The following is a 56900-nucleotide window of genomic DNA, read 5'->3' as shown; positions in this document are numbered from 1 at the left end:
CTGGGTGTTCTGGGGTAACGGCCATAGTGGACTACTGGCAGGTGCGGCCCTGCGAAGATTTAATTTGATTAAGTTATGACCTTTTTTCCTGTTTTGCTATGCTTTACAGGTATCTGGCCAATTTTCTTAAACCGGTTTCTGTATCTGGGAGTTCCCGGCAAATGCCCTCTGTTTTCGAGCACAGTCTACCAGAAGCGCTCTATTCCGCCGACTCGGTGCGGGCGATGGATCGCTATCTGATTGAGCGGCAGGGGGTGGATGGCTTCGAATTGATGCAAATGGCAGCAAGATCGGCATTTCGTCACCTGGTGGCATTCTGGCCCGGAGCGCAGCCTGTGCTTGTGTTGTGCGGGGCTGGCAATAACGGCGGCGATGGCTACCTGGTGGCCGCCAACGCTAAGCGTCATGGCATTGATGTGGCGTGTGTTGCCGTGGCGCCGACGGAAAAGCTCACGGGCGACGCCCGGTCTGCGTGCCAGAAAGCCCGGGCCGATGGTGTCGAGATTCTTGAAGGCAGTGCCCTGTCCGATGCCGATTTGCAAGCGCGGATGGATAGCGCTGCGGTGGTGGTAGATGCCATGCTCGGTACCGGAGTAACCGGCGCGCCCAGGGAGCCCTTTGCCAATGTTATTGGTCAGTTGAACCAATCCGGAAAGCCTGTATTGGCGGTGGATTTGCCGTCCGGCCTGGATGCCACAACCGGTGCCGCGACAGGGGATGTGGTGCATGCCGATGTGACGGTCACTTTTATCGGCGCCAAGACTGGCCTCTTCACCGGCGCAGGCGCGGGTGTCTGTGGTCAGGTAATGTTTGAAGCGCTGGGGGCGATTAACGCCGGTCAGCAGAGCGGGGAAATGCCCTTGGCCGAGCTTTATCCCTGGGCGCGATGCCAGTCCTGGTTGCCGGAACGCCCCGCTAACGCCCACAAGGGCATGTTCGGTCATGTCCTGGTGGTGGCGGGAGATCACGGTTTCGGCGGGGCGGGTATCATGGCTGCAGAGGCGGCCTCCAGGGCCGGCGCCGGGTTGGTGTCATTGGCCACCCGGCCGGAATACGTTACCGCTGCGCTGGCTCGTTGTCCGTCGTTGATGGTCAGGGGTGTAACCCACGGGTCTGAGTTGCCGGCTTTACTGGAGAAACCCGACGTCGTGGTCTGCGGACCCGGGATCGGCCAGTCCGCCTGGGGACAGCAAATGCTGCAGCAGGTTATTGCCAGTGGCAAGCCCAGAGTGTTGGACGCAGATGCACTCAACATCATGGCCGACCGCGCCCCGGCGCCGGCGGACAACCATGTGCTGACGCCCCACCCGGGAGAAGCGGCCAGGCTGCTGGGCTGCAGTGTTCAGGAAGTCGAGGCGGACAGGATGGGAGCGGCAGCACGCATACAGAAGCTGTGGCATGGCATTGTCCTGCTCAAAGGTGCGGGTACGGTTGTTGCCACCGGCAGCGGAGTGCCCGGCATAATACCGGGCGGTAATCCGGGGATGGCGACAGGGGGCATGGGCGATGTGCTGTCGGGCATCCTGGGGGCATTTCTCGGGCAAATTCCGTCCGCCCGTCAGGCGGTAATGGCTTCAGCGGCTTTACATCTGGCGGCCGCGGATGAGGCGGGGCAGAATAAAGGCTATATGGGGCTGCTCCCGGCTGATGTGATCGAAGCCGTGCCACAGGTGCTGGTAAGGTCGGAGCGGCCTGAATGTTTTAGTGACCGGGGGAATCGATGAGTATTTTTGGTAATGAACGCCGGTTGTTTCTGGAAGATGAGGCCGAGACGGAAAAACTTGGTGGTGAGTTGGCCCGGTTGGCCAGTCATGCCCGGGAAGGCCTCACCGTTTTTCTCGACGGCGAATTGGGGATGGGCAAGACGACCCTGAGCCGAGGTGTTATGAGAGGGCTTGGCCACGAGGGTGCCGTCAAGAGCCCGACCTATACACTGGTTGAACCCTACGAACACCTGGAACCACCGGTGTACCATTTTGATCTGTACCGGCTGGGTGACCCCGAGGAACTGGAATACATGGGAATCCGGGATTATTTTGCCAGCCAGAGCATCCGGATTATTGAGTGGCCGGAGCGTGGTCAGGGAGTCTTGCCTGATCCGGATCTGGAAATCCATCTTGAACGGGAAGGTCAGGGGCGCTCTGTGGTATTGCGCGCCCGTTCGGAGCTTGGGGCTTCCTTGCTTAATGAAATAGAACTGATAGGGCCGGATTCATGAAAATCTTGGTGATTATGGCGCTGTTACTTTCAGCCAGTACAGTTTTGGCCGGTACCCGTGTCGAGGGGGTGCGTTTGTGGCCGGCTCCGGATCATACCCGCCTGGTGCTGGACACTGCCGGTCTGGTTGAGCACAACGTATTCTCTCTGAGTGGACCGTCCCGGCTGGTTATTGATCTGAAGGATGCTGCTCTCGGCACGGATTTCAGCAAGGTCGACCTTTCCGGTAGCCCCATTCAGCGTATTCGCAGCGCGCCAAGGAATGGTAACGATTTGCGGGTGGTGCTGGATCTGAAAAGTGATATCAAGCCTCGCAGCTTTGTGCTGGAGCCGAATCAGCAGTATGGCCATCGTCTGGTGGTCGATTTGATTGACGAACAGGGCAGCCGTCTCGATCGGGCGACGAGCCCGACGGTGACCCAGGATTCTGCCGGTAAGCGTGACATTATCGTGGTTATCGACGCCGGTCATGGCGGCGAAGATCCGGGCGCAATCGGGCCCCGGGGGACCCGGGAAAAGGATGTCGTGCTGAGAATGGCAAAGCGTCTGGCCGATCTGATCAACCAGCAGAAAGGGTTCACGGCCAAGCTTACTCGGACAGGCGATTATTACGTGGGCTTGCGGAACCGCACCTTGCTGGCCCGCAAGTACAACGCGGATCTGTTCGTGTCCGTGCACGCCGATGCCTTCAGAACGCCGCAGCCACGGGGAGCATCCGTCTTCGCGCTGTCTCAGCGCGGTGCCACCAGTGAAACGGCTCGATGGCTCGCCCAGAGCGAGAACCGTTCAGATTTGATCGGTGGTGCCGGCGGTGTCTCTCTGGATGGCCGTGATGACATGCTGGCCGGGGTATTGCTGGATCTCTCCATGACCGCAAGTATCAACGCCAGTCTGGGGGTTGGAGATTCCGTGCTGGGCCGGTTGGGCCGTGTGGCCAAGCTTCACAAACAGGGGGTGGAGCAGGCGGCATTTGTGGTTTTGAAGTCGCCGGACATCCCCTCGATTCTGGTGGAGGCCGGTTTCATCTCGAATCCGACCGAAGAGAAGAATCTTGCGTCCGAGTGGTACCGCAACAAGCTGGCCAACGCCATTTTCGATGGCATCGAGCAGTATTTTCGTCGCACACCACCTCCCGGCACTTTGCTGGCCTGGGAAAAACAGCAAAACCGGGGTGGCACCGACGTCAGCCAGTACCGGATACAGCGAGGCGATACTCTCTCGGGCGTTGCCCGGGAGAATCAGACCACCGTCAGCGAGCTGATGCGCTTTAACGGGATGAACGATGATCGTGTTATGGTAGGGCAAACCATTCGCATCCCCTCATCCTGATCAAGAGGTAGTCCCCGGATATGCCCCACATCCAGTTACTGTCCCCCCGGCTTGCCAACCAGATTGCTGCCGGGGAGGTGGTAGAACGTCCTGCTTCTGTTGTTAAAGAGCTGGTTGAAAATGCCCTGGATGCCGGGGCCTCGCGCGTCGATGTGGAGATCGAGCAGGGTGGGGCAAAACTGATCCGGGTGCGTGACGACGGCTCCGGTATTGAAGAGGTGGACCTGCCTCTGGCCCTGAGCCGGCATGCCACCAGCAAAATCCTGACTCTGGATGATCTTGAGGCCGTGGCCTCTCTGGGATTCCGGGGTGAGGCATTAGCCAGTATCAGCTCCGTGTCACGCCTGACCCTCACCTCCCGTACCGAGTTGCAGGAAGCGGCGGCCCGTGTTGAGGTGGAAGGTCGCGACATGGATGCTCGCATCTCACCGGCGGCCCATCCCGTGGGTACCACCGTTGAAGTGAGGGATCTGTTCTTCAATACTCCTGCCCGGCGCAAATTCCTGCGCACGGAAAAAACCGAATTCAACCACGTTGAAGAGTGTGTTCGCCGTCAGGCTCTGAGTCGATTCGATACCGGTTTTACCCTGCGTCATAACCAGAGAGTGGTGCAAAGCCTGCGCCCTGCTGAGACGGATCTGGACAAGGAGCGTCGGATTGGTTCGCTGTGTGGCCAGCAGTTTATCGACAATGCGGTGGTTATTGATGCCGAGGCCACCGGGTTGCGCCTTTGGGGTTGGGTGGCGCTGCCGACCTTTTCTCGCAGTCAGGCAGATCTGCAGTACTTTTTTGTGAATGGCCGGGTGATCCGGGACAAACTGGTCGCCCATGCAGTTCGCCAGGCCTACCGGGACGTTCTGTACAACAACCGTCACCCTGCATTTGTCCTGTACCTGGAGGTAGATCCGGCTACGGTGGATGTCAACGTTCACCCAACCAAGCATGAGGTTCGGTTCCGCGACGGCCGGCTGGTTCACGATTTTATTTTCCGGACTCTGCATCGAGCCCTGGCGGATGTACGCCCGGACGATCATCTCCGTGGGGCGGCGGCCCAATCCTTTGGTCGTGAGTCTGCGGTTGTGGAACCCGAACGTTCGGCTGGCGGTTTCAGTGCCCCGGGCGCATCGGCACCCTGGCCCACACAGTCGCGCACTGAGGCTTATCCGTCGTCGCCCGGGCAGCCACCCCAGCAGGAGTGGCGGGCCAGTGATCAGATGGCGTTTTACCAGTCGTTGAATGAGGGTGGCGGTGTTTCAACCCCCGTTGCCCGGGCAGAAATGCCAGCGGCGTCAGCTTCGGTTACGCCGCCCAGGGATGATGCGGAAGAGCCGCCACTGGGTTATGCGATTGCCCAGCTTCACGGAATCTACATTCTGGCCCAGAGCCGTGCCGGCCTGATCGTGGTGGATATGCATGCCGCCCATGAGCGTATTACTTATGAGCGCATGAAGCGGGCCCTGGTCGAACAGGATCTGAAGAGCCAGCCTTTGCTGGTGCCCCTGTCACTGGCAGTGAGCCAGAAAGAGGCGGCGCTTGCGGAGAGCCATGGTGAAGAGCTGCAGCACCTTGGTTTGCAGATTGAGCGTATCGGGCCCGAGACGTTGGCAGTGCGGCAGATCCCGGCATTGCTTCGAGGGGCAGACACCGAGCAGCTGGTGCGCGATGTGCTGGCAGATCTGATTGAGCACGGCCAGAGTGATCGTGTTGAAGCGGTCACCCATGAATTGCTCGGCACCATGGCCTGCCATGGGTCGGTGCGGGCAAACCGACAGCTCACGATTCCAGAAATGAATTCGTTGCTTCGCGATATGGAAGCAACGGAACGCAGCGGGCAGTGCAACCATGGCCGGCCCACCTGGACCCTGGTCACCCTGTCTGAACTGGACAAGCTGTTTCTGCGGGGGCGCTAAGCGGTGATTCCCGATAACCGCTCCCAACAGGGTTCATTGCCGCCAACGATCTTTCTGATGGGGCCGACTGCGTCTGGCAAGACCGATCTTGCCATTGAGCTCTGCCGTAAGTTGCCCTGTGAGATCATCAGTGTGGATTCCGCGATGGTTTATCGTGGCATGGACATTGGCACCGCTAAACCTTCGCCTGAAGAGCTCGCCCTGGCACCACATCGATTGATCGATATCTGTGATCCGGCGGAGACCTATTCCGCGGCGGATTTTCGCTGCGATGCGTTGGCGGCCATGAGCGAGATATCTGGCCGTGGCCGGATCCCGTTGCTGGTGGGCGGCACCATGATGTACTTCAAGGCGTTGCTGCATGGCATGTCGAATCTGCCTTCGGCAAATCAGGCGCTTCGGGCAGAGATTGAGCGGGAAGCCGAACGCGATGGTTGGGGCGCCCTTCATGAGGAGTTGGCAGAAAAAGACCCCGAGGCCGCGCGCCTGATTCATCCCAACAATCGCCAGCGACTGATGCGGGCCATTGAGGTGATCCGGCTTACAGATAAGCCGATCTCCTCGTTCTGGCAGTCAGAATCGGGAACTTCCGGGCAACATCCGCAGTCTGGTATTGAGGATTACACGTATTTTACCAGCTGGCAGGCAGACGAAAGCGCTGGCCTGCCGTATACTGTTTTTCAGTTTGCCCTGGCGCCTGCCGAGCGCTCTGTGCTGCATTCGCGGATACAGAAACGGTTTCTGGCAATGCTGGATGCAGGCTTCCTTGATGAAGTCCGTGCCTTGATGGCGCGGGGTGATCTCAGTCCCGATCTTCCCTCGATGCGTTGCGTGGGTTATCGACAGGCCTGGGATTACCTGTCAGGCAACGAGGATTACGACAGCTTTGTTGCCAAAGGCGTTGCCGCCACCCGCCAGTTGGCGAAACGGCAGCTTACCTGGTTGCGAAAATGGCGTGATGTATACTGGTTGGACACCGCCGACCCGCAAGTGGTGCTGGATACCTTGAAAAAATCCGGGCTTCACACCACATTTAACTTTGAATGACGATCTGTATTTACTTATAAACAGGAGAAAACACATGTCAAAAGGGCACTCTTTACAAGACCCTTACCTCAATGCCTTGCGCAAGGAACGCATTCCGGTTTCCATCTTTCTGGTCAATGGTATCAAGCTTCAGGGCCAGATTGAGTCTTTTGACCAGTTCGTGATTCTTCTCAAGAATACTGTGAGCCAGATGGTTTACAAGCATGCTATTTCCACTGTGGTTCCTGCTCGTAACGTTCGGCTACCGCAGCAGAACCCGGCAGGTGAAGGTGAGTCTGAAGACTGATAACACCTGCTTTTCCCGCTTTCACACCCGCGCTCCAGGACAGCCTATGTGCTTGAATGGTCGCGGGTGTTTGTGTTTATGGAGTTGATGAAACTTGTTTGAGCGTCCAGATGTCGGAGAACGGGCGGTGCTCGTTCACATTGATTTTACCGCCCACGACGATACCGAAGATCCGGGAGAGTTCCGGGAACTGGTGACCTCCGCCGGCGTAGAGCCAGTTACTACGGTAACCGGCACCCGGAAGCAGCCCAGCCCTCGTTTTTTTGTGGGAGAAGGCAAGCTTGAGGAAATCCGGGATGCGGTGGCTGCCTCCGAGGCCGATGTGGTGCTGTTCAATCATGCCTTGAGCCCGAGCCAGGAGCGTAACATCGAGCGAGAGCTCAAGTGCCGGGTGCTTGATCGCACGGGCGTGATTCTGGATATCTTTGCGCAGCGGGCTCGTACCCATGAGGGGAAACTGCAGGTAGAGCTTGCGCAGCTGGAGCATATGTCTACCCGGCTGGTACGGGGCTGGACTCACCTTGAGCGCCAGAAGGGTGGTATCGGTTTGCGGGGGCCGGGTGAAACCCAGCTCGAAACCGACCGCCGGCTGTTGCGCGAACGCATCAAATCCATTCACCGGCGTCTGGAAAAGGTTCGCAAGCAACGGGATCAGGGTCGCCGCGCCCGCAAGCGTGCCGACATACCTACGTTGTCTCTGGTGGGTTATACCAACGCCGGCAAGTCCACGCTGTTCAACCGAATTACCACTTCCAGCGTATATGCAGCGGACCAGTTATTCGCGACCCTGGATCCGACTTTGCGCCGGCTGGAACTTCCCGACATCGGGCCGGTCGTAATGGCCGACACAGTGGGCTTCATCCGGCATTTGCCGCACAAGCTGGTGGAGGCCTTCCGGGCGACGCTGGAAGAAACCACACAGGCCACGTTGCTGCTGCATGTGATCGACTGTCACGACAGCCGCCGGGATGAAAACATCGAGCAGGTGGAAAGTGTGCTGGCCGAAATCGGAGCCGATGAGATTCCGATGCTACAGGTGTTCAACAAGATTGATCTGCTTGATGGTTTTGAGCCCCGCATTGATCGCAACGAAGAAGGATTGCCGGTGCGAGCATGGGTGTCGGCCGTAAGCGGTGAAGGCCTGCCGCTGCTGTTTGACGCCATCGTCGAGCGTCTGGCAGAGGATGTGGTGCACCACTTTGTGCGTCTGGGTCCGGCCGATGGCAAGCTCAGAGCGCTGCTGCACGAGGCGGGTTCGGTTCTGAGCGAAGAGCATTGCGATAACGGCGATCAGGTACTGGAAGTCCGGCTGCAGAACCGGGACTGGCTGCAGCTTTTGAGCCGTGCCGGTGTGCGTGAAGACGTGATCCGGTTGGAAAACCGGCCGGTCTGAATGGCCCCTGCTATTGCCGGGGCCTTGATAAATCCCTAGTATTTGCAGCCATTCGATTAAACACGAACGGAGAGAACTATGGCCTGGAATGAACCGGGTGGAAACCGTAACGACAACGATCCCTGGGGAACCGGTGGTGGTCGTCGCGGCAATGATCAGGGGCCACCAGACCTCGATGAAGCGCTGAAGAAAGGGCTCGACAAGCTGAATCGCATGCTTGGCGGCAAAGGCGGCAACTCTGGCGGTGGCAGCAGCTCCGGCGGCAGCGCAGGTGGATTTGGTGCCATTCTGGCCATTGCGGCCATTCTGGTGGTGGGTTATGTCATCTATCAGTCGTTCTATACCGTGGACGAACAGGAGCGGGCGGTGGTGCTGCGCTTCGGTGAGTATAACCGTACCGAAAACCCGGGCCTGCGGTTCAAGGTGCCCTTGATTGATACCGTCAACAAGGTTCGCGTTACCAGCATCCGTACTGCCGAGTCTTCCGGCCAGATGCTGACCCAGGATGAAAACCTGGTGACCGTCGATCTTCAGGTCCAGTATCGCGTGGGTGATGCCCAGGCGTATGTGCTCAATGTCCGTGACTCCAACCAGGCCCTTGCATTTGCCACCGACAGCGCCCTGCGCCATGAAGTCGGTAGCTCGTCCCTGGATGACGTGCTGACCGAAGGTCGTGCGGAACTTGCGGTGCGGGTTGAGCAGCGCCTGCAGAGCTTCCTGAGAGAGTATGGCACCGGCCTTGAAATTGTCCGGGTCAACGTTGAAAGCACTCAGCCGCCGGCTCCGGTGCAGGATGCGTTCCGCGAGGTTCAGCGTGCTCGCGAGGATGAGCAGCGCCTGAAGGAAGAGGCCGAAACCTACCGTAACAAGATTGTTCCCGAGGCCCGAGGTCAGGCACAGCGCATGATCGAGGAAGCCAACGCGTACAAGCAGGAAGTGATCGAGCGGGCGCGCGGTGAAACTGCACGCTTCAATCAGTTGCTGGCCGTGTACGAGCAGGCCCCGGTGGTTACCCGTGAGCGCATGTACATCCAGGCTCTGGAGCAGGTGCTGGGTAACAGCAGCAAAATCTTTGTCGATACCGAGAGCAGCGGCAACATGATGTATCTGCCCCTGGATCGTCTGACACAGGGTTCCCTGTCGTCATCTGGCAGCCGGATGTCCGGTAGCAGTGGCCAGCAGGTGGATATCCAGACCCTGACCGACCAGGTGCTGCAGGAGCTGCGCACCCGCCAGGATACCAATACCCGGAGGAGCAGATAAGTTATGGGACCTAAAGGTGTAGTGGGCCTTGCAGGCGCCCTCATTGTTGTCCTGCTCGTGCTGTCCAGTGTGTACATCATCCCGGAGACCCATCGGGGCGTGAAACTTCGCTTCGGGGAGCTGGTAGAGACCAATATCCAGGCTGGCCTGCATTTCAAGGTGCCGGTCATCGATCAGATCCGGGAATTCGATATCCGGGTGCTGACCATGGATCTGCCATCCCGTCAGTACCTGACGGTTGAGAAGAAGCCGCTGGATGTGGATTCCTATGTGGCCTGGAAAATCCGTGATGTGGACCAGTTCTATCGTTCCACCGGCGGTGACGAATTCCGTGCCCAGACGCTGATCCTGTCCCGCGTGGACAACGGTCTTCGTGATGAGTTCGGTGTACGCACCATGCACGAAGTGGTGTCCGGTCAGCGTGATGAGCTGATGCACACTCTGCGTGATCGTGTGAACGAGACGTCCGTCAAGGAGTTCGGTATCGAGGTGCTTGATATTCGTGTCAAGGCGATCGAGTTGCCGGGTCAGGTGAGCGAGAACGTCTACCGTCGGATGGCGACTGAACGCCAGAAGCTGGCCCAGGAATTCCGTTCCCGCGGTCAGGAGTTGGCCGAGGGTATCCGTGCTGATGCCGATCGTCAGCAAACGGTGATTCTGGCGAACGCCTTTGCCGAAGCCGAGACCACCCGTGGTGAAGGTGATGGTGAAGCCGCCACCATTTACGCCGAGGCTTATGGTGCCAACGAAGAGTTCTACAGCTTCTACCGCAGCCTGCAGGCGTACCAGAACACCTTCTCCAGCAAGGATGACATCATGGTGATTGATTCCGACAGTGACTTCATGAAGTTCCTGAAGAATCCGGCCGGCGCTAACTGAGCCGGCTGACACCAGCTAAACCGGAATCTGCGGGGAAATTTTGCTGAACCCCGGGATTCCGGTTTTTTTGTGTCTGCCAACCGTGTAAAATTCTGGCGGTTTTGTGTCGGGTTTTCCGAGCCCGAGCGCCTAAATCCTGAGTTACCCCCTGGCTCCATGGCCAGCGAGGGAAAAACGGACAACAGAATCTCATGACTGTATCTGATCGCTGGTTACTGCCTGACGGGGTAGAGGACATTCTGCCGCCGCTGGCCGGGCGGATCGAGTCCCTGCGCCGGGATGTTATGGATACCTGCCAGCGCTGGGGCTACCAGCTGGTTATTCCTCCGCTGATTGAATATCTCGAATCCCTCTTTACCGGTACAGGCCACGACCTGGAACTGCAGACGTTCAAACTGACCGATCAGCTGACTGGTCGGATGATGGGCGTTCGCGCCGACATGACGCCCCAGGCTGCCCGCATAGACGCGCATACCCTGGGCCAGGATGGCATTACCCGGTTGTGTTATGCCGGCCATGTGCTGCATACCCGGCCGCGCCATATGCTGACCGGGCGCACACCGATTCAGGCCGGTTGCGAGCTGTTTGGTAGTGGCTCCGAAGCGGCCGATATGGAAGTGATCAGCCTGATGCTGGAAACCTTGCGGGTGGCCGGTTTGCCCAGGCTGCATCTGGACCTGGCTCACGTTTCAATCTATGAAAGCCTGGTCTCCGACGCCGGATTTGATCGTGATACCGAAGCGGCGGTATTTGATGCCATGGCACGCAAGTCCGTACCCGAGCTGGATCGCCTGCTGGGGGATTGTGTGCCGGGCTCTGCTGGTTGCCGGTTGCGCCAGCTGGCCAGGGTCAGCGGTGGGGTGGAATCTCTGGCCGATGCCCGGGAAATCCTCAGTGGCGCTTCTGGCGCCATCGATGCGGCGCTTGATCAGCTTGCCCGCGTCGCGGACATGCTCAACCGGGATTTTCCGGAAGTCAGTCTGGGCTTCGATTTTTGTGAATTGCGCGGATACAACTATCACACCGGTCTGGTGTTTGCGGCCTACGTGCCGGGCCATGGCGATGCCGTGGCGAAAGGTGGCCGATATGATGCTATTGGCAGTGACTTTGGTCGCGCGCGGCCTGCCACCGGGTTCAGCCTGGATATCCGTGCACTGGTGTCGCTGGGCGAACGCCCGTTCCGTAAAGCCGGGGCCATATGGGCGCCAGCGGACAACGACGCCGCGCTGGAAGGCGTGATTTCCGGCCTGAGAATGACTGAAACGGTGATCCGGGCATTGCCGGATGATCGTGAGACGGATCCTTCGGAGCGGGGGTGTGACCGTCAACTGGTGAATCGTGATGGCCAATGGGTGGTAGAAACCATCGCCTGAGCCGTTTTTGTTTAATTTCCGGGGTAAATCTTCAGGGCGTGTGCTTCTGGCCCGTCTGAATTGAGAGAGAATCATGGGTAAAAACGTAGTTGTGCTGGGCACCCAGTGGGGTGATGAAGGCAAGGGCAAGATTGTTGACCTTCTGACAGACAAGGTGGCTGCCGTTGTCCGCTTTCAGGGCGGGCATAATGCCGGTCACACACTGGTGATCGAAGGTAAGAAGACGGCTCTGCACCTGATTCCGTCCGGCATACTGCGGCAGGATGTCCAGTGCCTCATCGGTAACGGTGTGGTGCTGTCGCCGGAAGCCCTGCTGAAAGAAGTGCGGGAGCTGGAGGCTAACGGTGTTGCCGTTCGTGACCGCCTGAAAATCAGCCTGGCTTGCCCGATCATCCTGCGCACCCACGTGCGTATTGATCAGGCCCGCGAACGTGCCCGTGGCAATGACAAGATTGGTACCACCGGCCGGGGAATTGGCCCTGCGTATGAGGATAAGGTTTCCCGCCGGGGTGTTCGGCTGGGTGACCTGTGCAACCCCGCCGATTTCGAGATCAAGCTGCGGGAAATCATGTCGTACCACAACTTCGTTCTCACCGAGTACTTCAAGGAAGAGGCCGAGGATATCGATGCGGCCCTGGAAGAACTCAGACAGATGGGCGAGGAAATCCTGCCCATGGCCGCAGACGTAACCGATATTTTGCACGACTACCGCAAGCGCGGAGAGCACATCCTGTTCGAAGGCGCTCAGGGCTCGTTGCTGGATATCGACCTGGGTACCTATCCGTACGTGACGTCCTCCAATACCACCGCTGGCGGCACCGCTACAGGCTCCGGTTTTGGTCCGCTGTATCTGGACTATGTGCTGGGTATCACCAAGGCCTACACGACCCGGGTAGGTTCCGGCCCGTTCCCGACCGAACTGTTTGACGACATGGGCAAGCACCTCGCCGTCAAGGGCAACGAAGTGGGCACCACCACAGGTCGTTCCCGCCGTTGTGGCTGGTTTGATGCGGTCGCTCTGCGCCATGCTATCCAGATCAACAGTGTGTCCGGTATCTGCCTGACTAAGCTGGACGTTCTGGACGGTCTGGAAACGGTGAAGGTGTGTATTGGCTACAAGACTCCGAACGGCGAAATCACCCGTCCCCCCATCGGCTGCGACAGCTACAGTGATATCGAGCCGGTGTATGAGGAGCTGCCGGGCTGGAGCGAGAGCACGGTTGGCCTGACCAGCGTGGATCAGCTGCCGGAGAATGCCAAGGCCTATATCCGCTTCCTGGAAGAGCAGATCGAGGCGCCGATTGATATTATTTCCACCGGTCCGGATCGTGTGGAAACCATTACTCTGCGGCATCCGTTCGGAGAGTAAGTTCAGAAGCTAATAAAAACCGCCTGTGGTGGATGCCCCAGGCGGTTTTTTTGTGCCGGTTTTCCGGTGCAGGGTGTCAGGGCTTTTCCGCGATCAGTGTCGCCCGCTTGGGGCCCGGGTAGCCCTCAATGGTTTTCGAGGGATTGTCTGGGTCCAGAAAGTCCGCCAGTGAATTGAAACGCATCCAGTCGGTCTGGCGCTGCTCATCGGTGGTGGTCTCACTGACGTCTACCACCCGGGCGTTGCGGAACCCGGTTCTGTCCAGCCACCGGAGCAGGGTCGGGCAGCTCGGCAAGAACCAGACGTTGCGCATCTGGCCGTAACGGTCTTCGGGCATCAGGCTGTAGCCCTCCGGGCCGTCTACAACCAGGGTTTCCAGCACCAGTTCGCCGCCGCGACGCAGCGTGCCCTTGAGTTCCAGCAGGTGATCCAGTGGTGAACGACGGTGATACAGCACGCCCATGGAGAAGGTGGTGTCAAAGCATTCCATGTCGGCCGGGAGGTCTTCCATGCGCACCGGGAGCAGATCGACCGGAGCCTGGCCCAGATACCCTTTGACCGCCAGGAACTGGAACATGAACAACAGCCCCGGGTCGATGCCGATCACCTGCCTGGCCCCCGCTCCAGCCATGCGCCAGCAATGGTAGCCGGAGCCGCAGCCCACATCCAGAATGGTACGCCCGGCCAGATCCGCCAGATGCGGTGCTACCCGGTCCCATTTCCAGTCTGAGCGCCATTCGGTGTCAATGTAGGTGCCGAAGAAATCGAACGGGCCCTTACGCCAGGGCATCAGTCCCCGTAATCCGTTCTCAAGGCGGTTCATGGCGTCTGGATCCAGGCCGCTGGGGCTGGTCAACGTGATTGCAGACTGATTCAGGTCGACCCTGGCATCGGCAACGTCTGGCAAGGACTGCAGTGCGTTGTGCCAGCGTTCCATATCGCCGTGGGGGTTGTCCTCAAACCGTCGAGTGAGTTGTTCTTTCAGGGCTGTGGTCCACCGGGTGTTACCGGTTTCGTTCAGGTAGGAAAGAACGGGATCAAAGTGCTTGTGCCAGTCAAACAGTGCCATGGAGTGTCTTTCGGTGGATAAGTCAGGAATTCTTGATGGCCAGCATCGAGACAAAATTGAAGCACTGGTACCACACCAGTACCTGGTCAAAGCCGGCGCGCTGCAATCGGTCCCGGTGGTTTGCCAGGGTTTCCGGGATCAGCACTTTCTCGATGGCGGCACGCTTCTGGCTGATTTCCAGATCCGAATAGCCGTTGGCCCGCTTGAACTCGTGGTGAAGGCGGGTCTGGATGGCCTGTTCCGCGTCGGATTCAAATCGGATCTTCTCGGACAAAACCAGCACGCCGCCGGGCAGGGTGGCGTCGCCGATACGGGTCAGCAGGGCCAACCGCTGCTCGGGCGGCACGAACTGCAGCGTGAAGTTCAGGGTGGTGACTGAGGCATTGCTCAGTTCGGTGCCCAGGATGTCCTCGCAGCGCAGTGTAACCGGCAGGTCGTGATCATCCAGAGCGACATAATGCTCACATCGCTCAATCATGGCCTCGGAATTGTCCACGCCCACCAGGGTGCAGTCCGGGTAGGGTATGCCGTGGCGCATGGCCAGGGTGGACGCACCGAGCGAGCAGCCAAGGTCGTAACAATGTGAGCCCGGCTGAACGTACTGTTCCGTGATCACCTCAATCATCGGGATGATGGTGGTGTAGCCGGGTACAGAGCGACGAATCATGTCCGGAAACACCCGGGCTACGGACGCGTCAAAGCGGAAATCGTCCGGATTGCGCTCGGTGGCAAATAACCGGTCGGTCAGTTGCTCCGGGGGCGTGCGATTACTCATCGCCCGCTCCGGCCTCGCGCTCATCGGGGCGAGGGGTAGCCAGATCCTTGTCGGTAGGGGACGGCCGTGCGCAGCGAACCCCACGGTTTTTGTAGTCGACCAGAATGCCCCGGAAAGATGGATCGACATCGGCGGCAATGGCCAGGTAGCCATTCTCACAAACGGCGTGCAGCTCCGAGGATTTTCGGGACATACGGAAGGTTTCGCCGGGTTTGACGTGAATGGCGGTAAATTCACCCACCGGAGCGTGGTCCTTGTTGTCGGAGTGATCAATCCGGCCAGACGCTTCCAGCACCAGTACCGTGCCGACGATGGCGGCAACTCCGGTAACAATCAGGCTTTTGGCTGTGAAACGCCGTTCGTTATCGCTCATGGGTACCTCGTGTCAGAAAATCAGAATTGGCCCGGCAGGCTGATAGCCGGTTCCTGTAGTGCGGCCAGCTGTTCCCGTAAGGACAGGATCTGGTCTGACCAGAACCGCGGCTGTGAAAACCAGGGGAAGAATCTCGGGAAGGCCGGATCTTCCCAGCGCCTTGCCAGCCACGCACAGTGGGCGATTTGCCGGTAGCATCGCAGGGGTTCAATCAGGTGGCGTTCGCGACGATTGAAATCCCGGAACATTTCATAGCCTTCCAGCAATTCGCCAAGCTGGGCGCCCCGCTCGCTGGCGTCTCCGTTCAGTAGCAGCCACATGTCCTGTACCGCCGGGCCTGTGCGACAGTCGTCCAGATCTACAAACAGCATGGTTTCGTCCCGGCACAGAATGTTGCCGGCGTGACAATCACCGTGAATGCGCAAGGTGTCTACCGGGCCGGCTTCGGCTATCCGTTCACGGCAGTTGGCGATCAGGTCCGGAATCAGGGAATTCCAGGCCGGTTTGAGATCATCGGGAATCCAGTTACCGTCCACCAGCACCTGGTTGTTCTGTTCCAGCCCCGCCAACAGATCGAACCCAGGTCTGTGCTCAAACGGTTTCAGCGCACCAATGTTGTGAATCTGCCCCAGCCACTGGCCCAGTCTATACAGGGTGTCGGTAACACTGGTATCCGGGGCCTGGCCGCCGCGCTGCGGGAACACCGCGAATCTGAAATCCCCGTACTGGCCGAGGGAATGCCCGCCCGGCAGCACCAAAGGGGCAACCACGGGCACCCCGGCCTCCTGCAGTGACAGGGTAAATTCGTGTTCTTCCAGAATCGCCGCATCCGGCCAGCGGCCTGGACGGTAGAATTTGGCAATTACCGGTGGCTGGTCTTCAATGCCGACCTGATAGACGCGGTTCTCATAGCTGTTCAGGGCAAACAGCCGGCCGTTGACCTCGAATCCCTCCGCCTCAATGGCATCCAGAATGACTTCCGGGGTGAGGGCATCGTAGGGATGCGAGGACGGGGTGATCGCCGGAGGTTCAGTCTGCATAGGGCTCAGAATGTGGTGTCGTATCGGGTTTTCATGGATTGCAAATGGTACCAGTTTTCGTCCAGCTCCCAGCGAATGCGGTTGACCCGCCCCGTGGCCAGGACGAGATCCCCGGCTCTGGCCTGAACCTGGGCAAGCTCCCGTTCTGCTTTCTGCCAGTCGCGATGGGTGTCTGCCAGATGGCGCATGCCGGGGAATACGGCGGTCAGGGCCTTCTGGGTTGATACCGAGTGGGACCGAAGAGAACTGATGACGGCAGTATCTCCCTCAACCCTCAATACGCGGTGCTGGTACGGGTAACCGGCGACGACTCTGTCTTCCTTCAGTTGCGCGTTCAGGTGGGTCACTTCAAAGCCACGCCAGCCAATCCAGCCAACAAAAAGCGCGGCAACCACCATAACGGTAATAAACTGTTTTCTATCAGACATCGCCAGGCTCCATGCGTTCGTTCTGTCTTGGGGCAAGTATAACGGTTCTTGGCGGGCAGGTAATGCAACCAGCGTTGATCTGCGGTAATTTCCCTGCCAGAGAGCAGGGTAGAGGAATGCGTAGTGGCTCAGGAGCAGTTCAGTACACAGACCGTAGTAATCGGCGCCGGCGTAGTAGGACTTGCCATTGCGCGTGCGCTGGCCCGTTCGGGGAGAGAGGTGCTGGTGCTGGAAGCCGGTGCCGCCATTGGTGAAGGCATATCCTCCCGCAACAGCGAAGTCATTCATGCCGGTATCTACTACCCGGAGTATTCCCTCAAGGCTCGATTGTGCGTGGAAGGCCGGCAACAGCTTTATGAATACTGTGTCAGCCATAAGGTTGTGCATCGAAAATGCGGGAAGTGGATCATCGCCAGTGACGCCGCGCAGGCCGAACGTCTTGTTGGCATTCAGGCGCAGGCGGGCCGAAATGGTGTACCGCTGGTGTTATATGAAGGTGCCGCGATGGCGTGCCAAGTGCCCTCGATCCGGGCGACTGCCGGGCTCTGGTCTTCGCAAACCGGGATCGTAGACAGTCATGGCCTGATGCTGGCGCTGCAGGGTGATCTGGAAGACGCCGGTGGCCAGATTGCGTTGAACAGTCCGGTGGTGTTTGCCGAATCCGGTCCTGAGGGGCATGTTCTGAAGGTGGGTGAGGCCGGAGATCTGACCCTGAAGGCTCGGGAAGTGATTAACGCCGCTGGACTTGGTGCCCCGGCACTTGCGGGGCTGTGGTCGGGGTTGCCAGAGCGTGCGCGGCCGGAACAATGGTTGGCCCGTGGTGTGTATTTCAGCTTCAGTGGCCGCCATCCATTCAATACTCTGATCTATCCCATACCCGAACCCGGTGGGCTCGGCATTCATCTGACTCTCGATCTGGCTGGCCAGGCCAGGTTTGGGCCGGATGTGGAATGGATTGACGAAGAAAGCTATCGGGTCGATCCGCAGCGTGTTCGTGGATTTGCCGACAGTATCCGGCGCTGGTGGCCGTCCCTGGACGAGGCCCGTCTGCAGCCGGCTTATGCGGGCATTCGCCCTAAACTGGCGGGCCCGGATGGCGGCTTTGCCGATTTCCGCATCGATGGCCCTGAGAAACATGGTATTGACGGCCTGGTCAATCTGTTCGGGATTGAGTCGCCGGGACTCACCTCGTGTCTGGCCATCGCCGGACACGTACTGACAGAACTCGCCAATTGATCAGCCGGGTGTACGCGCCAGTGCCCAGACCTGGATTTCCTTCGCTCCCGCTCTGGTGAGCACCGAGGCCAGCTCGCGAACGGTGGCTCCGGTAGTGACCACGTCATCAACAATGGCGACGTTTGCCGGCACCGGTCCGGTAACCTCAAACAGCCCCTGAAGATTGGCCAGTCGGCTTGTCCGGTCCAGTTTCCGTTGTGCGTGAACCCGTCGCGTTCGTCGCACCAGACGGGCGTTGACAGGCAGGTCCAGTCGCCTTCCCACCGCCTCGGCAATATCCTGGGCCTGATTGAAGCCCCGTTGCCAGCGCCGGGTCCAGTGCATGGGGGCGGGGATCAGAACCTGCGGCCGGCCCTCGGCTGCCAGATGATGCTCAATGTAGTCGGTAAAACCCGCCAGTAATGGTCGCGCGAATTTGTGCTGGCCGTGGTATTTGTAGCGACCGATCATGCCATCAACCGGAAACTGGTAACGCCAGGGGATCAGCGAGCGGCTATAACGCGGTGGTGAAGCCAGGCATTCGCCGCAATGTCCATCCGGGGTTGGAAAGGGCAAGGGCAGCGCGCAGGTCAGACAGCACCAGCGGTTGGCGGGCAGGTCGTTCCGGCAGTCCTGGCAAAGGCCATCCTGGGCAGCGCCTGCGAGGCAGATGACGCAGCGTCCGGCGCGTCTTGAGCTGTTAACCTTAACCTTTGTCGAGGTTGACAGCGAGATCAGTCCGTTTATCATCGCGGTTTATCCGTAAACCAAAAATCCCGGAAAGGTTAACAGGACTCTCACATGACTGCCACCGCTACCCGTCACGACTGGACGCTTCAGGAAGCTCGCGAGCTTTTCAATCTTCCGTTCAATGATCTTCTGTTTCGCGCCCAGAGCATCCACCGGGAGCACTTTGACCCGAATGAGGTTCAGGTGAGCACGCTGCTCTCGATCAAGACCGGTGCCTGCCCTGAAGACTGCAAGTATTGCCCGCAGAGTGGTCATTACAACACCGGGCTTGAAAAGGAGAAGCTGCTGGAAATCGAGAAGGTGGTGGCTGAGGCCCGCGTTGCCAGAGAAAAAGGGGCATCCCGGTTCTGCATGGGTGCCGCCTGGCGTAGCCCGTCAAAGAAAGACATGCCCTACGTTCTGGATATGGTCCGCCAGGTGAAATCCCTGGGCCTGGAAACCTGTATGACACTGGGCATGCTCAAAGAAGAGGAAGCCCGGGAGTTGGCAGACGCTGGCCTGGATTACTACAACCACAACCTGGATACCTCCGAGAAATACTATAACCACATCATCACGACCCGTACCTACCAGGACCGCCTGGATACGCTCGACAATGTGCGCAAGGCCGGTATGAAGGTTTGTTGTGGCGGCATCATGGGTATGGGTGAGGATGAGGATGACCGAGTCGGTCTGCTGGTTCAGCTTGCCAATTTACCCCAGCACCCGGAGAGCGTGCCGGTGAACATGCTGGTGAAGGTGAAGGGGACGCCGCTGGAAGATGTGGAAGATCTGGACCCATTTGATTTCATTCGCATTATCGCCGTCGCCCGAATCATGATGCCGGCTTCCCATGTACGCTTGTCCGCGGGCCGTGAGCAGATGAATGAGCAGATGCAGGCACTCTGTTTCATGGCGGGAGCCAACTCCATTTTCTACGGTGAGAAACTGCTGACCACCTCGAACCCGGAGGCGGATGCGGACATGCAGTTGTTCCGCAAGCTGGGCATCCGGCCGGAGCAGCGGGAGCAGTGCGCGACCGAGGAGCAGGAGGAAGAGGCCATTGCCGAGGCGGTGGAATACGAGGCCACGCGGCACATGTTTTACGACGCGACCCGCGAGTCTGCGTGATTCCGCATGCGTGACTTCGCCCAAGAGATAGAGCAACGAAAGCAGGCCGGGTTGTACAGAACCCGCCGCCTGATTGCCGGCCCCCAGCAGCCGACGCTGACGGCGGATGGCCGGTCGTTGTTGTCGTTCTGCAGTAACGACTATCTGGGCCTGGCCAGTCATGGCGAAAACATGCGGGCGCTGGAGCAGGCGCTGCCGGAGGTGGGCCTGGGCGGAGCGGCTTCGCATCTGGTTTGCGGCCACCACGAGGCCCATCATCGCCTTGAGCAGAGGTTGGCAGCGTTCACCCGGAGGAGTTCGGCGCTGTTTTTTTCCACCGGGTACATGGCAAACATGGGTGTTATTGCTGCACTGGCGGGCCGTGGCGATACCATTTTCTCGGATCGACTGAATCACGCTTCGATCATTGACGGCTGCATTCTCAGCCGTGCTCGCGTGCGCCGCTATGCCCACGGTGATGTGGCCGCGTTGGAAGCCATGCTCTCAGCAACCTCCGGCCACAAACTGGTGGTTACCGATGGCGTGTTCAGCATGGATGGAGACATTGCGCCACTCACGGAACTGGCTCGCGTCTGTAAGGCTCACGATGCGCTTCTGGTGGTGGACGATGCCCATGGCATTGGTGTTCTCGGGCCACAGGGCCGGGGGAGCGTGCTGGAAGCCGGGTTGTGCCAGGAGGATGTGCCGGTGTTGATCGGTACTCTGGGCAAGGGCGTGGGAACCTCCGGGGCATTTGTCGCTGGCTCTGACGTGTTGATTGACTACCTCGTACAGAAGGCCCGGACCTATATCTACACCACCGCCATGCCGCCGGCACTGGCCGCGGCAACCTGCGCCAGCCTGGATGCTGTTGAGAGCGGCGATGAGCGACGCGTTCAGCTTGACGCGTTGATTCAGCGATTCAGGGCAGGTGCTCAGGATCTGGGTTATGAGCTGATGTCATCCCGAACGCCCATTCAGCCCATCATGATTGGAGATAACTGGATCGCGTTGGCGCTCAGCCGCGCACTGGAGGATGAGGGGCTGCTGGTAACGGCGATACGGCCGCCCACGGTGCCGGAGGGCGAGGCCCGCTTGCGGGTTACGCTCAGCGCCGCCCACACGGAAGCGGATGTTGACCGGTTGCTGCGGGCCCTGGCGAAGAGCCGTTCCATCCTGTGTGAGGCCGTGGCCCGGGAGCCAGTGCTATGACCATCTATACCCGAATAGAGCCAACGGCTCCTGTTGAGGGCGGAACCGGAACCAAGCAGTCCATTGCTCGCGGCTTCGGTGGCGCCAGTGCCACCTACGACAGTGCCTCCCGCCTACAGAAAATCATGGGCGATGCCATGCTCGCCGAGCTTGCAGACACGCCAGTGCCGGAATCGGTGCTTGATTTGGGCTGCGGAACCGGCTGGTTTAGCCGGAAGTTAGTGGCGCAATACCCCCATTCCGAGGTTACCGGTGCAGACCTTTCAGCGGGCATGCTGGCTGAGGCTGCCAATCAAAGCCCGGGAGCAATCTACTGGCTACACGCTGATGCCGAACAGATTCCGTTGGCGGATAACAGCGTTGACCTGATCTTCAGTAACCTGATGATTCAGTGGAGCGCCCGGCCGGAGCTGATCCTTCGGGAGTGCCGAAGAATTCTCAGGCCTGGCGGACGACTGGCCATATCGACGCTGTTGGACGGCACCTTGTCTGAACTGAAACAGGCCTGGGCCGAGGCCGATCCGGGACAGGCGCACGTAAACCGCTTTGTTCCGGAAACGCAGTGGCAGGCCCTCGTGGAGACGGTTCTGCCAAACGCAAAACAGGTTGCTGAAACCATATCACTGCCGTACCAGTCGCCCATGCACCTCAATCGTGAGTTGAAAGAACTCGGTGCGGTGTTTAGAGGCGAAGAGCGCCGGCGGACGGTGACGGCGCCGGGGCGCTTTCGGGCGATGTGTCGTGCCTATCCAACGCGAGCTGACAACGTCGTTGAGGCTGGGTACTGCGCGGCCTGGATATACTGGGTTAAACGATAGTATTGGATTTAATTGAGTCCGGACTACCCGTGAAAAATATCGGGCGAGGGCAGGGGTACTCTTTCCAGGACTGTTGAGGGCCATGGATGGCCCGAATCAAGCGCACATGGATGTGCTTGTAGCGTGTCCTGGAAAGAGTACCCCTGCCCTCGTCTTACGCTAATCGTAGGAACATTTCAGGCATGGCCAAACACACTTATTTCATTACAGGCACCGACACCGGCGTCGGCAAAACCATCGTCTCCGCAGCCATTCTCGAGGCGGCCAAATCCGCCGGCAAGCGAACCCTGGCCATGAAACCCATCGCTTCCGGCTGCGACCAGACCCCTGAGGGCCTGAGAAACGAAGACGCCCTGATGCTGCAGGCGGCCATCACCGAAAAACTACCCTACGACACCATCAACCCCATCGCCCTCAAGCCCGCCATCGCCCCCCACGTAGCTGCCCAGCAGGCCGGAAAACAGGTCACCGCCCAGCGAATCGTCGGGTTTTGTCGTGGCATGCAGATCCGCCCCGCCGATCTTCTGCTGATCGAAGGCGCCGGTGGCTGGCAAGTACCACTCAATGATCGGGAAACCTACGCAGCGGTGCCGGGAGAGTTGAAACTGCCGGTGATACTGGTTGTGCCGCTGCAACTGGGGTGTATCAATCATGCCATGCTCAGCGCCGAAGCGATTCGCGCCGACGGACTGGTTGTTGCAGGCTGGGTAGGTAACCATCCCGAAGAACAGGTGATGAGTTGCGAACAGGATACCCTGAACTACCTGTCCACCCACCTCGGCGCGCCTTGCCTCGGTGTGCTTCCCTGGTTGGAAAATACCGATACCGCCGAGATGCCGGCGATCCTGTCTCGGTATCTGAACATCACACCGCTGATTGAAAATTGACCAGAAATGTGAGTTAATCAGGTCAAAGGTTCGTCACAGGAATGGCTGCTCATGATTAACAACACACTTGCTATCGGGATTCAGGGTATCCAGGACGGCATGGTGGGCATGGAGAACGCGGCCCGGAAAATTGCCCGAGGTGGCGTTGACGGTCCTCAGGGCTCAGCGGAGGGCGCTGGAAATCTGGTGGAACCCATGATCGACCTGAAACTATACGAGCGCAGCGTCGAGGCCTCTGCTCAGGTCGTTAAAACCGCCGATGAAACGCTGGGTACCCTGCTGGATATTCGCGCCTGAGCCAGGTTTCTGTGAACGTATTCTCCTCAATCGCTCCCATCTTCTTCGGCTCTCCCACCGGTGCGTCCACGCCGGTCGCAGGCAGTGGCCGAACACCGGAGGCTTCCGGTGAAAAGCCTGCCACTGGCGATACTTCATCAACCTCAAAACCGGTTGAGCAGTCTTCCGAAGGACGAAAATCCGACCAGTCTTCCGAATCACGCTCCGACGCGCGCGAGAATCCGCAAGGCCTGACAGATGAAGAGCTGAAGCAGCTGACTGACCTCAAAGCCCGGGACAGGGAAGTGCGTGCTCACGAGGCGGCGCATCAGGCTGCTGGTGGGCAGTACGCGGGTGCTATGTCGTTTACCTACCAGCGAGGGCCGGATGGCGCCCAGTATGCGGTAGGCGGTGAAGTTCCCATTGATGTTTCGCCGGTGGCGGGGGATCCTCAGGCCACCATTGAAAAAATGCGTGTGGTGCGGGCTGCTGCCATGGCGCCTGCCCAGCCCTCCGGTCAGGATCGCGCTGTTGCCGCCCAAGCCATGCAGACCATGTTGCAGGCACAGTCGGAGCTGGCGGCAGGTGAGGGCGAATCCCGGACGGCCGAAGCCTCTGCCCGTGTTGAGGGAAGCCAGGGTGATGCTCGCAGTGCCCGTTCCCGCGAGGCGGAAGAGAGCTACCGCAATGTCTCTGCCATGGCTGGCGACTCCCGCTATTCCGAGTCTGTGACTTCCCTGTTCGCCTGATCGCTTCGTCTGGCCTTTCTCCTTGTCTTCCCGTTTTCTCCGGGCATTTCTGCCCTGAAAATTTACTGATCGAGCACAAAACCAACACAAATTTCAGTCAAGGCTATTGACAATTCTGTGCCCCAAAACGTATGTTTCAAACAAGTGTTTAATTAAGGCCGTGATGCGGTGCATCATGGTGTCTGAGCAAACCCGAGGCCAGAAGCTGTAAACCCGTTTCAGCTGAGACCCAGAACCGAGGTGGATTCCATGCCTGAATACAAAGCGCCCCTGCGTGACATTAAATTCGTAATGAACGAGCTGCTGAACAGCGAGCAGCACTACGCCAATCTGGAAGGTGCCGAAGATGCAACTCCGGATATGGTTGATGCCATTATCCAGGAAGGTGCGAAATTCTGTGAGCAGGTACTGTCTCCGCTGAACCAGGTGGGTGACCAGGAGGGCTGTACCTGGAGCGAAGACGGCGTGAAAACCCCGACCGGCTTCAAAGAAGCGTACCAGCAGTACGTTGAAGGTGGCTGGCCGTCCATGACTGCCGATCCCAACTACGGTGGCCAGGGCCTGCCGCATTCCATCGGCCTGGTTATCAGCGAAATGGTTGGCACCTCCAACTGGTCCTGGGGTATGTACCCGGGCCTGAGCCACGGTGCCACCAACACGATCGAAGCCCACGGCACGGAAGAGCAGAAGCAGACCTACCTGACCAAACTCATCAGCGGTGAGTGGACCGGTACCATGTGTCTGACCGAGCCGCATTGTGGTTCTGACCTGGGCACCCTGCGCACCAAGGCCGAGCCGAACGCTGACGGCAGCTACAGCATCACCGGTACCAAGATCTTCATCTCTGCCGGCGAGCACGACATGGCTGAGAACATCGTTCACATCGTACTGGCTCGTCTGCCGGGCGCTCCGGAAGGCACCAAGGGTATCTCCCTTTTTATCGTGCCCAAGCAGCTGCCGAACGAAGACGGTTCCGCCGGTGAGCGCAACGCGGTTTCCTGTGGCTCCCTGGAGCACAAGATGGGTATCCACGGTAACGCGACCTGTGTGATGAACTTCGACGGTGCCAAGGGCTGGCTGATCGGGCCGGAGAACAAAGGCCTGAACTGCATGTTCACCTTCATGAACACCGCTCGTATCGGTACCGCCATCCAGGGCCTGGGTTCTGCCGAGCTGGGCTTCCAGGGTTCCCTGGCCTATGCCAAAGAGCGTCTGGCTATGCGTTCCCTGAGCGGTCCGAAGAATCCGGACGGCATCGCTGACCCGATCATCGTGCACCCGGACGTACGCCGCATGCTGCTGACCCAGAAAGTTGTGGCTGAAGGCGCCCGCGCCCTGATCTACCTGGCTGGCCAGCAAGTGGACGTGGTTCACTCCGGCAAGACCGAGGAAGAGCGCAAGCACGCAGACGCGCTGCTGGGCTTCCTGACCCCGATCGCCAAGGCATTCCTGACCGAGATCGGTTACGAGTCTGCCAACCTGGGTATGCAGGTCTTCGGTGGCCACGGTTTCATCACCGAGTGGGGCATGGAACAGAACGTTCGTGATTCCCGCATCGGCATGATCTACGAGGGTACCACCGGTATCCAGGCACTAGATCTGCTGGGCCGTAAGGTTCTGATGACCCAGGGCGAAGCTCTGAAAGTGTTCACCAAGCAGGTTCACGTCTTCTGCAAAGAGAACGCCGACAACGAGCAGCTGAAAGAATTTATCGAGCCGCTGGCTGCGATCAACAAGGAGTGGGGCGATCTGACCATGAAGGTTGGTATGACCGCCATGAAGAACCGCGAGGAAGTCGGTGCCGCTGCTGTGGATTACCTGATGTACTCCGGTTACGCGGTATTCGCTTACCTGTGGGCCCGCATGGCCAAGGTAGCACTGGACAAGATGGCCGAAGGCACCTCTGAGGAGATGTTCTACAACGCCAAGGTTCAGTCTGCACGCTTCTACTTCAAGCGTCTGCTGCCGCGCACCCGGACCCACGCAGAAACCATGCTGGCCGGTGCAGACAGCCTGCTGGACATGCCGGAAGAAGCCTTCGCTATCTAAGGCGGGGTTGCTATCTGGTTGATGGCACAGAGAAAGCCCGTTCTCCCGCAGGAGGCGGGCTTTTTTCATGAGTTGCCGGCGTGTTTTGAGGTAGAATAGCGCGCCATAGAACAACAACCTTGTTTCGGACACATAGCCGAGCGGGTGGGCTCCGACCTCCAACAGAAGAGGCATCAACACCGCCCCCCAAGTGACTGACTGAATTTCTGGAGAGTTTTACATGGCTGATTATCAGGCACCCCTTCGTGACATGCGTTTCGTTCTGAACGAAGTGTTTGACGCACCCTCCCTGTGGGCGTCACTGCCAAAGATTGCAGAAAACGTAGATCCCGACACCGCTGACGCCATCCTTGAAGAAGCGGGCAAGATCACCAGCGGCGTACTGGCTCCCCTGAACCGCGAAGCCGACGAACAGGGCTGTAAGTGGGACGAAGGCGAAGTTTCCACGCCGGAAGGGTTCAAAGAAGCCTACCAGACCATCGTGGAAGGTGGATGGAACGGTTTGGGCGGTAACCCGGACTTCGGTGGCATGGGTATGCCGAAGACGCTGGTGGCCCAGTTTGAAGAAATGATGCAGGGCGCCAACATGGCCTTTGGTCTGGCTCCGATGCTGACCGCCGGCGCCTGCCTGGCCCTGGATGCCCACGGCAACCAGGAGCTGAAAGAAAAGTATCTGCCAAACATGTACTCCGGCGTCTGGTCTGGCGCCATGGATCTGACCGAGCCCCACGCCGGAACCGATCTGGGTATTATCCGGACCAAAGCTGAGCCGAACGACGACGGCTCCTTCAACATCACCGGCACCAAGATCTTCATCACTTGGGGCGAGCACGACATGGCGGAGAACATTATCCACCTGGTGCTGGCTAAACTGCCGGACGCGCCGAAGGGCCCGAAGGGTATTTCCCTGTTCCTGGTGCCCAAGTTCATGGTGAACGACGACGGTTCCCTGGGCGAGCGTAACCAGTTCAGCTGTGGTTCCATCGAGAAGAAGATGGGTATCAAAGGCTCCGCCACCTGCGTGATGAACTTTGACGGTGCCAAAGGCTGGCTGGTTGGTGAAGAAAACAAAGGCCTGGCCGCCATGTTCACCATGATGAACTACGAGCGACTGGGTGTGGGCATCCAGGGCATTGGGGCCGCCGAAGCGTCCCTGCAGAGCGCCCGCGAATACGCCAACGAGCGTATCCAGAGCCGCGCGCCGACCGGTGCCCAGCAGCCTGAAAAAGCCGCTGACCCGATTCTGGTACACCCGGACGTGCGCCGCATGCTGATGACCATGAAGAGCTACGTAGAGGGTGGTCGTGCCTTCTCTACCTACGTCGCCCAGTGGCTGGATATCTCCAAGTATTCCGACAACGACGAACAGCGCAAACACGCCGAAGGCATGGTTGCCCTGCTGACCCCCGTCGCCAAAGCCTTCCTGACCGACCGCGGCCTGGAAACCACCATCATCGGCCAGCAGGTCTTCGGTGGCCACGGCTTCATCCGCGAGTGGGGCCAGGAGCAGCTGGTACGCGACTGCCGCATTACCCAGATCTACGAGGGTACCAACGGCATCCAGGCCATGGACCTGATGGGGCGTAAAGTGGTGGGCAGCCAAGGCAAGCTGTACGAACTGTTCGCTCAGGACGTTGCCGCCTTCATCGAAGCCAACAGCAGCGACGAAGCCCTGCGCCCCTACCTTGAGCCGCTGGCGGCCTCCCTGGAGCGCCTGTCAGACGTTACCGAGCACGTGCTGAACCAGGCGGCTAACAACCCGGAAGCCATTGGTGCCGCAGCCGTCGATTACCTCGATATGTTCGGCTACACCGCTCTGGCGTACATGTGGGCCAAAGTGGTCAAAGCTGCCGCTCCGAAAGCTGAGGGCGACACCTCTGGTTTCTATACCGGCAAGGTCAAGACCGCTCGCTTCTACTTCGACCGCCTGTTGCCAAAGACCGTGTCTCTGGCCGAAGGCATTCGCAGTGGCAGCGATGCCATGATGGCGCCGGCTGCTAACGAAATCTGATCAGATTTCTGAAGCAGAAATGAAAAAAGCAGGCCTCGATGGCCTGCTTTTTTATGGATGCTATTAACTCAGGTTTGGGCCAGGAGGCGGGGTAGAGCTTTCCGAAACCTTGTGGAGCCAGGGATGGCGGAACAGAGCGTACATGGAAGTATTTACAGCGTGTTTCGGAAAGCTCTACCCCGCCTCCTGGCTTGCGTCAGTCTATAGACGTTCTATCAGTCCCGGATTCACCACAAACGGATTCTCATTGCCCTGAATTTCGGCAATCCGCTTATGCCGGCTCAGCTCCCGGTCATCCGGGGGATCCAGTTTGCTCCAGCCCTTGAACACCGGTGTGGCCCCCAGCCAGGGCAGGCCATAAGTATCCACCATATAGGCCATGGTGCGGGCAACGTCGCCTTTAACCCGCTCTGGCGGTTCAAAGAACTGGGCGCTTTCACGAATCCCGCAATCATCGGCGCCCGTGGTCTCGCCAAGATTCTCATACCGGGCGTTACGCCGCCGCATTTCAACGCGGGTTCGTACCGGTACCATGTTGTGAAGATCAGACGTAATTTGCCTATAGCGATTGTCCTGGCGGCACTGGGAGGTTGTTCCACAGTCCAGGGCAGTGCGAATGTCGGCAAGTGGATAAACGTAGCCATCGGTCATGACAAAGCCCTTGCCAGTGAAGGGAGTATCACAGAAGAACGACGAGCCGCCGTCGGCATACAGGTTGCTCCAGAATTCATTATCAATGACCGTTTGAGGGTCGCTGAAACGGGTATTCTGGCCCACGACCATGCCGGCGGTAAGTGAGAAAGTCAGGGTGACGGAGAGTGCGATTATTTTTTTCATATGACCGTTATACCTCACAGCACGTGTCATACGCCGTGGCCAGCCAGACGACTGGTTGGTGGCAAAATGAACAGTTCGACGAAATTATGACGAACTGTTCAGTCTTTACTGTGAAGTATGGCACAGAGGCAGTGAGACAAAAGCCCCTGTTTACGGAGAGATGTGTTTATTTGTTAACCAGTTAACGCTTTATTTCAGTTTGTTACGGATGTTCTGGTATCCGGTTTTCAGATCCTCACCCAGCTTGCGAGCAGTTTCCCTCGCCTCATTGCTGGCATTCTCGGCATCATGGAAAATCTGATCCAGCTTTGACCGGAACCGATCCCAGTCCTGCTCCAGATCGTCCCATTCGTCTTTTACATCTTCCCTTGCAAGGTGCAACTGAACGCGCGCCTCGTCACGATATTGCTTGATCTTGTCGGACAGCTTGTTGAAATCGTCTTGCAGACTCATGGTATTTCTCCTTCCCTGATGAGTTGGGAGTTCTACAATGCGCCCGAACGTGAAAAAGTGTCAAGTCCCTGAGCGGGCCGGTGCTATCCCGCTTTGATTCAGATCAGCTGGCCCGCTTGCCGGCCAGAATAAGGGAGAGATCCCGCAGGTGATGCCAGGGGGAAAGATCATCGAAACCCTTGGCGGCCCGATCAATCAGACTACAAAGGTTGATTGCCTGGTGTAACTGGGCCAGTGAAAGTCTTCGAGCCGCTTGCTGGACGGCGGACGAGCGCTTTGGCTGGAAAACGCCGCGCTTTTTCAGAAAGCCCGCGGGGTTTTCTCCACCGGGCAAGGCGGTCTTAAGCTCAACAATCAGATGAAGGTCACGAACGAGCACAGTGAGTAGTCCAAGAGGGTTTTCGCCCTCCTGCTCCAGCACCCCGATCATGCGGCAGGCATGAACAGCCTTGCCGGATAGCAGTTCCGTGACCAGTTCAAAGCCGTTGAACCTGGCACTATCCTGTACGGCCTGCTCCACCGTCTCTTCATCGATGGTTTTGCCGTTGGTGAGCAGCGTCAGACGGTCCAGCTCCTGGCTGGCGGCCAGCAGGTTGCCCTCCAGGCGCTCTGCAAGAATACCGAGTGCTCCACGGGTCAGGCTGAGGCCTTTTGAGGTGGCCCGTTGCTGCAACCATCCGGGAAACTTGTCTCCCTCGACCGGCCAGAGCGGAACGTGCACGCCATGGCCCTGAAGTTCCTTGTACCATTTGCGTTTGGTTTCGGCGGCATCCAGTCTGGCGCTGATCAGCAGGAGAATGACGTCCTCTGGCGGGGATTGCAGTACCTGCTCCAGAACCCGGCGGCCATCCCCGAGTTTGCCGGTGGGCAGATGAATCTCAATGCGACGTTTTTCAGCGAACAGGGACAGGGCGTTGCATTCGTCAGCAACCGTGTTCCAGTCGAACTGATTGTCTGCGTGAAACGTGAGCCGGTCCAGATAGCCAGCTTCACGGGCGGCGGCGCGGATCTGGTCACAGCATTCCTGAACCAGCAGGGGTTCATCGCCGGAGATCAGGTAAACCGAAGCCAGGCCTTTCTTCAGAAGTTGCGGGAGTTGGCCGGGCTGGGTTTTCATGGTGATTCAGGCTCCTCACCATCGGCAGTGTGTTCCTGAACCAGGGCATCAATTCGTTGTCGGGACATAGGCGCCAGCCGGAAGATAACTTGTTGGGCAAGGCGATCGCCCAATTGTTGCCGCAATTCGTCTTCCTCGCGCTGTTTGGCGAGTACATTGGTCTCGTCGTAGCGGTAGGTTTCACTGGCGTTCAGGTCGGTGGTGGCAATCAGCGGGATCTGGTCCTTGGTCACCAGCTCCATGGCGACCGTGTGGCGCAGAATGTACTCAGCCGCCGCTGCCTGTGCGGTAATGGCTGAAGCCCGGCGGTCCTGGCGGTAGTCCGACAGGCGCAGCAGGTAGTCTGCCTGGCCCGGATTCCGTAGCTCGATGCCACCGAGCTCCAGCTGCTCACGCAGAGACTGGCAGAACTGTCCGGGCAGGGAGGACGGGCAGTCAATAGCCAGGGGTTGCAGGGCAGCCGGAACCGGGGAGCTGCCCCGTAACTGAAAGCCACAGCCGGTCAGGGTGAGCAGCGAGGCAAGCAGTGCCAGAAGACCCAGCTTTTTCAGTTCAGGGGCAGGGCAGGGCATCTTAGTTAGCCACCACGTTCACGAGTTTGCCAGGCACAACGATCACTTTGCGTACGGTCTTGCCGTCGGTGAAACGCATGACGTTTTCGTTCTCCAGGGCAAGCTTCTCCAGATCTGTCTTGCCAATATCCGCCGGTACGTTCTCCTTGGCCCGGACCTTGCCGTTCACCTGCAGAACCACCTCAATTTCGCTACGAACCATGGCGCTTTCGTCGGCAACCGGCCAGGAGGCGTCAACCACCGTGTCAGAGTGACCGAGGGCCTGCCACAGGTTGTGACAGATGTGCGGCACAATGGGGGAAAGCACCAGCACGGCGGTATCCAGGGCTTCCTGACGCACCGCGCGGGTTTGCGGCTCGTCATCGCTGAGCCTGCCCACTTCGTTGAGCAGTTCCATGACAGCCGCGATGGCGGTGTTGAAGGTCAGGCGGCGGCTGATGTCATCGCTGACTTTGGCGATGGTTTCGTGGGTCTTGCGGCGCAGGTCTTTCTGAGCACCATTGAGGTTGGCAGGATCAACCGCCGGAGCTTCGCCACTGGCGGTATGCTCATTGACCATCCGCCACAGTCGTTTGAGGAAGCGATGGGCGCCTTCAACGCCGCTGTCGGACCACTCCAGCGACTGCTCAGGTGGTGCCGCAAACATCATGAACAACCGCACAGTGTCGGCACCGTGCTGATCGATGATGGCCTGGGGATCGATGCCGTTGTTCTTGGATTTGGACATTTTGGTAACGCCACCGATTTCCACAGGCTCGCCGTCCGATTTCAGCACCGCTCGCACTACCTGGCCCTTGCCATCGCGCTCAACCGTCACATCGGCCGGGTTGAACCAGGTTTTCCCGCCATTTGCTTCATTGCGGTAGTAGGTCTCGGCCAGAACCATGCCCTGGGTCAGCAGGCGCTTGAATGGCTCGGAACTGTTCACCAGACCAACGTCGCGCAGCAGCTTGTGGAAGAACCGGGCATACAGCAGGTGCAGAATCGCGTGCTCGATGCCGCCGATGTACTGGTCGACTGGCAGCCAGTAATTGGCGGCAGCCGGGTCCAGCATGCCCTTGTCGTAGTTCGGGCTGCAGAAACGGGCGTAATACCAGGAGGACTCCATGAAGGTATCGAAGGTATCGGTTTCCAGGGTGGCTGGCTGGCCGTTGTATTCGGTCTTGCACCACTCCGGGTCGGCCTTGATCGGCGACTGGACGCCGTCCATTTCAACGTCTTCGGGCAGACGAACCGGTAGCTGGTCATCCGGCACCGGCATCTCGGTGCCGTCCTCCAGCGTCATCATCGGGATGGGCGCACCCCAGTAGCGCTGCCGGGACACACCCCAGTCACGCAGACGGTAGTTCACGGTACGTTTGCCAATGCCCTGGGCTTCAAGGTAATCCGCGATTTCCTCAAACGCCTCTTCGCTGGTCAGGCCGCTGTATTTGCCGGAGGACACCAGAACGCCTTTCTCGGTGAAGGCCTGCTCCTGGATATCGATATCGCGGCTGTCGTTCGGTGCAATCACCTGTTTGATGGGCAGCTTGTACTTGACGGCAAACTCGTGATCCCGCTCATCATGGCCAGGAACCGCCATCAGGGCTCCGGTGCCGTAGTCCGTGAGTACAAAGTTGGCGACCCAGACCGGGATTTCTTCCTGGGTCAGCGGGTGAATGGCCTTGAAGCCGGTATCTATACCTTTCTTTTCCATGGTCGCCAGCTCGGCTTCGGCCACCTTGCTGTTACGGCACTGGTCGACAAACTCGGCCACATCGCGGTGGCGCTCGGCCGCCGCCTTGGCCAGAGGGTGCTCAGCGGCGACTGCCATGTAGCTGACGCCCATCAGCGTGTCCGGGCGGGTGGTGTAAACCGTCAGACCACCTTCCTGCTCTTTCAGCGGGAAGGTCAGCTCGGTCCCTACCGATTTGCCGATCCAGTTGCGCTGCATGGTCTTGACCTGCTCGGGCCAGCCCTCCATGTCTTCCAGATCGTTCAGCAGTTCTTCCGCGTAGTCGGTAATGCGGATGAACCACTGCGGAATCTTTTTCTGCTCGACCAGGGCACCGGAGCGCCAGCCCCGACCGTCAACCACCTGCTCGTTGGCCAGTACGGTCTGGTCAACCGGGTCCCAGTTCACGGTGGACATCTTCTTGTACACCAGGCCTTTCTCGTAGAGGCGGGCGAAGAACCACTGTTCCCAGCGGTAGTATTCCGGGTCGCAGGTGGCCAGTTCGCGGCTCCAGTCGTAGCCAAACCCCAGCTGCTTGAGCTGGTTCTTCATGTAATCAATGTTGGAGCGAGTCCACTTGGCCGGTGCAGACTTGTTGGCAATCGCGGCATTTTCGGCAGGCAGGCCGAAAGCGTCCCAGCCCATAGGCTGCATTACATTCTTGCCCTGCATACGCTGGTAGCGGGAAATCACGTCGCCGATGGTGTAGTTGCGGACGTGGCCCATATGCAGCTTGCCGCTGGGGTAGGGGAACATGGACAGGCAGTAGTACTTGGGCTTGCCCGGCTCTTCCTTGACCTTGAAGGTCTCGTTGGTTTCCCAGAAAGTGCGGGCGGTCTGTTCTACTTCACGTGGGTTGTATTGTTCGTCCATTCCTGCCATTGCCAAAAGTACCCTGTGTGAAAAGGATGTTCGAGAAAAGGCCGAACATTCTAACGCACACGCGGCTTAACAGGTAGTCTGCCAATTCTGCGGGTTTGTGCCAGACTGAGAGTATGGTGAAAGGTGCAGATAAGGAGCCCAAATGAGCGAGCCAGAACGCAGTCACCTCTCCGGAAAAGCCCTTGAGGTTTACGACCGAATGCTTGAGCGGGTACAGACACGCCTGCATGAGCTACAGGAAACGTCGTTGCAGACGCTGGAGGAAGAAGTTCAGAAAGCGATAGAAGTGGAATACGAGGTCGAGGAAATGACCCGGGAAGAAGCAGATTTGCTCGGGGCGTATCTTCAGCGGGATCTGGAGCACCTGTTGCATTTTGTGGAGGAGACCGGGGAAGGCCTGGGAGAATGGCTGCAACTGGATATCGCGTTACTGGAACACACCCTGGCAGACCGGCTTCTCTCGGTAGCCGATCAGACCCTGGTTGATACTCTGGAACTGAAGCAGAAGCTGGAGAATCAGGACGTCAGTCACTATATCTCCGGTGAAGTGGCCACGGCGGGTATGTTCCGGTGCATGAACTGCAGCCACATGCTTTGTCTGACCAAGACCAGCCACCTGCATCCCTGCGAGGCCTGCGGCTCCCATTACTTTGAGCGGGTAACCAGCCGCTGGCCACCGAAAGAAAGCTGAAGCCATCGCCTTGAGCCTGCAAGCCATTTGAGCAGCAGGCTCAGGGTGCTCAGTTTTTCGGAATCACCCGTTCTCGGATGAACACAATCAGGATGATCGCCAGCGTCAGCACCGGCCAGGATCCTGTTTGCATGTAGGGTGTGCTCCCGGTTGCCGTAAATACCTCACCGGTCAGTACCGCGCGCTCGAACTGTGGGATGCGCTCGGTAATCTCGCCCTTGTGATTGATGATCGCAGTGACGCCGTTGTTGGTGCCCCGCAGCATGTAGCGGCCGGTCTCCAGGGCTCTCATGCGGGCAAGCTGCAGATGTTGCAGCGGCCCGATGGAATCACCGAACCAGCCGTCGTTACTGATCGTCAGCAGCAGATCGGTGTTGCGGGCATTAAACGCCACGAAATCGGGGTAGGCCACTTCATAGCAGATGTAAGGGGTGATTTTCATGCCATTGGCGACCAGCGGCGCTTGCTGCTCTGGCCCAGGCGTGAAGCTACTCATGGGCAGGTCAAAGAAACCGATCAGCCCCCGCAGCAGACCTTGAAGTGGCACATATTCGCCAAAGGGCACCAGCTTCTGTTTGTGGTACATGCCGTCGCCATTGCCGATGGCCATAATGCTGTTGTGGAAGGTGTAGTCTTCAATCTGGCCGCTGTAGCCATACCAGGGGATGCCGGTGATCAGCGTGCTGTTTTCTCCTAACTGTTCCCGGATATGATCAATGACCTTGCCAGCCTGGTCCTGCGGAATGGGGATGGCTGTTTCTGGCCAGAGGATCAGGTCGGTTTGCCAGTGCGCTTCAGTCATGCCCAAATAAGCCACAATCTGATCGCGCAGGAAATCAGGATCCCACTTGATCTGTTGCGGTATGTTGCCCTGCATCGCCGCAAAGCTGACGGGCTCTTCGCTGAGCTCGGTCCAGTCAGCTTTGTTCATGGCCGGGGCGATCAGCCAGGGCAGCAGAGCTGCTACCAGAACGGCGCCAGCAGTGACCTTCCTTTCAAGTTTGAACAGCCACCAGGCGCCGTAAGCAGCCACTGCGGTAACGGTGATCCAGAAGGTAATGCCATGCACGCCAGTCAGCGGCGCCAGCCCGGCCAGGGGGCCGTCGGTGTGGGCGGTGCCCAGATAAAGCCATGGAAAACCGGTCAGCAGCCAGCCGCGCAGCCAGTCACCCAGAATCCAGATGGCAGGGAACAGCAAGAGTCGGCGTGGTGCGCTGTCTTTGGCGAGTTTGCCCCAGAACCAGAACGCCAGCCCATGGAACAGGGCCAGCCCGGCAATAAACAGGACCATGAGTACAATGGCCAGAGGTACCGAAGTATTGCCGTGCTCGCTGATGCTGACGTAAATCCAGCTGGCACCGGAGGCGAACAGACCAAGCCCGGCCAGCCAGCCGGAGCGGAACAGCTTGTCCGGCGCCTGATGGACGGTGACCAGCAGGATCAGAAATACCGACAGGGGCCCCAGCCACCACAGATAGAATGGCGAGAAGGTCAGTGTTTGCAGAGCGCCGGCAATCACAAGGATTGCGGCGCCCAGCCATTTTCGGGTGGTGAACGGGAGTTTCAGTGGCGGGTGCTGTGGATCATGACTCACTGCGGGTTACCTGCAACAGACGGATGACTCGGTTATCGGCGTTGGCAATAGTAAACTGCAAGCCGCCGAATTCAACCGTTTCGCCCCGTCTGGGCAGGTGTCCAAATTCTTTCAGTACCAGGCCGCCAATGGTATCGAACTCTTCTTCATCCATGTCTGTCTCGAAGAATTCGTTGAAATCATCGATGGGCGTCACGGCCTTCACCGCAAAGGTCCCGTCGCCCCGGGCCTTGATATGGGTCTCCTCATCGAAGTCATGTTCGTCTTCGATTTCACCGACGATCTGTTCCAGCACGTCTTCGATGGTGATAAGGCCAGCGGTTCCGCCGTACTCATCCACCACAATCGCCATGTGATTACGATTTTCCTTGAACTCCTTGAGCAGCTGGTTCAAACGCTTGCTTTCGGGAACAAAGGTGGGCGGCCGCAGGATTTCGCGGATGCGGTTCCAGTTCAGATCGTTGTTGAGGGCAAGAGGAAGCAGGTCTTTCGCCAGCAGTACCCCGATGACGTCATCCTGGCTCTCGCCGATGACCGGAAAGCGGCTATGGGCGGAAGACATAATCTCGGGCAGGAACTCTTTGGGTTCCTGAGATGCCTTTACGGTGATCATCTGGGATCGGGGGATCATGATCTCGTCCACCCGCATGTCGATCACTTGCATGGCGCCTTCAATGATGCTCATGGAGTCAGCATCAATAATGCTCTGGGATTCAGCATCCCGCAGGATTTCCAGCACGTCCTCGACGGACTCAGGCCCGCTGGAAAAGGCCTGTGATATACGCTCCAGCCAGGACTTGTTGCCCTGACTGCGACTCGACTGATCGTCGCTCATGAGTCTGGTTCCGTTTCCTCTGCTTCGTAAGGGTTAGCAAATCCGAGCTGCGCGAGCAGCCGGATCTCGAGGGCTTCCATGACCTCGGCTTCATTATCTTCAATATGATCGTAGCCCTGGAGATGCAACATACCGTGCACCACCATATGGGCCCAGTGGGCGACAGCGTCTTTGCTCTGCTCCCGCGCTTCCTGTTCAACAACTGGCGCGCAAATCACGAGATCTCCGGCCAATGGCACCGTTATACCCGCTGGTGCTTCAAATGGGAAGGACAAAACATTGGTAGGCTTGTCCTTGTCCCGGTATTGGTTATTCAGCTCACGGCTCTCGTCGTTATCGACAATACGGATGGTTACTTCGGTTGGATTCTCATCCTGCCACGCCGCCTCTGCCCAGGCTTCAAACAACGCCTCGCTGGGTACGCCCGTGCCGTCAAACGCCATCTGAAGGTCCACAGTTACCTTGCTCATTGGCCTGTGGCACTCCCGTCGTCGAAAGAATCGTAGGCTTCAACAATGCGTTGAACCAGGGGATGACGCACCACATCCTTGGCGTTGAAACGGGTAAAGCCAATGCCCGGGACCTTGCTCAACACGCTGGCGGCATGAATCAGCCCGGAATTCTGTCCGCGGGGCAGGTCCACCTGGGTGGTATCGCCGGTAATGACCGCGGTAGAGCCAAAGCCTATCCGGGTCAGGAACATCTTCATCTGCTCCCGGGTGGTGTTCTGGCTTTCGTCCAGAATAATAAACGAGTTGTTCAGGGTGCGGCCGCGCATGAATGCCAGGGGGGCAATCTCGATTACGCTTTTCTCGATCAGGCGGGTGACCTGATCGAATCCCAGCATTTCGTATAGTGCGTCGTAGAGCGGGCGCAGGTACGGGTCCACCTTCTGGGCCAGATCGCCAGGCAAAAAGCCCAGCTTCTCGCCGGCTTCCACCGCCGGCCGAACCAGCAGAATACGCTTCACCTGCTCGTCTTTCAGAGCCTCGACAGCACAAGCCACGGCCAACCACGTCTTACCGGTACCCGCGGGCCCGATGCCGAAGTTGATGTCGTGGGTGCGAATGTTATGCACATACTTTTGCTGATTCCGGCCACGGGGTTTGGCGGTCAGCTTCGGTGTCTTGATAACAGTGACCTGGCCTTCATCGTAAGGCACATCATCCGGCAGCCGTTCCAGGCCGGTTTCGCGGATGAACAGGTGCACGGTATCGGGTGGTATGTCATCACTGGCCTCGGTTTCCCGGTACAGATGCCGGATAACCTCGGTTGCCGCCGCTACGTTCTCAGTGCTGCCTTCCACCCGAAAATGATGCCCGCGCCGGCCGACTTTCACTTGCAAGCGCTGTTCGATCATTTTCAGGTGTTCATCAAACTGTCCGCACAAGGTTGCCAGGCGGCGCTGGTCCACCGGGTGCAGGTCAAATTGTCTGGTATCGTGAGTGTTCAATCTTGCTCCGTTTCGTTGGACTCCCCTGGTTGGGAGTGAGCATTTCTATGGGTGGAGTATGGCCGATGCGTGGTTATGCTTCCACAGACACGCTACGGGCACATCCCTGTGCGCTTGTTTCGGGCCGTCCCTGGCCCTCAACAGTCTGTGGAAGCATAACCACGCACCGTCCTTTCTGACTATGTGCAGGCTCGAAAGGAAAAAACAAGCGGAGGAACATTTCAGCGGCGTCGGTTTTCTCTGCGCTCTGGAATAATTTGAAAGCCTGTCCAGGTATTACTGGCATGCTACTGCATGATACGCGGAGGTGGGCTGGATCAGCCTCCCAAAAATGTCGGAGGCCATGGATGGCCGTAGAGAAGCGCACATGGATGTGCTCGTAGCGGTTTTTGGGAGGCTTATCCAGCCCGCCTCCCAACGCCACACAAAGAGCACATGGGTGCCGAAGCCTAAAACAACTCGGAACTAACCGGCACACCACGAAGAGAGTTCGGGTAGGCCTCGACGATTTCTACGTCGATGAAATGACCAACCACCTCAGGATTCTCGTGGCGGAAGTTCACGATGCGGTTGTTCTCGGTACGCCCCGCATACTCGCCCGGATCCTTCTTGGACAAACCAGTCACCAGAATCCGCTGAGTAGAACCCACCATCTTCCGGCTGATATCCATCACATTCTGATTCAGGCGATCCTGAAGAATGCTCAACCGCTGCTTCTTCACCTCCATCGGCGTATCGTCCGGCAAGTCAGACGCCGGTGTACCCGGGCGGGCGCTATAGATGAAACTGAAGGACATGTCGAAGCCGATGTCGTTAATCAGCTTCATGGTGTCCTCGAAATCCTTGTCGGTTTCACCCGGGAAGCCGATGATGAAATCCGAGGAAAAGCTGATGTCCGGGCGAATCTTGCGCAGGCGGCGCAGCTTGGATTTATACTCCAGCGCCGTGTGGCCTCGCTTCATCGCTGCGAGGATGCGATCAGAACCGCTCTGCACGGGCAGGTGCAGGTGGCTGACCAGTTCGGGAACCCGCTCGTAGACTTCAATCAGCGCATCGCTGAATTCCACCGGGTGAGAGGTGGTGTAGCGGATGCGGTCAATGCCGTCGATGGTGGCGATGACTTCGATCAGTTCTGCCAGGTCCATCTGGTCGCCGTCGTGGGTTTCGCCACGGTAGGCATTGACGTTCTGGCCCAGCAGGTTTACTTCGCGCACGCCTTGGGCGGCCAGATGGGCCACTTCGGCGATGACGTCGTCCACCGGGCGGCTGACTTCTTCGCCACGGGTGTAGGGCACCACGCAGAAGGTGCAGTATTTGCTGCAGCCTTCCATGATGGAGACAAACGCAGAGGGGCCGTCGGCGCCGGGCTCAGGCAAATTGTCGAATTTTTCGATCTCCGGGAAGCTGACATCGACCACGCCAATGCCATTACCCTTGGTGCGTACTTCGGTGATCATGTCGGGCAGGCGATGCAGGGTTTGCGGGCCGAATACCATATCCACGTAGGGCGCCCGGTCGATGATGGCCTGGCCTTCCTGGCTGGCGACGCAGCCGCCGACGCCGATGATCAGGTCGGGTTTTTTGGTTTTGAGACTTTTCCAGCGGCCAAGCTGGTGAAACACTTTCTCCTGGGCTTTTTCGCGGATGGAGCAGGTGTTCAGCAGCAGGATGTCGGCGTCATCGGCGTTGTCGGTGACTTCGACCGCTTCGCCGGTTTTGAGCAGGTCTGCCATGCGGGCAGAGTCGTACTCGTTCATTTGGCAGCCGTGGGTTTTGATGTACAGCTTCTTGGCCATGGGTCTCACGTAGTTTGGTGTGTTGGCGCCGGGGTGGAGTGGGGCGCTGGCAAAAATGGACTGCGTATTATAACGGGGTGCTTAATCTTCAACCACCGTTGTCTCGGTATTCCTCATTTGGCTCTGTGCTATTATTCGCCGCTTATGTGCATGAAGGCTTTTGGGGTGGGCTTTCCAAAAACCGCTACGAGCACATCCATGTGCGCTTCTCTCAGGCCATCCATGGCCTTCGAAATTTTTGGAAAGCCCACCCCAAAACCCTTCCCAGACACCTGTACTGGATTCTACAAGCTTGATTGTTGGTTTGTGGGAGCCGGAAAATCATCGCTAGCCAATTTACTTATGACTCCCGAACGCCTCGCCCGAATCAAGCAAGTCCTCAACACCCGTCAACCCGACCTGCGGGTGCTGACGGATCAGGTGCACAAACCCAGAAACCTGTCGGCCATTATTCGGTCCTGCGATGCCTTCGGCCTGGCCAATATGCACGTGGTCTGGCCCAAGGAGGGTTTTCGGGCATTTCGTAAGACAGCCGGTGGCAGCTTTCATTGGGTAACAACGCATACCCATCCGACCATGGATAACGCGGTAACGGAGCTGAAGGCCCAGGGGCACAAGCTGTATGCGGCGCAATTGTCAGACCGGGCGGTGGATTTTCGGGAGGTGGATTACACCGTGCCGTGCACGATTATCATGGGTAACGAAGTGGACGGTGTGAACCCGGTGACCGCCGAGCAGGCGGATGAGCATATTGTGATTCCGATGATGGGAATGGTGGAATCGCTGAATGTGTCTTCAGCTTGCTCGATTATCCTTTCCGAAGCCCAGCGTCAGCGGAAGCTGGCAGGTATGTTTGATCAGCGACGGATGCCCGATGACGAGTACAACCGTCTGCTGTTCTGTTGGTGCCAGCCAACAGTGAAGCGGTACTGTGATGATCGCAACCTGCCGTATCCGCCTATTGATCATGAAACCGGGGAGTTGATCGATGGCGTGGGCTGGATGCAGGAGGTCAGGAAGCTCAGGGCCAATCGCCCCCGGTGGGACGATCAGCCGGAAAATGTAGCAGAGGACTGAGCTTGGATCAGTCCTCGCGGGCTTCCAGGTACCGTTGCAGTTGTTCTCGCAGCGCTTTGGGCAGGCGGGTGATGGTGAGGGCGTCTTTGTCACGGTCGTAGTACACCGCCTGGTTCACCAGGTCCGACGAAAAAGACACGCTCATACCTCCGCCGGAGCCAGCGATGCGCACGAGTTTTTTGACCTTGCGGTGGTCCGGGTGCAGTACGCCGGTTTCCGGTAGTTCCGCGTTCTGGCTGGCGAATTCCTTGAAGCGCTGGGGCTGGCTTTCGTCCAGGTAATTCGACAGAGCTTCGATTTCCACGGGCTCGCCCAGGGCGTGCTGGTCTTTGCAGAATTCGTAGGCCTTGGCGCGCACTTCGCCGGCTTTTTCCGGTTCGCTGGTTTTGGCGAATGCTTCCACTGCGTCCAGAAAGGTCATGGTTTCCTTTTCCACGTCCACGCTGTTGGTGAAGGCGCACAGGCGGATGAACAGTTCGCCGGGGTCGCCGGTGCCGCGGCCGTGGATCAGGGTCATGTAGTTTTCGCTGCCGTTGGCGTTGCGCCAGTCGTCCAGTTCAATTCGCACGGCCAGGTTCAGGCGCGACAGGCTGAGTACGTCGGTGGCGTCCAGTTTCTGGCTGCCGTCGAAGCGCATGGCGCTGTCGGTTTCCAGGATAAACAGGTACACCACTTCGGCATCGGCCAGGGCGTCGTGTACGATCATCAGGTGGCCGTCAAATTCTTCCTGGCTACCGGTCAGCAGTTCCTGCCACTGGCCGAAAAGACGGTCGGTCATGGCCGCGAAGGTCTGTTTGTCTTCCAGGTAGTCTTTGAGCCAGGCGCTGAAGGGGCATTCGCCGATGTCGTCTGAGAAGCGGCCATATTTCTTGCCGGGTTTGCTGTTGAACAGGCGCTTCATCTGCTTGTGCAGGGCTTCGTAGTCGCCGCCCGGTTCCTGCAGGGCCTCGCCCGCTACGAGGCGGGCAGGTTGGCCCGGCTGGTATTGGCTTGCGAAGGCGGTGCGCAGGTGTTTGATGGCCATGGGTCAGCTCCTGTCAGATTCAGTCGGCTTGGCGGAGCGTGATTGTGCCACGGTTGGCAGAGAAAGAAACCCCGGTCCCGACGTCTTCGTTCGGGCCGGGGTTCTCAATGGGCGGGTATGGAAATCAGATTCGCTTGCTGCGAATCAGTTCCTGGACCAGTGTCGAGACGGCGCCGGGAATGTCAGCTTCGTTCTCTGCGTTGGCACTGGCGTTGGCAATGTCCGAACCCAGGTTCACGGCAATGGCTACCAGCCCGTGAGCGGTCAGCAACTGCGCTACCCGACGGCGTTCGTCTGCGTCGCCCGCATTTTCTTCGGATACCACGACGGCGGTCTTGCCCTGATCGAACAGAGCTCGCTCAACGGCCAGCGCCAGTTCCGGGCCATGTTTGCCGTTACAGGCGATGATGGCCGGCTTCTGGGCCAGGCGTCGTTCGCGTTCCTCGGCGGTGACCGGGTCCAGGGATTCCAGGCCATCGGCCAGGCCTGCGATCATGCCCGCCCCGATGGTTACGTTGGTCAGGCGGTCAATGACGATGAAGCTGCCGGTGGCATGGTTACGCTGATAGGCGTCGAACGCGACCGGTTGGTTCAGAGTCAGTTCGCACAGGCCGATTTCATTCAGGGCCAGTTGGCTGGGATTGGCTTGCTGATCCAGCGTGTTTACATCGGTCTGATGGTGGATTTTCTTCACGGTACCGGAAGTAAAGGTGGGGCCCAGCTTGATGTCATACAGCCGGCCGGTTTCCAGCGGTGCGTCGGTCATCCAGACAATGTTGGCATTGAAGCGGTTGTGGACTTCCGGTTCGTCCTCCACCTTCACCAGCATGTCGCCACGGCTAATGTCGATCTCGTCTTCGAGGGTCAGGGTGACCGCCTGGTCGATGTAGGCTTCGTCCAGGTTGCCGTCGAAGGTCACGACTTCCTTTACTTTGCTGGTACGGCGTGAGGGCAGGGCCATCACTGCATCGCCAGGGCGAACCACCCCAGAGGCGATGGTGCCGCAGAAGCCGCGGAAGTTCAGGTTCGGACGGGTCACGTACTGCACCGGGAAGCGGAAATGCTCCAGGTTCTTGTCACGGGACACTTCCACCGTTTCCAGAATTTCCATCAGCGGCTGGCCGGTAAACCAGGGGGTGTTCTCGCTCTTGTTGACGACGTTGTCTCCATCCAGCGCCGAGATGGGAACAAAACGGATGTCCTTGAGGCCCAGTCGTGAGGCAAAGGCCAGGTAGTCGTCGCGGATTTCATTGAAGCGCTCTTCGCTGAAGTCCACCAGATCCATTTTGTTCACGGCGACCACGATGTGCCGGATGCCCAGTAGCGAGGCAATATAGGAATGCCGGCGGGTCTGGGTGAGTACGCCGTGGCGGGCATCAATCATCAGGATGGCCAGTTGCGCAGTGGATGCGCCGGTGGCCATGTTGCGGGTGTACTGCTCATGGCCCGGGGTGTCCGCAATGATGAACTTGCGTTTGTCGGTGCTGAAATAACGGTAAGCGACATCAATAGTAATGCCCTGTTCCCGCTCGGCCTGAAGGCCGTCCACCAGCAGTGCCAGGTCCAGTTTTTCGCCGGTGGTGCCCATTTTTGCGCTGTCAGTTTTCAGGCTGGCCATGTGATCTTCATAGATCATCTTGGTGTCATGCAACAGCCGGCCAATCAGCGTGCTCTTGCCGTCATCCACGCTGCCGCAGGTGAGCAGGCGCAGGAGTTCCTTGTTCTCGTGTTGCTTCAGGTAAGCCTGAATATCTTCTGCAATCAGATCAGACTGGTGTGACATGTTAGAAATACCCTTCCCGCTTTTTCTGTTCCATGGAGCCCGCTGAGTCGTGGTCGATCACCCGGCCTTGCCGCTCTGAGCTGGTGGCCAGCAGCATTTCCTGAATGATGTCGGGCAGGGTGTTGGCCTCGGATTCAATGGCGCCGGTCAGCGGATAGCAGCCCAGGGTGCGGAAGCGTACCGATTTCATCATCGGCTTTTCACCTTCTTTCAGGGGCATGCGGTCGTCGTCTACCATGATCAGGGTGCCATCGCGCTCTACCACGGGCCGCACGGCTGCGTAATAGAGGGGAACGATGTCAATGTTCTCAAGGTAGATGTATTGCCAGATGTCCAGCTCCGTCCAGTTGGACAGCGGGAAGACACGGATGCTTTCGCCCTTGTTGACTTTGCCGTTGTAAATATTCCAGAGCTCCGGGCGCTGGTTCTTCGGGTCCCAGCGGTGGTGTTCGTCACGGAAGGAATATACCCGCTCCTTGGCACGTGATTTTTCTTCGTCCCGGCGGGCGCCCCCGAAGGCGGCGTCGAACTTGTACTTGTTCAGGGCCTGCTTCAGGGATTGGGTTTTCATGATGTCGGTGTGCTTGGCGCTGCCATGAGTAAAGGGGCCGACGCCTTGCTTCACGCCTTCTTCATTGATGTGCACGATCAGGTCGAGCCCGAACTTCTCCGCTACATGGTCCCGGAACGAGATCATGTCCCGGAATTTCCAGGTGGTATCCACGTGAAGCAACGGGAACGGTGGCTTGCCCGGGTAGAAGGCTTTCAGGGCAAGATGCAGCATCACGGCAGAATCCTTGCCGATGGAGTAAAGCATGACCGGGTTGTCGAACTCGGCGGCCACTTCCCGAATGATGTGGATGCTTTCGGCTTCCAGCTGTTTGAGATGGGTGAGGTTATATGTGGTCATGTTCATCCGTTGCCATGGAGGGCGAAGTAATGGCTGTAATTTAGATGAACAACTATATCAGAGCAGCTTAGGGTATAAGAAGGAATGCTGTAAGAATTTCAGGTTCTAATAATATAGCCTTCGCCGGTGTCTGGAGGCGGGGGTAAACGCCAGCGACGTCGCCACTGGCTTCCGTCAGTGAGCTTCGCTGGAGGGATTACGTGCGTCCGAAAGCAGTTTGGCAACATAACGATCGACATAGTCAAAGCCGTTGCCTTCGAATTCACAGAACTGGATACCAATCTGGAACTCGTCCCGGGCAATGCGACGCATGTGTACGATGTTCCCGTCGGCGAGCACCGTGACCGGCTGGTTTGCAATGACGGGCACCGAAAAACGGGTTTTGACTTCGATCCAGTGGCCGGGGGCCGGTGTTTTCAGGCCCGGAACCAGCTGTTTGACGGTGTCCTGATCACAGGAGAGCATCACGCCTGAGCGGGACAGGTTGGACACCTGGCAGGTAAGGCAGCAGCCATCCGGCTTTTCGATCGTAATGTCGGTTGAAACGTCCACCCGCTGCTGGTTTCGCAGATTGGGTTTGGCGGCAAGAGGTTTCATGTTCACTCTTCTGGCATGTGTGGTTTGAAAAGAAGTTGCCTTTCCCATAAACGCCTTCCAGAAAAACACATAAACGATTGAAAGTTTAGCTGTTTAAAAAGTGAACAGCAAGAATCCTGTCGGTAATTGTGGCACTTTTACTACAAAATTCTGAACACGGTGTCACAGTTTTAGTCGGTAAGTTGATCTGCGTCAGCGGATTTGTGGTGGCGGAGTAGGTGGTGCGACTGCTGCAGTTCTTCCGGTCGTGAGGTAAAATTGCCCGCTACACTCATCGGGAGCATGGCTCCGGACATCCTGCAGGCTTTTATGACCGAGAAAACGCAAAACGCGCCCCAGAGCGGAAAAGTAGGCTTTATCAGCCTTGGTTGCCCGAAGGCGCTGGTAGATTCTGAACGTATCCTGACCCAGTTGCGCCTGGACGGCTACGATGTGGTGCCCACCTACGATGACGCCGATATTGTGGTGGTGAACACCTGTGGTTTTATAGATGCCGCCAAGCAGGAATCCCTGGACGCCATTGGTGAGGCAATCAGTGAGAATGGTAAAGTCATCGTCACCGGTTGCATGGGGGTTGAGGCCGACCGGATCCGTGAAACCCATCCGGGCGTGCTCGCAGTATCCGGCCCCCAGGCCTACGAGGAAGTGGTGGGTGCCGTCCACCAGTATGTGCCCCCGAAGATAGAGCATGACCCGTTTGTGGACCTGGTGCCACCTCAGGGCGTCAAGCTGACGCCGCGCCATTATGCCTACCTGAAGATTTCGGAAGGCTGTAATCACCGCTGTACCTTCTGCATTATTCCCTCGATGCGGGGAGACCTTGTCAGTCGCCCGATTGGCGAGGTCATGGACGAAGCCAAGCGATTGGTGGATGCCGGAGTAAAGGAAATTCTGGTGATCTCTCAGGACACCTCCGCCTACGGCGTAGACATCAAATACCGTACCGGTTTCTGGCAGGGGCGCCCGTTAAAGACAAAAATGCAGGCGTTGTGTGAAGCCCTGGGTGAGATGGGGGTTTGGGTGCGTTTGCACTATGTCTATCCCTATCCCCATGTGGATGACGTCATCCCGCTGATGGCCGAAGGCAAAATCCTGCCGTACCTGGACATCCCGTTCCAGCATGCCAGCCCGAAAGTGCTCAAGGCCATGAAACGCCCGGCCCATGACAGCAAGACTCTGGAGCGCATCAGGAAGTGGCGGGAAATCTGCCCGGAACTGACCATTCGCTCCACCTTCATCGTTGGTTTCCCGGGGGAAACCGAGGAAGACTTCCAGTACCTGCTGGACTGGCTGGACGAGGCTCAGCTGGATCGAGTGGGTGCCTTCACTTACAGCGCGGTGGAAGGGGCGCCGGCGAACGAGCTCGAAGGTGCGGTCCCCGAGGAGGTGAAGGAGAAACGCCTCGCTCGCTTTATGGCCAAGCAAGCAGAAATCTCAGCGGCGCGTCTTCAGGCGAAAATCGGTCGTACCATTGATGTGTTGATTGATGAAGTTGATGAAGAGGGTGCGATCGGTCGCTCGAAGGCCGATGCGCCAGAGATTGATGGCATGGTCTACCTGAACGATGAAACCGAACTCGTTCCCGGTCAGATTGTGCAGGCTGTCGTAGAGCATGCCGATGAGCATGACCTTTGGGCACGTTTGATCTGACTGTCGGCATCGTGTCAGCGAACTATCGCAAAAAGGTCTGGCAGGGTGGGTTTGGAGCCCCTTCCCAAAAATGTCGGAGGCCATGGATGGCCGGAGAGAAGCGCACAGGGATGTGCTTGTAGCGGTTTTTGGGAAGGGGCTCCAAACCCACCCCTCCCCACAATCCGAAGGCTAGGGCCAAAACAAGATGGCCCACGCCAATGCTAGCCGCCAAGCTTGCGAACAAGAATCTCATTGAACAGCTTGGGGTTACCCTGGCCCTTGGAAGCCTTCATCAGCGGCCCCATGAAGCCACCAAGCATCTTCTTGCGCTTCTTCGGATCTTCCTCGTTCTGGTATTGAGCCACCTGATCCGGCATGCCGGCCAGCACCTCATCAACCATGGATTCCAGGGCGCCGGTATCCGACACCTGCTTCAGGCCCTTGGCTTCAATAATGGCATCGACATCGTTGTTTTCGCCCGTCCATAGCGCCTCGAACACCTTCTTGGCACCGGCGGAGGACAGTGTGTTATCGGCGATGCGGGTCACCATGGCGCCCAGTTGTGCGCCGGTAATCGGCGCCTCGGCGACGGACTTCTCCTCCGCATTCAGGCGCGCGGAGAACTCGCCTTGAATCCAGTTGGCGGCCAGCTTGGCATCTTTGCCGTGTTCCACGGTTTCTTCGAAGAATGCAGCCAGTTTGGCGTCGGCAGACAGGATGCCAGCGTCATAGTCGTTCAGGCCGTATTGCTCCTTGAAACGCGCCCTGCGAGCGTCCGGCAGTTCCGGCAGGCGGCTGCGGGCGTCTTCGATGAAGGCATCGTCGATTTCCACCGGCAACAGGTCCGGGCAGGGGAAGTAGCGATAGTCGTTGGCTTCTTCCTTGGTGCGCATCGAGCGGGACTCGTCCCGGTCACCGTTGTACAGGCGGGTTTCCTGCACAATCACGCCACCGTCTTCCAGGATATCCATCTGCCGCTCCACCTCGTGGGCGATGGCCTGTTCCATGAACCGGAACGAGTTCAGGTTCTTGGTCTCGGTGCGGGTGCCCAGGGTGTCGGAGCCTTTTGGCTTCAGAGAGATGTTGACGTCAAAGCGCATGGAACCCTGGGACATATCGCCGTCGCAGATACCCAGCGAGGTAACAATGCTGTGCAGCTTTTTGGCAAAAGCCACGGCTTCCTCGGCGCTGGTCATATCCGGCTCGGTCACCACCTCAATCAGCGGTGTGCCGGCGCGGTTCAGGTCGATGCCGGTCATGCCATGATAATCCTCGTGCAGGGATTTGCCGGCGTCTTCTTCCAGGTGGGCGTGGTGAATGCGCACGCGCTTGGTGCTGCCATCGGCCAGGTCGATGTCGACATAGCCGGGGCCAACGATGGGCTGGGCCAGCTGGGTGGTCTGGTAGCCCTTGGGCAGGTCCGGGTAGAAGTAGTTCTTGCGTTCGAAGACCGAGCGCCGGCCGATTTCGGCATTGGTTGCCAGGCCGAACATCACCGCGTAGCGGAACGCCTGCTCGTTGGGTACCGGCAGGGTGCCGGGCATCGCCAGGTCAACCGCGTTGGCCTGGGTGTTGGGCTCGGCACCGTAAGCGGTGCTGGAGCCGGAGAAAATCTTGGTCTGGGTGGCGAGCTGAACGTGAATTTCCAGCCCGATCACGATATCCCACTGCATGTGTTCGTCTCCTAATCCGGGCTTATTGAGGTTCACGCTGGTGCCAGTCGGTCACCTGCTGGAACTGATGGGCGGCGTTCAGCAGGCGGGTCTCGGAGAAGTAATCCCCGATGATTTGCAGCCCCACCGGCAAACCGTCGACAAACCCGGCCGGAACTGACATGGCCGGAATGCCCGCCAGGTTAATGGCGATGGTGAACACGTCTTCCAGGTACATGGATACGGGATCGGTGTTCTTCTCGCCCTGCCTGAATGCAGGTGTCGGCGACACCGGACTCATCAGCACGTCTACTTCCTTGAACGCGTTGATGAAATCCTGTTGGATCAGCCGGCGAACCTTCTGGGCCTTCAGGTAATAGGCATCGAAATAACCGGCGGAGAGGGCGTAGGAGCCCACCAGAATCCGGCGCTTCACCTCGTTACCGAAACCTTCAGCCCGGCTGCGGGTGTACATATCCATCAGATCTTTCGGGTCTTCGCAGCGGTAGCCGTAACGAACACCGTCAAACCTGGACAGGTTGGCGGACGCCTCAGCGGGGGCGATCACGTAATACGCTGCGATGGCCAGCTTGGCGTTGGGCAGCGACACCTCTTTTACCGTCGCCCCCAGCTTTTCATACTCGCGAATCGCGTTACGAACCTGCTCTTCCATAGCCGGAGCCAGCTGGTCACTAAAGTATTCCTTCGGCAGGCCAATCTTCAGGCCCTTCAGCGGCTCGTTCAGGGTGGCCGTGTAATCCGGTACTTCCCGGTCAATGCAGGTGGAGTCCTTCGGATCGTGCCCCGCCATCACATTCAACATCAGCGCGGCATCTTCTGCCGTGCGCGCCATCGGCCCGCCCTGATCCAGGGAAGAGGCAAAGGCAATCATCCCGTACCGGGATACCCGGCCATAGGTCGGCTTCAAACCGGTGATGCCACACAATGCCGCCGGCTGACGGATTGAGCCACCGGTATCCGTGCCCGTCGCCGCCGGCACCAGTCGTGCCGCTACCGCAGCCGCAGAACCACCGGATGAACCACCCGGTACCCGCTTGTCACCACCGGACAGGCCCCAGGGGTTGGTCACGGCGCCATAAAAACTGGACTCGTTAGACGAGCCCATGGCGAACTCGTCCATGTTGGTCTTGCCCAGGCACACTGCGCCAGCCGCCTTGAAGTTAGCCGTCACGGTCGCGTCGTAGGGAGGTACAAAATTATCCAGCATTTTCGACCCGCAACTGGTGCGAATGCCGCTGGTGCAGAAGATATCCTTGTGAGCAAAGGGCACCCCGGTCCACACCGTGGCCTTACCCGCCGCCCGCATCTCGTCTGCAGCCCTGGCCTCGGCCAATGCCTGCTCATCGGAGATGGTAATAAAGCTGTTGTACTTGCCGTCTTCTGTCTTCAGACGGTCCAGGAACTGCTGCGTCAGCTCCACGCTCGAAATCCTGCCACTCTCCAGCTCTCTGGAAAGCTCTGCTACAGACTTGTTATGCATGATAAATCCCGAAATTTCTGATGGACGACCAAATCACTCAATAACCCTGGGCACCAGATACAACCCATCCTCGGTAGCCGGCGCAATCGCCTGGAACGCCTCCCGCTGATTGGTTTCGGTAACCACATCCGGCCGCAGCTTCTGCACCGCATCCAGCGGATGGGCCATGGGCTCCACTAAATCGGTATCTGCGGCACTCAACTGATCCACCAGATCCAGAATATTGCCCAGATCCTTTTCCAGAGCCGAAACCTGCTCGCCGTCCACCTTGATGCGGGCGAGCACGGCAACTTTCTCGATGTCCTCGCGGGAAATGCTCACGTTGCCTCCAAAAGCGTGTGTGAAAACAATTTAATGTCAGGTTAGAAGCCAGGAATAACGTATGGGGATGCTTGTGAGGATGGCTTTCCAAAACTGTGCGAAGCCATGGATGGCGGAGCTCAAGCGACACAGGGATGTGCCGAAGGAGCGTGTTTTGGAAAGCCATCCTCACAAGCAGCCATGCTCCACGGTTAACTGCGCGCGGAATCCTGGCGACAACAAAGCCCGACATATTAGCAGAACCGCGCGCAACATTGGCCCCGTCTAAAGCCATAAAATGTGAGAATGGTAAGCCCCGAAGCCCCGATGGCGCCTTGCCTGAGTAGGTGCTCACTGCTAAAGTTGCCGCATTCTTTTCTGCAACCGCAACTCTCAGGTTGAAACAACACGAATGTTAATCAAAAGACTCCGAGGCTTATTCTCAAGCGACCTGTCCATCGACCTGGGCACCGCCAACACCCTTATCTACGTGCGCGAACGCGGCATTGTACTTAACGAACCCTCTGTCGTGGCCATTCGCACCAATAACTCCCAGAAAATGGTCGCTGCCGTCGGGTCCGAAGCCAAACGCATGTTGGGCCGCACCCCGGGCAATATTACCGCCATCCGTCCCATGAAAGATGGTGTGATCGCCGACTTCGTCGTGACCGAAAAAATGCTCCAGCACTTTATTCACAAAGTGCATGAAAACAGTTTCATTACCCCGAGCCCCCGCGTACTCGTGTGTGTGCCCAGCAAATCTACCCAGGTAGAGCGCAAGGCCATCCGCGAATCGGCCCTGGGTGCAGGCGCCCGCGAGGTGTTCCTGATCGAAGAACCCATGGCGGCCGCCATTGGTGCCGGCCTGCCGGTGGAAGAAGCCAGCGGCTCCATGATTGTCGACATCGGTGGCGGTACCACCGAGATCGCGATTATCTCCCTGAATGGCATCGTCTATGCCGAATCCGTCCGGGTTGGTGGCGACAAGTTCGACGAAGCCATCGTTACTTACGTCCGTCGCAACTACGGCAGCCTGATCGGCGATTCCACAGCCGAGCGTATCAAGCATGAAATCGGCTGTGCCTATGAAGGCCTGGAAGTGCGAGAAATCGACGTTCGTGGTCGCAACCTGGCTGAAGGTGTGCCCCGGGCCTTTACCCTGAACAGCGAAGAAATTCTCGACGCGCTTCAGGAATCCCTGGCCCAGATCGTCCAGACCGTGAAGAGCGCCCTGGAGCAGTCTCCGCCTGAACTGGCCTCCGACATTGCTGAGCGCGGCATTGTGCTGACCGGTGGCGGTGCGCTGCTGCGGGGCCTGGACAAGCTCATCAGCGAAGAGACCGGCCTGCCGGTCATTATTGCGGAAGATCCGCTGACCTGCGTAGCCCGTGGCGGCGGTAAAGCCCTGGAAGTGATTGATCGCGGTGGCATCGGAATGTTCTCCCAGGAGGGGTAACCCCGTGGGAGGGCTAAGCCATTAAGACCATATTCGTCCAGGGGCCGGTACCCGGTTTCCGGCTGTTTCTCGTCGTTCTGTTATCGGCAGCGTTAATCGCTGCCGATGCCCGTTTTGACAAGCTCACCACCGTCCGCAGCACTCTTGCCACCGGTCTGGCACCGGTGTACTGGCTTGGCAATGCCCCATATTCCTTTGCTGACTGGTTTTCCGGCCTGTTTGTTAGCCGTGATGATCTGCAGCAGGAGAACGAAGAGCTCAAAACCCGCCTGCTGATTCTGGAGCGTCGTGCTCTCAAGTACGCGGCTCTGGCGTCGGAGAATAACGAGCTGCGCCGGCTGCTGAATTCTTCCGAAGTACTGGATGACCGGGTCATTGTGGGCGAAGTGGTGGGGGTCTCCCCGGATCCGTTCTCCCACGAGATCATCATTAACAAGGGCGAGAGTGATGGTGTCACGACTGGTCAGGCGGTACTGGACGCAGAGGGCCTGATGGGCCAGGTGATCCAGACCAGCCAGTTCACCTCCCGTGTCCTCCTGGTGTCCGACAGCAGTCACGCCGTTCCTGTTGAGGTGGTACGTAATGGTCTGCGTTCGATTTTGCTGGGTAACGGCGAAACCGATGAGCTGGATCTGGTTCACGTACCGGATACTGCTGACATCCGCGAGGGCGACATGCTGGTCAGTTCCGGTCTTGGCGGGCGATTCCCCCGGGGCTACCCGGTGGCAGAGGTCAGTTCCATCGTCAAAGAGCCGGGGGAGCCTTTTGTGACCATTCAGGCCGCGCCCAAAGCCCGCCTCAACCAGAGCCGGCTGGTGCTGATCGTGTTTCAGCCGGAAGAGCGTTCGGTGCCCGAAAATGGGCCGGCGGCCCCGGATAACGAGGAGGCAAACTGATGTTGTCTGTCATCAGTTATCCGCTGTTCGCCATCACCGTGGTGTTATCGTTGGTGTTGAGTATCTCCCTGTTCCCGGTGGACTGGTTTCAGTTTCGCCCGGAGTGGCTCGGACTGATTGTCTTCTACTGGACCTTCCGCGCCCCGGCCCAGTTTGGCATTCTGATGGCCTGGTGCCTGGGGTTGTTACTGGATATTCTCGAGTCTACCCCGCTGGGCGTGAATGCCATGGGCATGGCCCTGATCGCCTTTCTGGTGCTGACCATTCACCAGCGGTTGCGGATGTATCCGCTGCCCCAGCAGTGCCTGATGGTGTTTCTGTTATTGGGCATCAACCAGATGCTGGTACATTTCGTGAAACAGTTACTGGGTGCTGAAAGCGCCGGTTTCAGCTACTTGTGGCCAGCCTTGACGAGCGCTCTGGCCTGGCCTGTGGTCAGTGGCGTACTGGACACAATCAACCGTAAACTGGGATAACTGTATGAGCTGCCTCATTCTGGCCTCGGCATCACCGCGCCGCGCTGAGTTGCTGAGACAGATCGGTGCTGACTTTCAGGTGGCGCCTGCCGAGATAGACGAGACTCCGCAACCGGGTGAAGCGGCTCAGCACTATGTTGAGCGCCTGGCCCGGGAGAAAGCCTCTTGTGTTGCCGGTGAGGCCCCGGGTGCCCGGGTACTGGGGTCTGACACCTCTGTTGTTGTAGACGGAGAGATTCTTGGGAAACCGGAGTCCGATACTCAGGCTTGTGAGATGTTGCGCCGGTTATCTGGAAGAACCCATCAGGTGATGACCGCGATCGCTCTGGCGCAGGAGCAGAAGTGTCGGTCATTGGTGGTGGTCACCGATGTCAGCTTTCGGGAGCTCTCAGAAGCCGAAATTGTCGCCTACGTCGCCACCGGTGAACCCATGGACAAGGCGGGAAGCTACGGAATTCAGGGACTTGGTGGTATCTTTGTTCGGGAACTCAAGGGCAGCTACAGCGCTGTGGTGGGTTTGCCCCTGCAGGAAACCGCAGAGTTATTGGCAGATGCCGGCGACCCTGTCTGGCGCCACTGGCCATGCAGTAAGGAGAGCCAAGCATGAGTGAAGAGATCCTGATCAACGTGACTCCGGTGGAAACCCGGGTCGCCCTCGTTGAAAACGGCATGTTGCAGGAAGCCTATATCGAGCGCACCAGTCGCAAGGGGATTGTCGGCAACATCTACAAGGGCAAGGTCGTTCGGGTGCTGCCCGGCATGGAAGCCGCGTTCGTGGACATCGGCCTGGAACGGGCGGCTTTCATTCATGCGTCCGACGTCGTCAGTGGCCAGACATCTGGCGACGAACCGTCAGACGCCCCCCGGACCGTGCCGGATATCCGTACCCTGTTGCGGGAGGGGCAGTCCCTGGTGGTGCAGGTAACCAAGGACCCGATTGGTACCAAGGGTGCGCGACTCACCACCCAGCTTTCCATTCCCTCCCGTTATCTGGTGTTCATGCCAGGCGTTTGCCATGTCGGGATTTCCCAGCGCATTGAAGATGATAATGAGCGCGCGCGGCTGAAATCCCTGATTGAGGAAGGCGCAGCGGAACATGATGATGTGCAGGGTGGCTATATCATCCGCACCGCGGCGGAGGCTGCCTCGGCCGAAGATCTGATTGCTGATATGACCTACCTGCACCGGCTAAGCCAGTCGATCCAGGAGCGCATTGCCAAAGCGCCGGCACCCTCAGTGGTCTATCAGGATTTGCCGTTGTTTATTCGCACCATCCGGGATCTGATCCGACCGCAAACTGAAAAAGTGCGTATTGATAGTCGCGAGAGCTATCAGCGGGTAATGGAGTTTGTCAAAGAGTTCGTCACTGAGTTTGCCGACAAGGTGGAGTACTACCCCGGTGAGCGGCCTATCTTTGACCTGTATTCGGTTGAAGATGAAATCCAGAAAGCCCTGAGCCGCAAGGTGCAGCTCAAATCCGGTGGCTATGTGATCATCGATCAGACCGAAGCGATGACGACCATCGACATCAACACCGGTGCCTTTGTGGGCCACCGCAATCTGGAAGAGACCATCTTCAAAACCAATCTGGAAGCCGCCCGGGCGATCAGTCGTCAGCTTCGGCTGCGGAATCTGGGCGGGATCATCATCATCGACTTTATCGACATGGAAGATCCCGAACACCAGCGCCAGGTGCACCGGATGCTGGAGAAAATGCTGGAACGGGATCACGCCAAAACCAAGATCACCGGCGTTTCCGAGCTGGGCCTTGTGGAGATGACCCGAAAACGCACCACCGAAAGCCTGGGCCAGGTTCTGTGCGAGCCGTGTCCGATCTGTGACGGCCGGGGATTCCTGAAAACCGCCGAAACCGTGTGCTACGAAATCTTCCGGGAAATCCTGCGCGTTAACCGTGCCTATGAGGCGGAGAATTACCTGGTGATGGCGTCCCAGAAGGTGGTGGACCGCCTGCTGGATGAAGAGTCAGACAACGTTGCGGACCTTGAAACCTTTATCAGTAAAACCATTCGCTTCCAGGTTGAGCCTTTCTACAGCCAGGAACAGTACGACGTTGTTTTGCTCTGACACCTGAGCAGCAGGGCGTTGCAGGGAGCTGAGTCTTATGTCGATCCGCGAGCCGGACAGTTCGCAACCAGCCGAGGATGAGCGCGGTCTGGTTGCCCGCGGGTTGGCGGGCTTTGCCAGTGTGGTCTGGTGGTCCATCCTGACGCTGCTGGTGTTATTCGCACTCTATGTTGGTGTCGGTCGCCAGCTCACCTCCGATATCAACAGCTTTTCTGATGAACTGGCGGCTTCGCTCTCCGAAGCCACAGGCCTGGATGTGTCTGTTGGCAGTTTATCCTCCCAATGGTATTGGCTGGATCCCTCCATTACCGCCAAAGATATCACCATCAATTCCCCGGATTCAGACCGCATAGCCGCAGAACTTGAGCACCTGGAATTGCGGCTCGATTTTTTTGCCTCCCTGTTCCGCTTCCGCCTGGTGTTCCGCAATTTTGACGCTGACGGTCTGGCGTTAACGGTGGTTCGCCCTACCGAGGATCCATTTATCAATCCGGTGGAAGAGATTGTGGAGCTGGCCGAGCCGGGTGCGCCGGAACTTCAGGAATGGATTCGCCTGGCAGGCCGCTGGTTGTCGGATCCGGAAGTCCGGGTGACACGGGTCAGCCTGGCGCTGGGCCCAAGCCGACAGAACCTTCGTTTTCTGGATATTCCTCAGCTTGATCTGTACTACCAGGGCGGCTTGTTCCAGGCCGCAGGCCGGGCCATGCAGAGTGGTACAACCACACAGCTGGCCAGTTTTGCTCTGGTAGGGCAGCGGTTTTTCAGGGGGGAGTTTACCGGTCAACTCTACCTGGATGTGGATTCCGGTCGACTGTTCGATGGCCTGATTGATGATCTGAACTGGCGGGGCATACGGGTTGAAGGCTTCGATCTGGGGGGCAGTGCCTGGTTAAGCTTTGAGGATGGCGAGCTGCAGCAGGTTCAGGGTCAGGTTCGCACTCCCTATCTTCAGTTAGGTGTTAACCGTGAATCGCTGGCGCCTCTTGAAGATATCCAGGCTCACTTCGGTTGGCGGCGGGGGGAGGCCCTACGTTTGCAGAAGCTTCGCTGGGACTGGATTGGCGATCAGGTTCTGCCGTTCAGTGTTCGCATCGAAGACGGTCAGGATGAGCTCAAGCTGGTGGCAGACTCACTGCCGCTCAAGCCTTTGCGGCGATTGGTTCAGGCCCTGGAGCTGCTGCCGGATGCCGCCAGCGAGGCGCTGGAGCATTATCAGCCTGCGGGTTTTCTGGACGATATGTTGTTTACTCTGCCAGAGCAGGGCTCCCGGTTCTCGTTAAGTGCCAGATTGCGGGAGTTCGGGGTGCGGGCCTGGTCTGGCGCCCCCCGCGCCGAGGGGCTATATGGCTTTATCAAGATGAATCCAGACAGCGGCAGGGTGACCCTGGATACACCAGAATCCGCCATGCTGGGCTTTCCGCAGTTGTTCAACACTGACTGGAGGCTGGACTCTCTATCCGGAACTGTCGCCTGGATCCTGGAAGGAGGGATCACCAGGGTATTCTCCGATGATCTGGAGTTTATCTATCGCTCAGATACCCGGTTAAGCGGCGCGTTTGACCTGCGGCTGGATCGATTCGGGGAGGACAATCTTGGTTTGAGCGTCGGCGTAGAAGGCGGCAATGCCGATATGCTGGCGGATTTCGTGCCGGCGAATGCTGTGGGCGAAGGGCTTTATGAATGGCTCACCAACAGTATTCCGGAGGCCGGTATCCGGGGGCAGTACTATGGCCACGGTCGTATTGATTCCTCCGCGCCGT

At 58.3% G+C, this 56900-nt stretch carries 53 protein-coding genes (2 of these 53 cut by a window edge); 29 read left to right on the top strand and 24 right to left on the bottom strand.

Annotation, left to right across the window (positions count from 1 at the left end; translation table 11 throughout):
* Positions 1-25: the start of a tRNA epoxyqueuosine(34) reductase QueG gene (queG, locus tag QPL98_RS05010; protein ID WP_226595641.1), read on the bottom strand. The gene continues 1064 nt to the left of window position 1, outside the view; 25 of the gene's 1089 nt are visible here — the first part of the coding sequence; the start codon lies at positions 23-25; the stop codon falls past the left edge of the window.
* A gap of 136 nt (positions 26-161) precedes the next feature.
* On the opposite strand from queG, the gene QPL98_RS05005 reads away from it, so the two are divergent.
* From QPL98_RS05005 to QPL98_RS04955, 11 genes are all read left to right on the top strand, one after another.
* Positions 162-1724 carry an NAD(P)H-hydrate dehydratase gene (locus tag QPL98_RS05005; RefSeq protein ID WP_303292826.1) on the top strand — a complete coding sequence of 521 codons (1563 nt, stop codon included), beginning with the start codon at positions 162-164 and terminating at the stop codon, positions 1722-1724.
* On the top strand, positions 1721-2218 hold the full coding sequence (gene tsaE, locus QPL98_RS05000) for a tRNA (adenosine(37)-N6)-threonylcarbamoyltransferase complex ATPase subunit type 1 TsaE (protein ID WP_011786218.1): 498 nt from the start codon (positions 1721-1723) through the stop codon (positions 2216-2218). The genes QPL98_RS05005 and tsaE overlap by 4 nt, the downstream gene beginning before the upstream one ends.
* On the top strand, positions 2215-3546 hold the full coding sequence (locus QPL98_RS04995; protein ID WP_014422153.1) for an N-acetylmuramoyl-L-alanine amidase: 1332 nt from the start codon (positions 2215-2217) through the stop codon (positions 3544-3546). The genes tsaE and QPL98_RS04995 overlap by 4 nt, the downstream gene beginning before the upstream one ends.
* A 20-nt stretch (positions 3547-3566) precedes the next feature.
* Positions 3567-5456: a DNA mismatch repair endonuclease MutL gene (gene mutL, locus QPL98_RS04990; protein ID WP_303292825.1), complete on the top strand. Its 1890-nt coding sequence runs from the start codon at positions 3567-3569 to the stop codon at positions 5454-5456.
* Positions 5457-5513: 57 nt separating this feature from the next.
* Positions 5514-6503 carry a tRNA (adenosine(37)-N6)-dimethylallyltransferase MiaA gene (gene miaA, locus QPL98_RS04985; protein ID WP_303292824.1) on the top strand — a complete coding sequence of 330 codons (990 nt, stop codon included), beginning with the start codon at positions 5514-5516 and terminating at the stop codon, positions 6501-6503.
* Between the two features lie 34 nt (positions 6504-6537).
* Positions 6538-6789 (top strand): RNA chaperone Hfq, encoded by a 252-nt coding sequence (hfq, locus tag QPL98_RS04980; protein ID WP_011786214.1) that lies wholly within the window; start codon positions 6538-6540, stop codon positions 6787-6789.
* A 94-nt stretch (positions 6790-6883) separates the two neighbouring features.
* Positions 6884-8182: a ribosome rescue GTPase HflX gene (gene hflX, locus QPL98_RS04975; protein ID WP_303292823.1), complete on the top strand. Its 1299-nt coding sequence runs from the start codon at positions 6884-6886 to the stop codon at positions 8180-8182.
* 78 nt (positions 8183-8260) lie between these two features.
* Positions 8261-9445: an FtsH protease activity modulator HflK gene (gene hflK / locus QPL98_RS04970; RefSeq protein ID WP_114434173.1), complete on the top strand. Its 1185-nt coding sequence runs from the start codon at positions 8261-8263 to the stop codon at positions 9443-9445.
* A 3-nt stretch (positions 9446-9448) separates the two neighbouring features.
* On the top strand, positions 9449-10324 hold the full coding sequence (gene hflC / locus QPL98_RS04965) for a protease modulator HflC (RefSeq protein ID WP_023011131.1): 876 nt from the start codon (positions 9449-9451) through the stop codon (positions 10322-10324).
* Between the two features lie 191 nt (positions 10325-10515).
* On the top strand, positions 10516-11697 hold the full coding sequence (locus tag QPL98_RS04960) for an ATP phosphoribosyltransferase regulatory subunit (RefSeq protein WP_023011130.1): 1182 nt from the start codon (positions 10516-10518) through the stop codon (positions 11695-11697).
* Between the two features lie 73 nt (positions 11698-11770).
* A complete protein-coding gene (locus QPL98_RS04955; protein WP_011786209.1) occupies positions 11771-13066 on the top strand; it encodes an adenylosuccinate synthase in 1296 nt (431 codons plus the stop codon).
* A gap of 76 nt (positions 13067-13142) precedes the next feature.
* Here the strand turns inward: QPL98_RS04955 and cmoB are convergent, their stop codons facing one another.
* From cmoB to QPL98_RS04930, 5 genes are read right to left on the bottom strand one after another with little or no spacing between them, the layout of a single operon-like run.
* Entirely contained in the window at positions 13143-14135 is a 993-nt protein-coding gene (gene cmoB, locus QPL98_RS04950) for a tRNA 5-methoxyuridine(34)/uridine 5-oxyacetic acid(34) synthase CmoB (RefSeq protein WP_303292822.1), read from the bottom strand.
* 22 nt (positions 14136-14157) lie between these two features.
* Complete coding sequence (cmoA, locus tag QPL98_RS04945) at positions 14158-14910, bottom strand: carboxy-S-adenosyl-L-methionine synthase CmoA (RefSeq protein ID WP_183576489.1); 753 nt, start codon at positions 14908-14910, stop codon at positions 14158-14160.
* Entirely contained in the window at positions 14903-15283 is a 381-nt protein-coding gene (locus tag QPL98_RS04940; protein ID WP_011786206.1) for a hypothetical protein, read from the bottom strand. The genes cmoA and QPL98_RS04940 overlap by 8 nt, the downstream gene beginning before the upstream one ends.
* Positions 15284-15303: 20 nt before the next feature.
* A complete protein-coding gene (locus QPL98_RS04935; protein WP_303292821.1) occupies positions 15304-16323 on the bottom strand; it encodes a serine/threonine protein kinase in 1020 nt (339 codons plus the stop codon).
* A 5-nt stretch (positions 16324-16328) separates the two neighbouring features.
* The gene (locus QPL98_RS04930) at positions 16329-16751 is read right to left on the bottom strand and encodes a hypothetical protein (protein ID WP_022991410.1); all 423 of its coding nucleotides are present in this window, start codon (positions 16749-16751) and stop codon (positions 16329-16331) included.
* Positions 16752-16874: 123 nt separating this feature from the next.
* Here QPL98_RS04930 and QPL98_RS04925 point away from each other — a divergent pair, with 123 nt between their 5' ends.
* Positions 16875-17987: an NAD(P)/FAD-dependent oxidoreductase gene (locus QPL98_RS04925; protein ID WP_303292820.1), complete on the top strand. Its 1113-nt coding sequence runs from the start codon at positions 16875-16877 to the stop codon at positions 17985-17987.
* Here the strand turns inward: QPL98_RS04925 and QPL98_RS04920 are convergent, their stop codons facing one another.
* Positions 17988-18716 carry a ComF family protein gene (locus QPL98_RS04920; RefSeq protein WP_141067199.1) on the bottom strand — a complete coding sequence of 243 codons (729 nt, stop codon included), beginning with the start codon at positions 18714-18716 and terminating at the stop codon, positions 17988-17990. It lies immediately after the preceding gene.
* 51 nt (positions 18717-18767) lie between these two features.
* Between QPL98_RS04920 and bioB the strand changes: the two genes are divergently transcribed.
* From bioB to QPL98_RS04880, 8 genes are all read left to right on the top strand, one after another.
* Positions 18768-19826 carry a biotin synthase BioB gene (gene bioB, locus QPL98_RS04915; protein WP_014422142.1) on the top strand — a complete coding sequence of 353 codons (1059 nt, stop codon included), beginning with the start codon at positions 18768-18770 and terminating at the stop codon, positions 19824-19826.
* A gap of 6 nt (positions 19827-19832) precedes the next feature.
* Positions 19833-21017 (top strand): 8-amino-7-oxononanoate synthase, encoded by a 1185-nt coding sequence (gene bioF, locus QPL98_RS04910; protein WP_303292819.1) that lies wholly within the window; start codon positions 19833-19835, stop codon positions 21015-21017.
* Complete coding sequence (gene bioC / locus QPL98_RS04905; RefSeq protein WP_303292818.1) at positions 21014-21835, top strand: malonyl-ACP O-methyltransferase BioC; 822 nt, start codon at positions 21014-21016, stop codon at positions 21833-21835. Before bioF ends, bioC begins: the two co-directional genes overlap by 4 nt.
* A 182-nt stretch (positions 21836-22017) precedes the next feature.
* A complete protein-coding gene (bioD, locus tag QPL98_RS04900; RefSeq protein WP_273030369.1) occupies positions 22018-22722 on the top strand; it encodes a dethiobiotin synthase in 705 nt (234 codons plus the stop codon).
* Positions 22723-22773: 51 nt separating this feature from the next.
* Positions 22774-23019, top strand: coding sequence for a flagellar basal body rod C-terminal domain-containing protein (locus tag QPL98_RS04895; RefSeq protein WP_011786197.1), 246 nt, complete (start codon positions 22774-22776; stop codon positions 23017-23019).
* A gap of 11 nt (positions 23020-23030) precedes the next feature.
* Positions 23031-23747, top strand: coding sequence for a putative metalloprotease CJM1_0395 family protein (locus QPL98_RS04890; RefSeq protein WP_303292817.1), 717 nt, complete (start codon positions 23031-23033; stop codon positions 23745-23747).
* Between the two features lie 249 nt (positions 23748-23996).
* Entirely contained in the window at positions 23997-25796 is a 1800-nt protein-coding gene (locus QPL98_RS04885; protein ID WP_014422136.1) for an acyl-CoA dehydrogenase C-terminal domain-containing protein, read from the top strand.
* 220 nt (positions 25797-26016) lie between these two features.
* Complete coding sequence (locus QPL98_RS04880) at positions 26017-27807, top strand: acyl-CoA dehydrogenase C-terminal domain-containing protein (RefSeq protein WP_303292816.1); 1791 nt, start codon at positions 26017-26019, stop codon at positions 27805-27807.
* Between the two features lie 201 nt (positions 27808-28008).
* On the opposite strand, the gene QPL98_RS04875 is transcribed toward QPL98_RS04880, so the two are convergent.
* The 5 genes from QPL98_RS04875 to leuS all read right to left on the bottom strand — a co-directional run bounded on the left by QPL98_RS04875 (position 28009) and on the right by leuS (position 33373).
* On the bottom strand, positions 28009-28644 hold the full coding sequence (locus QPL98_RS04875) for an endonuclease (protein WP_022991403.1): 636 nt from the start codon (positions 28642-28644) through the stop codon (positions 28009-28011).
* A 189-nt stretch (positions 28645-28833) separates the two neighbouring features.
* On the bottom strand, positions 28834-29097 hold the full coding sequence (locus QPL98_RS04870; RefSeq protein WP_014422133.1) for a hypothetical protein: 264 nt from the start codon (positions 29095-29097) through the stop codon (positions 28834-28836).
* A 103-nt stretch (positions 29098-29200) separates the two neighbouring features.
* Positions 29201-30214, bottom strand: a complete 1014-nt coding sequence (gene holA, locus QPL98_RS04865; protein WP_114434187.1) for a DNA polymerase III subunit delta — start codon at positions 30212-30214, stop codon at positions 29201-29203.
* Entirely contained in the window at positions 30211-30786 is a 576-nt protein-coding gene (gene lptE / locus QPL98_RS04860) for an LPS assembly lipoprotein LptE (protein WP_114434188.1), read from the bottom strand. Before lptE ends, holA begins: the two co-directional genes overlap by 4 nt.
* 1 nt (position 30787) lies before the next feature.
* Entirely contained in the window at positions 30788-33373 is a 2586-nt protein-coding gene (leuS, locus tag QPL98_RS04855; protein ID WP_114434281.1) for a leucine--tRNA ligase, read from the bottom strand.
* A gap of 151 nt (positions 33374-33524) precedes the next feature.
* Here leuS and QPL98_RS04850 point away from each other — a divergent pair, with 151 nt between their 5' ends.
* Positions 33525-34073: a zinc ribbon-containing protein gene (locus tag QPL98_RS04850; RefSeq protein ID WP_022991399.1), complete on the top strand. Its 549-nt coding sequence runs from the start codon at positions 33525-33527 to the stop codon at positions 34071-34073.
* Positions 34074-34122: 49 nt separating this feature from the next.
* Here the strand turns inward: QPL98_RS04850 and lnt are convergent, their stop codons facing one another.
* From lnt to miaB, 5 genes are all read right to left on the bottom strand, one after another.
* Positions 34123-35667 carry an apolipoprotein N-acyltransferase gene (gene lnt, locus QPL98_RS04845; protein ID WP_303292815.1) on the bottom strand — a complete coding sequence of 515 codons (1545 nt, stop codon included), beginning with the start codon at positions 35665-35667 and terminating at the stop codon, positions 34123-34125.
* The gene (locus QPL98_RS04840; RefSeq protein WP_011786186.1) at positions 35657-36502 is read right to left on the bottom strand and encodes an HlyC/CorC family transporter; all 846 of its coding nucleotides are present in this window, start codon (positions 36500-36502) and stop codon (positions 35657-35659) included. Before QPL98_RS04840 ends, lnt begins: the two co-directional genes overlap by 11 nt.
* Positions 36499-36972 (bottom strand): rRNA maturation RNase YbeY, encoded by a 474-nt coding sequence (gene ybeY / locus QPL98_RS04835; RefSeq protein WP_153741150.1) that lies wholly within the window; start codon positions 36970-36972, stop codon positions 36499-36501. Before ybeY ends, QPL98_RS04840 begins: the two co-directional genes overlap by 4 nt.
* A complete protein-coding gene (locus QPL98_RS04830; RefSeq protein ID WP_114434191.1) occupies positions 36969-37955 on the bottom strand; it encodes a PhoH family protein in 987 nt (328 codons plus the stop codon). Before QPL98_RS04830 ends, ybeY begins: the two co-directional genes overlap by 4 nt.
* 449 nt (positions 37956-38404) lie before the next feature.
* Complete coding sequence (gene miaB / locus QPL98_RS04825; protein ID WP_303292814.1) at positions 38405-39751, bottom strand: tRNA (N6-isopentenyl adenosine(37)-C2)-methylthiotransferase MiaB; 1347 nt, start codon at positions 39749-39751, stop codon at positions 38405-38407.
* 342 nt (positions 39752-40093) lie between these two features.
* On the opposite strand from miaB, the gene trmH reads away from it, so the two are divergent.
* On the top strand, positions 40094-40828 hold the full coding sequence (gene trmH, locus QPL98_RS04820) for a tRNA (guanosine(18)-2'-O)-methyltransferase TrmH (protein WP_011786182.1): 735 nt from the start codon (positions 40094-40096) through the stop codon (positions 40826-40828).
* Between the two features lie 7 nt (positions 40829-40835).
* On the opposite strand, the gene QPL98_RS04815 is transcribed toward trmH, so the two are convergent.
* The 4 genes from QPL98_RS04815 to QPL98_RS04800 all read right to left on the bottom strand — a co-directional run bounded on the left by QPL98_RS04815 (position 40836) and on the right by QPL98_RS04800 (position 45142).
* Entirely contained in the window at positions 40836-41852 is a 1017-nt protein-coding gene (locus QPL98_RS04815; RefSeq protein ID WP_011786181.1) for a nucleoid-associated protein, read from the bottom strand.
* Positions 41853-41976: 124 nt separating this feature from the next.
* Positions 41977-43635: a sulfate adenylyltransferase subunit CysN gene (cysN, locus tag QPL98_RS04810; protein ID WP_011786180.1), complete on the bottom strand. Its 1659-nt coding sequence runs from the start codon at positions 43633-43635 to the stop codon at positions 41977-41979.
* 1 nt (position 43636) lies between these two features.
* On the bottom strand, positions 43637-44551 hold the full coding sequence (gene cysD / locus QPL98_RS04805) for a sulfate adenylyltransferase subunit CysD (protein WP_011786179.1): 915 nt from the start codon (positions 44549-44551) through the stop codon (positions 43637-43639).
* Between the two features lie 168 nt (positions 44552-44719).
* On the bottom strand, positions 44720-45142 hold the full coding sequence (locus tag QPL98_RS04800) for a PilZ domain-containing protein (RefSeq protein ID WP_014422121.1): 423 nt from the start codon (positions 45140-45142) through the stop codon (positions 44720-44722).
* Positions 45143-45424: 282 nt separating this feature from the next.
* Here QPL98_RS04800 and rimO point away from each other — a divergent pair, with 282 nt between their 5' ends.
* Positions 45425-46792, top strand: coding sequence for a 30S ribosomal protein S12 methylthiotransferase RimO (rimO, locus tag QPL98_RS04795; protein ID WP_114434194.1), 1368 nt, complete (start codon positions 45425-45427; stop codon positions 46790-46792).
* A 203-nt stretch (positions 46793-46995) separates the two neighbouring features.
* On the opposite strand, the gene gatB is transcribed toward rimO, so the two are convergent.
* Genes gatB through gatC form a run of 3 tightly spaced genes read right to left on the bottom strand, consistent with a single transcriptional unit; the run spans position 46996 to position 50248 of the window.
* Positions 46996-48447 (bottom strand): Asp-tRNA(Asn)/Glu-tRNA(Gln) amidotransferase subunit GatB, encoded by a 1452-nt coding sequence (gene gatB / locus QPL98_RS04790; RefSeq protein ID WP_011786176.1) that lies wholly within the window; start codon positions 48445-48447, stop codon positions 46996-46998.
* A 22-nt stretch (positions 48448-48469) separates the two neighbouring features.
* The gene (gene gatA, locus QPL98_RS04785) at positions 48470-49927 is read right to left on the bottom strand and encodes an Asp-tRNA(Asn)/Glu-tRNA(Gln) amidotransferase subunit GatA (protein WP_303292813.1); all 1458 of its coding nucleotides are present in this window, start codon (positions 49925-49927) and stop codon (positions 48470-48472) included.
* Between the two features lie 33 nt (positions 49928-49960).
* Positions 49961-50248 carry an Asp-tRNA(Asn)/Glu-tRNA(Gln) amidotransferase subunit GatC gene (gatC, locus tag QPL98_RS04780; RefSeq protein WP_303292812.1) on the bottom strand — a complete coding sequence of 96 codons (288 nt, stop codon included), beginning with the start codon at positions 50246-50248 and terminating at the stop codon, positions 49961-49963.
* A 391-nt stretch (positions 50249-50639) separates the two neighbouring features.
* On the opposite strand from gatC, the gene QPL98_RS04775 reads away from it, so the two are divergent.
* The 6 genes in view from QPL98_RS04775 to QPL98_RS04750 are tightly spaced (at most 37 nt apart) and all read left to right on the top strand, a layout consistent with a single transcriptional unit that may run on beyond the window.
* On the top strand, positions 50640-51683 hold the full coding sequence (locus QPL98_RS04775; RefSeq protein ID WP_011786173.1) for a rod shape-determining protein: 1044 nt from the start codon (positions 50640-50642) through the stop codon (positions 51681-51683).
* Between the two features lie 29 nt (positions 51684-51712).
* Positions 51713-52579: a rod shape-determining protein MreC gene (gene mreC / locus QPL98_RS04770; protein ID WP_303292903.1), complete on the top strand. Its 867-nt coding sequence runs from the start codon at positions 51713-51715 to the stop codon at positions 52577-52579.
* Positions 52579-53055: a rod shape-determining protein MreD gene (gene mreD / locus QPL98_RS04765; protein ID WP_011786171.1), complete on the top strand. Its 477-nt coding sequence runs from the start codon at positions 52579-52581 to the stop codon at positions 53053-53055. The genes mreC and mreD overlap by 1 nt, the downstream gene beginning before the upstream one ends.
* Positions 53056-53059: 4 nt before the next feature.
* Positions 53060-53662, top strand: coding sequence for a nucleoside triphosphate pyrophosphatase (locus QPL98_RS04760; RefSeq protein ID WP_303292811.1), 603 nt, complete (start codon positions 53060-53062; stop codon positions 53660-53662).
* Positions 53659-55140, top strand: a complete 1482-nt coding sequence (gene rng, locus QPL98_RS04755) for a ribonuclease G (RefSeq protein WP_011786169.1) — start codon at positions 53659-53661, stop codon at positions 55138-55140. The genes QPL98_RS04760 and rng overlap by 4 nt, the downstream gene beginning before the upstream one ends.
* Positions 55141-55177: 37 nt before the next feature.
* On the top strand, positions 55178-56900 hold the beginning of the coding sequence (locus tag QPL98_RS04750; protein ID WP_303292810.1) for a YhdP family protein. The gene runs 1988 nt beyond the window's last position; the window shows 1723 of its 3711 coding nt (coding positions 1-1723); the start codon lies at positions 55178-55180; its stop codon lies beyond the right edge, outside the window.

The sequence above is a fragment of the Marinobacter sp. ST-43 genome (genome assembly GCF_030541085.1).
GTDB classification, from domain to species: Bacteria; Pseudomonadota; Gammaproteobacteria; order Pseudomonadales; family Oleiphilaceae; genus Marinobacter; species Marinobacter nauticus.
The sequence above is the reverse complement of the archived record's forward strand: the minus strand, read 5'-3'. Positions and strand labels throughout refer to the sequence as shown.

What these genes read in the sequence shown, in the direction of transcription:
- QPL98_RS04995 (WP_014422153.1), top strand. Translation starts at nt 2,215, where the DNA reads ATGAAAATCTTGGTGATTATGGCGCTGTTACTTTCAGCCAGTACAGTT.
- holA (WP_114434187.1), bottom strand. Translation starts at nt 30,214, where the DNA reads ATGAAAACCCAGCCCGGCCAACTCCCGCAACTTCTGAAGAAAGGCCTG.
- leuS (WP_114434281.1), bottom strand. Translation starts at nt 33,373, where the DNA reads ATGGACGAACAATACAACCCACGTGAAGTAGAACAGACCGCCCGCACT.
- bioB (WP_014422142.1), top strand. Translation starts at nt 18,768, where the DNA reads ATGACTGCCACCGCTACCCGTCACGACTGGACGCTTCAGGAAGCTCGC.
- QPL98_RS04875 (WP_022991403.1), bottom strand. Translation starts at nt 28,644, where the DNA reads ATGAAAAAAATAATCGCACTCTCCGTCACCCTGACTTTCTCACTTACC.
- QPL98_RS04885 (WP_014422136.1), top strand. Translation starts at nt 23,997, where the DNA reads ATGCCTGAATACAAAGCGCCCCTGCGTGACATTAAATTCGTAATGAAC.
- hfq (WP_011786214.1), top strand. Translation starts at nt 6,538, where the DNA reads ATGTCAAAAGGGCACTCTTTACAAGACCCTTACCTCAATGCCTTGCGC.
- QPL98_RS04960 (WP_023011130.1), top strand. Translation starts at nt 10,516, where the DNA reads ATGACTGTATCTGATCGCTGGTTACTGCCTGACGGGGTAGAGGACATT.
- cysD (WP_011786179.1), bottom strand. Translation starts at nt 44,551, where the DNA reads ATGAACATGACCACATATAACCTCACCCATCTCAAACAGCTGGAAGCC.
- cmoB (WP_303292822.1), bottom strand. Translation starts at nt 14,135, where the DNA reads ATGGCACTGTTTGACTGGCACAAGCACTTTGATCCCGTTCTTTCCTAC.
- hflK (WP_114434173.1), top strand. Translation starts at nt 8,261, where the DNA reads ATGGCCTGGAATGAACCGGGTGGAAACCGTAACGACAACGATCCCTGG.
- cmoA (WP_183576489.1), bottom strand. Translation starts at nt 14,910, where the DNA reads ATGAGTAATCGCACGCCCCCGGAGCAACTGACCGACCGGTTATTTGCC.
- QPL98_RS04920 (WP_141067199.1), bottom strand. Translation starts at nt 18,716, where the DNA reads ATGATAAACGGACTGATCTCGCTGTCAACCTCGACAAAGGTTAAGGTT.
- gatA (WP_303292813.1), bottom strand. Translation starts at nt 49,927, where the DNA reads ATGCATAACAAGTCTGTAGCAGAGCTTTCCAGAGAGCTGGAGAGTGGC.
- QPL98_RS04850 (WP_022991399.1), top strand. Translation starts at nt 33,525, where the DNA reads ATGAGCGAGCCAGAACGCAGTCACCTCTCCGGAAAAGCCCTTGAGGTT.
- lptE (WP_114434188.1), bottom strand. Translation starts at nt 30,786, where the DNA reads ATGCCCTGCCCTGCCCCTGAACTGAAAAAGCTGGGTCTTCTGGCACTG.
- rimO (WP_114434194.1), top strand. Translation starts at nt 45,425, where the DNA reads ATGGCTCCGGACATCCTGCAGGCTTTTATGACCGAGAAAACGCAAAAC.
- tsaE (WP_011786218.1), top strand. Translation starts at nt 1,721, where the DNA reads ATGAGTATTTTTGGTAATGAACGCCGGTTGTTTCTGGAAGATGAGGCC.
- cysN (WP_011786180.1), bottom strand. Translation starts at nt 43,635, where the DNA reads ATGTCACACCAGTCTGATCTGATTGCAGAAGATATTCAGGCTTACCTG.
- QPL98_RS04935 (WP_303292821.1), bottom strand. Translation starts at nt 16,323, where the DNA reads ATGCAGACTGAACCTCCGGCGATCACCCCGTCCTCGCATCCCTACGAT.
- QPL98_RS04955 (WP_011786209.1), top strand. Translation starts at nt 11,771, where the DNA reads ATGGGTAAAAACGTAGTTGTGCTGGGCACCCAGTGGGGTGATGAAGGC.
- QPL98_RS04880 (WP_303292816.1), top strand. Translation starts at nt 26,017, where the DNA reads ATGGCTGATTATCAGGCACCCCTTCGTGACATGCGTTTCGTTCTGAAC.
- bioC (WP_303292818.1), top strand. Translation starts at nt 21,014, where the DNA reads ATGACCATCTATACCCGAATAGAGCCAACGGCTCCTGTTGAGGGCGGA.
- bioD (WP_273030369.1), top strand. Translation starts at nt 22,018, where the DNA reads ATGGCCAAACACACTTATTTCATTACAGGCACCGACACCGGCGTCGGC.
- rng (WP_011786169.1), top strand. Translation starts at nt 53,659, where the DNA reads ATGAGTGAAGAGATCCTGATCAACGTGACTCCGGTGGAAACCCGGGTC.
- QPL98_RS04870 (WP_014422133.1), bottom strand. Translation starts at nt 29,097, where the DNA reads ATGAGTCTGCAAGACGATTTCAACAAGCTGTCCGACAAGATCAAGCAA.
- hflC (WP_023011131.1), top strand. Translation starts at nt 9,449, where the DNA reads ATGGGACCTAAAGGTGTAGTGGGCCTTGCAGGCGCCCTCATTGTTGTC.
- QPL98_RS04840 (WP_011786186.1), bottom strand. Translation starts at nt 36,502, where the DNA reads ATGAGCGACGATCAGTCGAGTCGCAGTCAGGGCAACAAGTCCTGGCTG.
- mutL (WP_303292825.1), top strand. Translation starts at nt 3,567, where the DNA reads ATGCCCCACATCCAGTTACTGTCCCCCCGGCTTGCCAACCAGATTGCT.
- QPL98_RS04775 (WP_011786173.1), top strand. Translation starts at nt 50,640, where the DNA reads ATGTTAATCAAAAGACTCCGAGGCTTATTCTCAAGCGACCTGTCCATC.
- QPL98_RS05005 (WP_303292826.1), top strand. Translation starts at nt 162, where the DNA reads ATGCCCTCTGTTTTCGAGCACAGTCTACCAGAAGCGCTCTATTCCGCC.
- gatB (WP_011786176.1), bottom strand. Translation starts at nt 48,447, where the DNA reads ATGCAGTGGGATATCGTGATCGGGCTGGAAATTCACGTTCAGCTCGCC.
- miaA (WP_303292824.1), top strand. Translation starts at nt 5,514, where the DNA reads ATGGGGCCGACTGCGTCTGGCAAGACCGATCTTGCCATTGAGCTCTGC.
- QPL98_RS04895 (WP_011786197.1), top strand. Translation starts at nt 22,774, where the DNA reads ATGATTAACAACACACTTGCTATCGGGATTCAGGGTATCCAGGACGGC.
- miaB (WP_303292814.1), bottom strand. Translation starts at nt 39,751, where the DNA reads ATGGCCAAGAAGCTGTACATCAAAACCCACGGCTGCCAAATGAACGAG.
- mreD (WP_011786171.1), top strand. Translation starts at nt 52,579, where the DNA reads ATGTTGTCTGTCATCAGTTATCCGCTGTTCGCCATCACCGTGGTGTTA.
- QPL98_RS04760 (WP_303292811.1), top strand. Translation starts at nt 53,060, where the DNA reads ATGAGCTGCCTCATTCTGGCCTCGGCATCACCGCGCCGCGCTGAGTTG.
- ybeY (WP_153741150.1), bottom strand. Translation starts at nt 36,972, where the DNA reads ATGAGCAAGGTAACTGTGGACCTTCAGATGGCGTTTGACGGCACGGGC.
- trmH (WP_011786182.1), top strand. Translation starts at nt 40,094, where the DNA reads ATGACTCCCGAACGCCTCGCCCGAATCAAGCAAGTCCTCAACACCCGT.
- QPL98_RS04800 (WP_014422121.1), bottom strand. Translation starts at nt 45,142, where the DNA reads ATGAAACCTCTTGCCGCCAAACCCAATCTGCGAAACCAGCAGCGGGTG.
- QPL98_RS04815 (WP_011786181.1), bottom strand. Translation starts at nt 41,852, where the DNA reads ATGGCCATCAAACACCTGCGCACCGCCTTCGCAAGCCAATACCAGCCG.
- QPL98_RS04930 (WP_022991410.1), bottom strand. Translation starts at nt 16,751, where the DNA reads ATGTCTGATAGAAAACAGTTTATTACCGTTATGGTGGTTGCCGCGCTT.
- bioF (WP_303292819.1), top strand. Translation starts at nt 19,833, where the DNA reads ATGCGTGACTTCGCCCAAGAGATAGAGCAACGAAAGCAGGCCGGGTTG.
- QPL98_RS04940 (WP_011786206.1), bottom strand. Translation starts at nt 15,283, where the DNA reads ATGAGCGATAACGAACGGCGTTTCACAGCCAAAAGCCTGATTGTTACC.